This window comes from Plasticicumulans acidivorans (genome assembly GCF_003182095.1).
In the GTDB taxonomy this organism is placed as follows: domain Bacteria; phylum Pseudomonadota; class Gammaproteobacteria; order Competibacterales; family Competibacteraceae; genus Plasticicumulans; species Plasticicumulans acidivorans.
The window spans coordinates 57,390-112,530 of sequence record NZ_QGTJ01000010.1; the positions used below are offsets into that span (position 1 = coordinate 57,390).

At 68.7% G+C, this 55,141-nt stretch carries 56 protein-coding genes and 1 pseudogene (2 of these 57 only partly in view); 34 read left to right on the forward strand and 23 right to left on the reverse strand.

Annotated elements, in window-relative coordinates; genetic code table 11:
- Nucleotides 1-1,354, reverse strand: the beginning of a protein-coding gene (gene rne, locus C7443_RS15650; RefSeq protein ID WP_110019562.1) for a ribonuclease E. The gene continues 2,114 nt to the left of window position 1, outside the view; 1,354 of the gene's 3,468 nt are visible here — the first part of the coding sequence; its start codon is at nucleotides 1,352-1,354; the stop codon falls past the left edge of the window.
- Between the two features lie 366 nt (nucleotides 1,355-1,720).
- Here rne and C7443_RS15655 point away from each other — a divergent pair, with 366 nt between their 5' ends.
- The 5 genes from C7443_RS15655 to C7443_RS15675 are packed head-to-tail and all read left to right on the forward strand — an operon-like array spanning nucleotide 1,721 to nucleotide 6,939.
- Entirely contained in the window at nucleotides 1,721-2,683 is a 963-nt protein-coding gene (locus tag C7443_RS15655) for an RluA family pseudouridine synthase (protein ID WP_110019640.1), read from the forward strand.
- 5 nt (nucleotides 2,684-2,688) lie between these two features.
- On the forward strand, nucleotides 2,689-3,351 hold the full coding sequence (locus C7443_RS15660) for an HAD-IA family hydrolase (RefSeq protein ID WP_110019563.1): 663 nt from the start codon (nucleotides 2,689-2,691) through the stop codon (nucleotides 3,349-3,351).
- Nucleotides 3,352-3,392: 41 nt separating this feature from the next.
- A complete protein-coding gene (locus tag C7443_RS15665) occupies nucleotides 3,393-4,397 on the forward strand; it encodes a S49 family peptidase (RefSeq protein WP_110019564.1) in 1,005 nt (334 codons plus the stop codon).
- Nucleotides 4,398-4,447: 50 nt separating this feature from the next.
- On the forward strand, nucleotides 4,448-5,044 hold the full coding sequence (locus tag C7443_RS15670) for a DUF2760 domain-containing protein (RefSeq protein ID WP_110019565.1): 597 nt from the start codon (nucleotides 4,448-4,450) through the stop codon (nucleotides 5,042-5,044).
- Nucleotides 5,045-5,094: 50 nt separating this feature from the next.
- Nucleotides 5,095-6,939, forward strand: a complete 1,845-nt coding sequence (locus C7443_RS15675) for an Hsp70 family protein (RefSeq protein WP_110019566.1) — start codon at nucleotides 5,095-5,097, stop codon at nucleotides 6,937-6,939.
- A gap of 25 nt (nucleotides 6,940-6,964) precedes the next feature.
- On the opposite strand, the gene C7443_RS15680 is transcribed toward C7443_RS15675, so the two are convergent.
- The 6 genes from C7443_RS15680 to C7443_RS15705 all read right to left on the reverse strand — a co-directional run bounded on the left by C7443_RS15680 (nucleotide 6,965) and on the right by C7443_RS15705 (nucleotide 10,350).
- Nucleotides 6,965-7,447 (reverse strand): GNAT family N-acetyltransferase, encoded by a 483-nt coding sequence (locus C7443_RS15680; protein WP_110019567.1) that lies wholly within the window; start codon nucleotides 7,445-7,447, stop codon nucleotides 6,965-6,967.
- Nucleotides 7,440-7,937 (reverse strand): phage tail protein, encoded by a 498-nt coding sequence (locus C7443_RS15685; protein WP_110019568.1) that lies wholly within the window; start codon nucleotides 7,935-7,937, stop codon nucleotides 7,440-7,442. Before C7443_RS15685 ends, C7443_RS15680 begins: the two co-directional genes overlap by 8 nt.
- Nucleotides 7,938-7,952: 15 nt before the next feature.
- Entirely contained in the window at nucleotides 7,953-8,471 is a 519-nt protein-coding gene (locus tag C7443_RS15690) for a phage tail protein (protein WP_110019569.1), read from the reverse strand.
- A 13-nt stretch (nucleotides 8,472-8,484) separates the two neighbouring features.
- Nucleotides 8,485-8,991: a phage tail protein gene (locus C7443_RS15695; protein WP_110019570.1), complete on the reverse strand. Its 507-nt coding sequence runs from the start codon at nucleotides 8,989-8,991 to the stop codon at nucleotides 8,485-8,487.
- Between the two features lie 75 nt (nucleotides 8,992-9,066).
- Nucleotides 9,067-9,768 carry a hypothetical protein gene (locus C7443_RS15700; protein ID WP_110019571.1) on the reverse strand — a complete coding sequence of 234 codons (702 nt, stop codon included), beginning with the start codon at nucleotides 9,766-9,768 and terminating at the stop codon, nucleotides 9,067-9,069.
- Between the two features lie 177 nt (nucleotides 9,769-9,945).
- Nucleotides 9,946-10,350, reverse strand: coding sequence for a winged helix-turn-helix transcriptional regulator (locus C7443_RS15705; RefSeq protein WP_110019572.1), 405 nt, complete (start codon nucleotides 10,348-10,350; stop codon nucleotides 9,946-9,948).
- 105 nt (nucleotides 10,351-10,455) lie between these two features.
- On the opposite strand from C7443_RS15705, the gene C7443_RS15710 reads away from it, so the two are divergent.
- The 3 genes from C7443_RS15710 to C7443_RS15720 all read left to right on the forward strand — a co-directional run bounded on the left by C7443_RS15710 (nucleotide 10,456) and on the right by C7443_RS15720 (nucleotide 14,286).
- Entirely contained in the window at nucleotides 10,456-11,445 is a 990-nt protein-coding gene (locus C7443_RS15710; RefSeq protein ID WP_110019641.1) for a quinone oxidoreductase family protein, read from the forward strand.
- Between the two features lie 115 nt (nucleotides 11,446-11,560).
- On the forward strand, nucleotides 11,561-12,934 hold the full coding sequence (locus C7443_RS15715) for an aspartate aminotransferase family protein (RefSeq protein ID WP_110019573.1): 1,374 nt from the start codon (nucleotides 11,561-11,563) through the stop codon (nucleotides 12,932-12,934).
- Nucleotides 12,931-14,286 (forward strand): glutamine synthetase family protein, encoded by a 1,356-nt coding sequence (locus C7443_RS15720; protein WP_110019574.1) that lies wholly within the window; start codon nucleotides 12,931-12,933, stop codon nucleotides 14,284-14,286. The genes C7443_RS15715 and C7443_RS15720 overlap by 4 nt, the downstream gene beginning before the upstream one ends.
- Nucleotides 14,287-14,323: 37 nt before the next feature.
- Here C7443_RS15720 and ppk2 read toward each other — a convergent pair.
- The 7 genes and pseudogenes from ppk2 to C7443_RS15755 form a co-directional block, all read right to left on the reverse strand.
- A pseudogene (gene ppk2, locus C7443_RS15725) lies at nucleotides 14,324-15,267 on the reverse strand (polyphosphate kinase 2); the annotation flags it as partial.
- Between the two features lie 136 nt (nucleotides 15,268-15,403).
- Nucleotides 15,404-15,742, reverse strand: coding sequence for an antibiotic biosynthesis monooxygenase family protein (locus C7443_RS15730; RefSeq protein WP_110019575.1), 339 nt, complete (start codon nucleotides 15,740-15,742; stop codon nucleotides 15,404-15,406).
- Nucleotides 15,743-16,011: 269 nt separating this feature from the next.
- On the reverse strand, nucleotides 16,012-16,641 hold the full coding sequence (locus tag C7443_RS15735) for a pyroglutamyl-peptidase I (RefSeq protein ID WP_110019576.1): 630 nt from the start codon (nucleotides 16,639-16,641) through the stop codon (nucleotides 16,012-16,014).
- Nucleotides 16,642-16,718: 77 nt separating this feature from the next.
- On the reverse strand, nucleotides 16,719-18,290 hold the full coding sequence (locus C7443_RS15740) for an eCIS core domain-containing protein (protein WP_110019577.1): 1,572 nt from the start codon (nucleotides 18,288-18,290) through the stop codon (nucleotides 16,719-16,721).
- Between the two features lie 83 nt (nucleotides 18,291-18,373).
- Complete coding sequence (locus C7443_RS15745; protein ID WP_110019578.1) at nucleotides 18,374-19,030, reverse strand: hypothetical protein; 657 nt, start codon at nucleotides 19,028-19,030, stop codon at nucleotides 18,374-18,376.
- A 545-nt stretch (nucleotides 19,031-19,575) separates the two neighbouring features.
- On the reverse strand, nucleotides 19,576-20,010 hold the full coding sequence (locus tag C7443_RS20170; RefSeq protein ID WP_170123644.1) for a hypothetical protein: 435 nt from the start codon (nucleotides 20,008-20,010) through the stop codon (nucleotides 19,576-19,578).
- 241 nt (nucleotides 20,011-20,251) lie between these two features.
- Nucleotides 20,252-21,031: a UPF0149 family protein gene (locus tag C7443_RS15755; protein WP_170123645.1), complete on the reverse strand. Its 780-nt coding sequence runs from the start codon at nucleotides 21,029-21,031 to the stop codon at nucleotides 20,252-20,254.
- Between the two features lie 121 nt (nucleotides 21,032-21,152).
- Between C7443_RS15755 and C7443_RS15760 the strand changes: the two genes are divergently transcribed.
- Entirely contained in the window at nucleotides 21,153-23,876 is a 2,724-nt protein-coding gene (locus C7443_RS15760) for an Hsp70 family protein (RefSeq protein ID WP_110019580.1), read from the forward strand.
- A 34-nt stretch (nucleotides 23,877-23,910) separates the two neighbouring features.
- Complete coding sequence (locus C7443_RS15765) at nucleotides 23,911-24,243, forward strand: SMR family transporter (RefSeq protein WP_110019581.1); 333 nt, start codon at nucleotides 23,911-23,913, stop codon at nucleotides 24,241-24,243.
- 4 nt (nucleotides 24,244-24,247) lie between these two features.
- Here the strand turns inward: C7443_RS15765 and C7443_RS15770 are convergent, their stop codons facing one another.
- Nucleotides 24,248-24,940: a helix-turn-helix transcriptional regulator gene (locus tag C7443_RS15770; protein WP_110019582.1), complete on the reverse strand. Its 693-nt coding sequence runs from the start codon at nucleotides 24,938-24,940 to the stop codon at nucleotides 24,248-24,250.
- A 131-nt stretch (nucleotides 24,941-25,071) separates the two neighbouring features.
- Here C7443_RS15770 and C7443_RS15775 point away from each other — a divergent pair, with 131 nt between their 5' ends.
- Entirely contained in the window at nucleotides 25,072-25,440 is a 369-nt protein-coding gene (locus C7443_RS15775) for a VOC family protein (RefSeq protein WP_110019583.1), read from the forward strand.
- Here C7443_RS15775 and C7443_RS15780 read toward each other — a convergent pair.
- Nucleotides 25,437-26,444, reverse strand: coding sequence for a DUF5924 family protein (locus C7443_RS15780; RefSeq protein WP_110019584.1), 1,008 nt, complete (start codon nucleotides 26,442-26,444; stop codon nucleotides 25,437-25,439). The two genes, C7443_RS15775 and C7443_RS15780, sit on opposite strands and share 4 nt — an antisense overlap.
- On the reverse strand, nucleotides 26,444-27,043 hold the full coding sequence (locus tag C7443_RS15785) for a Maf family protein (protein ID WP_110019585.1): 600 nt from the start codon (nucleotides 27,041-27,043) through the stop codon (nucleotides 26,444-26,446). The genes C7443_RS15780 and C7443_RS15785 overlap by 1 nt, the downstream gene beginning before the upstream one ends.
- 113 nt (nucleotides 27,044-27,156) lie before the next feature.
- Here C7443_RS15785 and C7443_RS15790 point away from each other — a divergent pair, with 113 nt between their 5' ends.
- From C7443_RS15790 to C7443_RS15865, 16 genes are all read left to right on the forward strand, one after another.
- A complete protein-coding gene (locus C7443_RS15790; RefSeq protein WP_110019586.1) occupies nucleotides 27,157-27,708 on the forward strand; it encodes a YceD family protein in 552 nt (183 codons plus the stop codon).
- Between the two features lie 3 nt (nucleotides 27,709-27,711).
- Entirely contained in the window at nucleotides 27,712-27,894 is a 183-nt protein-coding gene (gene rpmF, locus C7443_RS15795; RefSeq protein WP_110019587.1) for a 50S ribosomal protein L32, read from the forward strand.
- 101 nt (nucleotides 27,895-27,995) lie between these two features.
- On the forward strand, nucleotides 27,996-29,024 hold the full coding sequence (plsX, locus tag C7443_RS15800) for a phosphate acyltransferase PlsX (protein ID WP_110019588.1): 1,029 nt from the start codon (nucleotides 27,996-27,998) through the stop codon (nucleotides 29,022-29,024).
- Complete coding sequence (locus C7443_RS15805) at nucleotides 29,021-29,989, forward strand: beta-ketoacyl-ACP synthase III (RefSeq protein WP_110019589.1); 969 nt, start codon at nucleotides 29,021-29,023, stop codon at nucleotides 29,987-29,989. The genes plsX and C7443_RS15805 overlap by 4 nt, the downstream gene beginning before the upstream one ends.
- A 74-nt stretch (nucleotides 29,990-30,063) precedes the next feature.
- Complete coding sequence (fabD, locus tag C7443_RS15810) at nucleotides 30,064-31,014, forward strand: ACP S-malonyltransferase (RefSeq protein WP_110019590.1); 951 nt, start codon at nucleotides 30,064-30,066, stop codon at nucleotides 31,012-31,014.
- Nucleotides 31,015-31,016: 2 nt separating this feature from the next.
- A complete protein-coding gene (gene fabG, locus C7443_RS15815; RefSeq protein ID WP_110019591.1) occupies nucleotides 31,017-31,760 on the forward strand; it encodes a 3-oxoacyl-ACP reductase FabG in 744 nt (247 codons plus the stop codon).
- Between the two features lie 153 nt (nucleotides 31,761-31,913).
- Entirely contained in the window at nucleotides 31,914-32,150 is a 237-nt protein-coding gene (gene acpP / locus C7443_RS15820) for an acyl carrier protein (RefSeq protein ID WP_110019592.1), read from the forward strand.
- 90 nt (nucleotides 32,151-32,240) lie between these two features.
- Nucleotides 32,241-33,482, forward strand: coding sequence for a beta-ketoacyl-ACP synthase II (gene fabF, locus C7443_RS15825; RefSeq protein WP_110019593.1), 1,242 nt, complete (start codon nucleotides 32,241-32,243; stop codon nucleotides 33,480-33,482).
- A 111-nt stretch (nucleotides 33,483-33,593) separates the two neighbouring features.
- Nucleotides 33,594-34,961, forward strand: a complete 1,368-nt coding sequence (locus C7443_RS15830; RefSeq protein WP_110019594.1) for an aminodeoxychorismate synthase component I — start codon at nucleotides 33,594-33,596, stop codon at nucleotides 34,959-34,961.
- Nucleotides 34,958-35,782 (forward strand): aminodeoxychorismate lyase, encoded by an 825-nt coding sequence (pabC, locus tag C7443_RS15835; RefSeq protein ID WP_246004689.1) that lies wholly within the window; start codon nucleotides 34,958-34,960, stop codon nucleotides 35,780-35,782. The genes C7443_RS15830 and pabC overlap by 4 nt, the downstream gene beginning before the upstream one ends.
- Nucleotides 35,779-36,804, forward strand: a complete 1,026-nt coding sequence (gene mltG, locus C7443_RS15840) for an endolytic transglycosylase MltG (RefSeq protein ID WP_110019595.1) — start codon at nucleotides 35,779-35,781, stop codon at nucleotides 36,802-36,804. The genes pabC and mltG overlap by 4 nt, the downstream gene beginning before the upstream one ends.
- Complete coding sequence (tmk, locus tag C7443_RS15845) at nucleotides 36,801-37,439, forward strand: dTMP kinase (protein ID WP_110019596.1); 639 nt, start codon at nucleotides 36,801-36,803, stop codon at nucleotides 37,437-37,439. The genes mltG and tmk overlap by 4 nt, the downstream gene beginning before the upstream one ends.
- Nucleotides 37,436-38,428, forward strand: a complete 993-nt coding sequence (locus tag C7443_RS15850; protein WP_170123646.1) for a DNA polymerase III subunit delta' — start codon at nucleotides 37,436-37,438, stop codon at nucleotides 38,426-38,428. The genes tmk and C7443_RS15850 overlap by 4 nt, the downstream gene beginning before the upstream one ends.
- Nucleotides 38,429-38,432: 4 nt before the next feature.
- Nucleotides 38,433-38,789, forward strand: coding sequence for a PilZ domain-containing protein (locus C7443_RS15855; RefSeq protein WP_110019598.1), 357 nt, complete (start codon nucleotides 38,433-38,435; stop codon nucleotides 38,787-38,789).
- 31 nt (nucleotides 38,790-38,820) lie between these two features.
- A complete protein-coding gene (locus tag C7443_RS15860) occupies nucleotides 38,821-39,615 on the forward strand; it encodes a TatD family hydrolase (RefSeq protein WP_110019599.1) in 795 nt (264 codons plus the stop codon).
- A gap of 51 nt (nucleotides 39,616-39,666) precedes the next feature.
- Nucleotides 39,667-40,275, forward strand: coding sequence for a CoA pyrophosphatase (locus C7443_RS15865; RefSeq protein WP_110019645.1), 609 nt, complete (start codon nucleotides 39,667-39,669; stop codon nucleotides 40,273-40,275).
- Nucleotides 40,276-40,291: 16 nt separating this feature from the next.
- Here the strand turns inward: C7443_RS15865 and C7443_RS15870 are convergent, their stop codons facing one another.
- Nucleotides 40,292-41,251: a serine hydrolase gene (locus C7443_RS15870; protein WP_110019600.1), complete on the reverse strand. Its 960-nt coding sequence runs from the start codon at nucleotides 41,249-41,251 to the stop codon at nucleotides 40,292-40,294.
- 149 nt (nucleotides 41,252-41,400) lie between these two features.
- Here C7443_RS15870 and C7443_RS15875 point away from each other — a divergent pair, with 149 nt between their 5' ends.
- From C7443_RS15875 to C7443_RS15890, 4 genes are all read left to right on the forward strand, one after another.
- Nucleotides 41,401-42,993, forward strand: coding sequence for a peptide chain release factor 3 (locus C7443_RS15875; protein WP_110019601.1), 1,593 nt, complete (start codon nucleotides 41,401-41,403; stop codon nucleotides 42,991-42,993).
- A 164-nt stretch (nucleotides 42,994-43,157) separates the two neighbouring features.
- Complete coding sequence (locus C7443_RS15880) at nucleotides 43,158-43,592, forward strand: hypothetical protein (RefSeq protein ID WP_110019602.1); 435 nt, start codon at nucleotides 43,158-43,160, stop codon at nucleotides 43,590-43,592.
- A 93-nt stretch (nucleotides 43,593-43,685) separates the two neighbouring features.
- Nucleotides 43,686-44,585 (forward strand): NAD(P)-dependent oxidoreductase, encoded by a 900-nt coding sequence (locus C7443_RS15885; protein ID WP_110019603.1) that lies wholly within the window; start codon nucleotides 43,686-43,688, stop codon nucleotides 44,583-44,585.
- Nucleotides 44,582-44,797: a DUF2970 domain-containing protein gene (locus C7443_RS15890; RefSeq protein WP_110019604.1), complete on the forward strand. Its 216-nt coding sequence runs from the start codon at nucleotides 44,582-44,584 to the stop codon at nucleotides 44,795-44,797. The genes C7443_RS15885 and C7443_RS15890 overlap by 4 nt, the downstream gene beginning before the upstream one ends.
- On the opposite strand, the gene C7443_RS15895 is transcribed toward C7443_RS15890, so the two are convergent.
- The 5 genes from C7443_RS15895 to C7443_RS15915 form a co-directional block, all read right to left on the reverse strand.
- Complete coding sequence (locus tag C7443_RS15895) at nucleotides 44,794-45,546, reverse strand: metal-dependent hydrolase (protein WP_110019605.1); 753 nt, start codon at nucleotides 45,544-45,546, stop codon at nucleotides 44,794-44,796. The genes C7443_RS15890 and C7443_RS15895 overlap by 4 nt on opposite strands.
- A gap of 66 nt (nucleotides 45,547-45,612) precedes the next feature.
- Entirely contained in the window at nucleotides 45,613-46,683 is a 1,071-nt protein-coding gene (locus C7443_RS15900) for a DUF2333 family protein (protein ID WP_110019606.1), read from the reverse strand.
- A gap of 167 nt (nucleotides 46,684-46,850) precedes the next feature.
- Complete coding sequence (locus C7443_RS15905) at nucleotides 46,851-49,019, reverse strand: malate synthase G (RefSeq protein ID WP_110019607.1); 2,169 nt, start codon at nucleotides 49,017-49,019, stop codon at nucleotides 46,851-46,853.
- Between the two features lie 262 nt (nucleotides 49,020-49,281).
- Entirely contained in the window at nucleotides 49,282-51,573 is a 2,292-nt protein-coding gene (locus tag C7443_RS15910; RefSeq protein WP_110019608.1) for an NADP-dependent malic enzyme, read from the reverse strand.
- Between the two features lie 83 nt (nucleotides 51,574-51,656).
- Nucleotides 51,657-52,058 carry an acyl-CoA thioesterase gene (locus tag C7443_RS15915; protein ID WP_110019609.1) on the reverse strand — a complete coding sequence of 134 codons (402 nt, stop codon included), beginning with the start codon at nucleotides 52,056-52,058 and terminating at the stop codon, nucleotides 51,657-51,659.
- A 266-nt stretch (nucleotides 52,059-52,324) separates the two neighbouring features.
- Here C7443_RS15915 and C7443_RS15920 point away from each other — a divergent pair, with 266 nt between their 5' ends.
- The 3 genes from C7443_RS15920 to C7443_RS15930 all read left to right on the forward strand — a co-directional run.
- Nucleotides 52,325-54,052 (forward strand): GGDEF domain-containing protein, encoded by a 1,728-nt coding sequence (locus C7443_RS15920; protein ID WP_110019610.1) that lies wholly within the window; start codon nucleotides 52,325-52,327, stop codon nucleotides 54,050-54,052.
- Nucleotides 54,036-54,701: a retropepsin-like aspartic protease family protein gene (locus C7443_RS15925; RefSeq protein ID WP_170123647.1), complete on the forward strand. Its 666-nt coding sequence runs from the start codon at nucleotides 54,036-54,038 to the stop codon at nucleotides 54,699-54,701. Before C7443_RS15920 ends, C7443_RS15925 begins: the two co-directional genes overlap by 17 nt.
- A 253-nt stretch (nucleotides 54,702-54,954) precedes the next feature.
- Nucleotides 54,955-55,141 carry the start of a hypothetical protein gene (locus tag C7443_RS15930; RefSeq protein ID WP_110019612.1) on the forward strand. The gene runs 239 nt beyond the window's last position, so 187 of the gene's 426 nt are visible here — the first part of the coding sequence; the start codon lies at nucleotides 54,955-54,957; its stop codon lies off the right edge, out of view.

Consider the following 55,141-nt stretch of genomic DNA (forward strand, 5'->3'; position numbering starts at 1 on the left):
GCAGGAAGGTGGCGACCGGCACCGGCAGCTGGGCGACCACCTTGCCGGTCTTGTCCTTCATCGCCTCTTCTTCGATCAGCCGCAGCACCGACAGTGCCAGTGACTCGACGCCGCGGATGGTGCCGTGGCCCTTGCAGCGCGGGCAGAGCACGTGTGTGGCTTCGTCGAGCGAGGGGCGCAGGCGCTGACGTGACATTTCGAGCAGACCGAAGCGCGAGATGCGCCCGACCTGCACGCGGGCGCGGTCCATCTTCAGCGCTTCTTTCAGACGGTTTTCGACCTCGCGCTGATTGCGCGGCGAGGTCATGTCGATGAAGTCGATGACGACCAGGCCGCCGAGGTCGCGCAGACGCAGCTGGCGGGCGATCTCGTCGGCGGCTTCGAGATTGGTGTTGAGCGCGGTTTCCTCGATGTCGGCGCCTTTGGTGGCGCGCGCCGAGTTGATGTCGATCGACACCAGCGCTTCGGTGTAGTCGATGACGATTGCGCCGCCCGAGGGCAGGCCGACTTCACGCTGATACGCGGTTTCGATCTGCGACTCGATCTGGAAACGCGTGAACAGCGGCGTGATGTCCTGGTAGGTCTTGAGCTTGGCAGTGCTGGCCGGCATCACCTGCTGCATGAACTCGCGCGCCTGCTCGAAGGTCTGCGGGTGGTCGACGAGGATCTCGCCGATGTCGGTACGCAGCAGGTCGCGCAGCGCGCGGATGATGATGTTGCTTTCCTGATAGATCAGGAACGGGGCTTTCTTCTGCTGCGAGGCGTCTTCGATCGCGCGCCAGACGTTGAGCAGGTAGTCGAGGTCCCACTGCAGCTCTTCGGTGGAGCGGCCGACACCGGCGGTGCGCACGATCGTGCCCATGCCTTCCGGGACGTTCAGCGCCGCCATCGCCTCGCGGATTTCCTGCCGGTCCTCGCCCTCAATGCGCCGCGAGACGCCACCGGCGCGCGGGTTGTTCGGCATCAGCACCAGGTAGCGGCCGGCCAGCGAGACGAAGGTCGTCAGTGCCGCGCCCTTGTTGCCGCGTTCTTCCTTCTCAACCTGAACGACGACTTCCTGGCCTTCGCGCAGGGCCTCCTTGATGCTCGGTCGGGAGCCTTCGGCGCGGGCCGATTCCTGGAAGTAGCTGCGGGAGATTTCCTTGAAGGGCAGGAAGCCGTGGCGTTCGGCGCCGTAGTCGACGAAAGCGGCTTCAAGGGAGGGTTCGATGCGGGTGATGCGACCTTTGTAGACGTTGGACTTCTTCTGCTCGCGGGAGGGGGTCTCGATGTCGAGGTCGTAGAGCTTCTGGCCGTCCACGAGGGCCACGCGCAACTCTTCCTGCTGAGTTGCGTTGATCAGCATTCTTTTCATGCAGACTTCATCTCCAGCGCTCGACCGGAGCCCACGGCGTTGTCGCCGGTATGTATCGACAGCGGATGCGGCGGGCCGGTAAACGTTCACGGCGCTCGCCCGGACATCTTCGCTGCGTCGTTGCGGCAGTGGGCGCGGGAGCACGAATCAACATCGCTCTGGGAAGGCAGGGTTGAGCGAGGAAAAACCCTTTTGAGTACCCGCCGAGCCGGAAAAACCTCTTTTCGGCGCCACGGCGTGTACCGGAAACTCTCTTGAAATGTTTCGCAACCACTGGCTTACCGGCCAGTCGGCGACAACGTTCTGCAATATATCAGTGCGGTTGATCGCCTTCAATTGATCGATAGCGACGGTTATGATGCGGCCATGACACAACCCGAACCCCATCCTTCGCCCGTTGCAGTCCGCTTTGTCGAGGTACCGGCGGACTGCGACGGGCAACGCATCGACAATTTCCTGCTGCGCACGCTCAAGGGCGTTCCCAAGAGTCTCGTCTACCGCATCCTGCGCAAGGGTGAAGTGCGCGTGAACAAGGGCCGCTCGCGCCCGGAACACCGCCTGAAGACCGGCGACGTCGTGCGCATTCCGCCGCTGCGCCTGAGCCCAGAAACCGAAGCCGCACCGGTGCCGGGCTGGCTGCAGGAGCGCCTGCAGGCGGCGATCCTGCACGAGGACCGGCGCGTGCTGGTGCTCGACAAGCCCTCGGGTGTGGCCGTGCACAAGGGCAGCGGCATCGATGTCGGCGTCATCGAGGCGCTGCGTGCGATGCGTCCGCAGGGCGGATTCCTCGAACTTGCCCACCGCCTCGATCGTGACACCAGCGGCGTGCTGGTGCTGGCGAAGACGCCGGAGGCGCTGCGCGGCATCCACGATGCGCTCAATGCCCGCAGTACCGAGAAGCGCTACCTCGCCTTCGTCCGCGGCCACTGGCAGCTCGGCAGCTGCCGCGTCGATGCCCCGCTGCGCAAGGGCATGGTTCGCGGCGGTGAGCGCATGGTCGAAGTCGCCGCCGACGGCAAGCCTTCGGTCAGCCATTTCCGTCTGGTGCGCCAGTTCGGGCCGGGTGCGCTGGTGGAGATCACCATCGAAACCGGACGCACCCACCAGATCCGCGTGCACGCCGCGCACATGGGCCACCCGCTGGCCGGTGACGACAAATACGGTGACAGCGATTTCAACCGCCTGATGGCGGGTTTCGGTCTGCATCGCCTGTTCCTGCACGCGCAGTACCTGGCGCTGCCGCTCGGCGAGCGTGAGCTGGTGCTGTCGGCGCCGCTCGGTGCCGAGCTCGGCGCCGTGCTCGATGCACTCGAAGCCGCTGGAGGCTGAAGTCAATGTCACACCGCTACGAGCTGCTCGTCTTCGACTGGGACGGCACGCTGATGGATTCCGAATTCCGTATCGTCGCCTGTTTGCGCGCGGCGAGCCACGACTGCGGCTTGCCCGAGCTCAGCGCGGCCGAGTACCGCCATATCATCGGCCTCGGCCTGCTCGAAGCCTGCGCGGTGCTCTACCCGGATGCTGACGCGGCGACACACGCGGCGTTGGCCGAGGCCTACAAGCAACAGTTCCTCTATCGCAATCCGGCGCAGATGCAGTTGTTCGACGGCGCCCGCGCCACGCTGGAGCAGCTGCGTGCTGCCGGCTACCGCCTGGCGGTGGCCACCGGCAAGAGCCGTGTCGGCCTCGACCGCGCCCTGCGCGACTCCGGCCTCGGTGCGCTGTTCGAAGCGACGCGCTGCGCCGATGAAACCGCTTCGAAACCCGATCCGCGCATGCTGTTCGAGTTGTATGCGGAACTCGACGTCGCCGCGGAGCGGGCGCTGATGATCGGCGACACCGAGTTCGATCTGGTGATGGCGCGCGCCGCCGGCAGCGGCGCGATCGCGGCGACCTACGGCGTGCATGCGCGTGAGCATCTGGCACGTTTCGAGCCGCTGGCTCACCTCGATGACATCGCCGAGCTGCCCGCGGTGCTTGCGACACTGACGGCCTGAAGCGGCGCGCTGCACAGCGCGCCCGAGTGGAGACTCCCCCGATGAGCGACGAGCGCAGGGCCTGGGACGAGCCGGCCACGCCCCCCGAACCGATGCGCCCGGCGCGCGAGCCCGATGCCCTGGCGCAGCTGGCGACGGTTGCCGCGCAGCTGCTGGTCGAGCAGCGGCGGGCACGACGCTGGAAACTGGTGTTCCGCATTGCCTGGTTCGCGCTGGCGGCGCTGCTGGTCAAGGCGATGATCGAGCAGACGGTCGACGGCTCCGGCGCAGTGATCGATGGCGGCGGGCGTCATGCCGCCGTGGTCGAGCTGAGCGGCCTGATCGCCAGCAGCGAGAGCGCCAACGCCGACCGTTTCGCCCAGGGCCTGAAGGCGGCCTTTGAAGACCGCGACGCCGCCGGCATCATCATCGCTATCGACAGCCCCGGCGGCAGCCCGGTGCAGGCCGGGCAGATGTATGCCGAGATTCGTCGCCAGCGCGCTGCGCACCCGGACAAGCCGGTGTACGCCGTGATCGGCGATGCCGGCGCTTCGGGCGGTTACTATGTCGCCGCCGCGGCGCAGGAGATCTACGCCGATCGCGCCAGCATCGTCGGCTCGATCGGCGTGCGCATGGACAGCTTCGGCTTCGTCGAGGCGATGAAAAACCTCGGCGTCGAGCGCCGGCTGCTGACCTCCGGTAACAACAAGGGGCTGCTCGATCCGTTCAGCCCGGAGAATCCGCAGCAGGTGCGCCATGTGCAAAGCCTGCTCGACAATATCCACGGCCAGTTCATCGCGGCGGTGAAAGAAGGCCGCGGCGAGCGCCTGAGCAACGATCCGGTGCTGTTTTCCGGTCTGATCTGGACCGGCGAGCAGGCCGTCGCGCTGGGCCTGATCGACGGCCTCGGCTCGACCCGCTCGGTGGCGCGTGACAAGCTCGGCACGGAACGCCTGAAGGATTTCACCCGTCGCGAGCGGGCGGTCGACCGCCTGTTCGGCAGCGTGGGGGCGAGCCTGGGCCAAGGCCTGCTGCGCGCCCTCGGCCTGGACGCAGCGCTGCGCTGAGCGGCGGCGTCCGCGGATCGCGATTCCGACCTGTTTGAAGGAGTTTTCCCGTGAGCGTGCCCACGCCCTCGATCTTTGAACGTTTTTTCCTCGCCTTCAGCGCCTTCGGCCGCACGCTGTTCTCCTCGCGCTTCGCCACCGGCGTTGCCGGGCTGCGTCAGGGTGAGGCACCGGCGCCCGCATCGCAGCCATCGCCCGCAGTGGCCGAGCCCGTGCCGGTAGCGCCCGTGCCGGCTGCGGCGCCGCAGCCGGTGATGCTGCGCGAGGCAACCCCCGACGCCGCGCTGCAGCTGCTCGGCCTGCTGCAGCAGGACGGCCGTTTCATCGATTTCCTGCAGGAGGACGTCGCCGCCTATTCCGACGCCGACATCGGCGCGGCGGCGCGCATCGTCCACGACGGTTGCCGCAAGGTCCTGCGCAACCACTTCGAACTGGCGCCGGTGCGCAGCGAGAACGAGGGCAGCCGGCTGACCATCCAGGCCGGCTTCGATCCCAACGCCCTGCGCCTGACCGGCAACGTCGTCGGCAGCGCGCCGTTCACCGGCACGCTGGTGCACCGCGGCTGGCGGGTGACCGAGGTGCGGCTGCCGAAGCTCGCCGACGGTCATGACGTCAGCGTCGTCGCTGCTGCCGAAGTGGAACTCTGACCCTCGCCGTACAGATCGCTGGCGCGCTGCGGCGCGCCCGGAGTCCGACCATGAGCGAATCCCGCTATTCCGTAGGCATCGATCTCGGGACCACGCACTGCGTGATGGCCGCCACTGACCTGTCGCTGGTCGATGGCGAGACCTACGTGCTGGAGCTTGAACCGATCAGCCAGCTGACGGCGCCCGGCGCCGTCGAAGAACGCACGCTGCTGCCCTCTTTTTTGTATCTGCCGCACGCTGACGAGCTGGCGCCGGGCGATTACACGCTGCCCTGGGGCGCGACCGAGGGCTTCGTCACTGGCGAGCTGGCGCGCAGCCTCGGCGCCAAGACGCCGCTGCGCCTGATCTCCAGCGCCAAGAGCTGGCTGTGTCACCCCGGCATCGACCGCCGCGGCCCGGTGCTGCCGATCGACGCGCCAGCCGAGGTCGCGCGCCTGTCGCCGTTCGACGCCACCGTGCGCTACCTCGAACACCTGCGCGCCAACTGGGACTTCCGTCATCCCGAGCTGCCGCTCGGCGAGCAGCAGCTGACCATCACCGTGCCGGCGTCCTTCGATCCGGCGGCGCGCGAGCTGACCGCCGAGGCGGCGCGGGCCGCCGGGCTGGCCGATTTCATCCTGCTCGAAGAACCGCAGGCGGCGCTGTACTCGTGGATCGAGGCCAGCGCCGGCAACTGGCGCAAGCAGGTCAAGGTCAACGACGTCATCCTCGTCGTCGACCTCGGCGGCGGTACGGCCGACTTCTCGCTGATCGCCGTCACCGAACGCGAGGGCAGCCTGGAACTGACCCGCGTCGCCGTCGGCGAGCACATCCTGCTCGGCGGCGACAACATGGACCTGGCGCTCGCCCACGTGCTGCGTGCCAAGCTCGCCGCCAGTGGCACCAACCTCGAACCCTGGCAGGTGCAGGGCCTGGTGCACGGCTGCCGCGCCGCCAAGGAGCAGATCCTGGTCGATGCCGAGGTGCAGACCGTGCCGGTGGTGGTGCCGAGCCGCGGCTCCAGGCTGATCGGCGGCACCCTGCGCACCGAACTGACCCGCGAGGAAGTCGAACGCACGCTGGTCGAAGGCTTCTTCCCGCAGATCGACGCCGCTGCCCGTCCGGCGACGCGCGCGCGTACCGGCCTGACCCGCCTCGGCCTGCCGTATGCGCAGGATGCCGGCGTCACCCGCCATCTGGCCGCCTTCCTCGGCCGGCAGATCGACGCTGCTGCGGCCTGCGGCATCGAGCTGCCGGCGCATGCGAGTTTCCTGCACCCGACCGCGGTGCTGTTCAACGGCGGCGTGTTCAAGGCCGGCGTGCTGGCGCAGCGCGTGCTCGGCGTGCTCAACGATTGGCTGCAGGCCGAGAGCGCCCCGGACGCGCGGCTGCTGAGCGGCATTCACCTCGACCACGCCGTCGCCCGGGGTGCGGCCTATTACGGTGGCGTGCGCGGCGGTCGCGGTGTGCGCATCCGTGGCGGCACCGCGCGCAGCTACTACGTCGGCATCGAGAGCAGCATGCCGGCGGTGCCCGGTCTGGAGCCGCCGATCGAGGCGCTGTGCGTGGCCCCCTTCGGCATGGAGGAGGGCACCGAGGCCGAGCTGCCGGCGCAGGAAGTCGGTCTGGTGGTCGGCGAGCCGGTGCGTTTTCGCTTTTTCGGCTCCTCGACGCGGCGCGAGGATCGGGTCGGCGCGGTGCTCGAATTCTGGGGACCGGAGGAGCTGGAGGAGCTGCCGGAGATCGAGGCGACGCTGCCGGCCGAAGGCCGCACGCCCGGCGAAGTCGTACCGGTGCAGCTGCACGCGGTGGTGACCGAAGTCGGCACGCTGCGTCTGGAGGCGGTGTCGCCGGACTCCGGCGAGCGCTGGAACGTCGAGCTCGAAGTGCGCGCCGTCGACACCGAAGCGGTCTGAGCCGCGCCCCACGCGGGCGCCGCGTTCAGTCCCGGCTCCGTGGCGGCCGCCACAGTTCGAGGTAGACCGTCTCCGCACGGCTTTCGCGAAACCCCAGGCGCACATAGAGCCGGCGCGCCGGGTTATCGCAGGCGACACAGGCCGTCAGCGCCACACCGGCGGCATCGGCGGCGGCGAGCAGCTTGGTGAGTACGGTGCCACCGAGGCCGCGGCCGCAGCAGTCCGGCAGCAGCGCGATGTCGACCAGTCGCCAGCGCTGCACTTCGCGCTGCACGACCAGGCGGCCGATCGGCTGTCCGGCCAGTTCCACGATCGAACGTTCGGCCTGCGGAAAGCGTCGGCGGTAGTCCGCCGCCTGAGCGAGGAACTGCCCGTGCAGCAGTGTCGCCAGGGCCTCCGGCGCCAGTGCCAGCGTCGCGAACACTGCCGCGCGCTGGGCGATGAACAGGCTCTCGACGAAAGCCGCGTCCTCGGCGCATTCCGCGCGCAGGCTCAGCGCTTCAGTCACGGGACGGGAAGATGCCCTGCAGCGCGATCACCCAGTACAGGCACTGGTAAGGCTGCATGTTCGAATGCGGTTGGCTGCCACCGGCACTGCCGGCGGCAGCGGCCATCGTCGCATTCGCCGTTGGTGCATACAGCGCGTTACCGCCGGCGTCGGCGGCCCACACGGCGTTTTCCGGGTTGCGCTGGGTGCCGGCCTCGGCGCGACAGGTCGTGGCGTGGCTGTGCTGCGGCATCTGCGCGGCGTTCAGCGTCACCGTCGCCTCGCCGCTCGCCGTCCCCAGGCGCAGCGTGTCACTCACGCCGAGCGGTACCCGGCCGCGCAGGTCGGGCAGGGCGAAGGTGCGGATGCCGTCGCCGCCGTAGGTGGTGCCGAGCAGCGAGAACAGCGCCGCGTTCTGCGCGATCGGCAGCAGCTGGCCTTCGCAGGTCGCCCAGCCGCGCGGCGGGTAGGTGAAGCCGACCAGCTTCAGTTCACCGATGAACGGATCCATGCTCTTGCTCCCGGCTCAGCTGCGTGGAGGGTAGATGCCGCTCAGCGCGATGCAGTAATTCACCGCGAGACTGGGCTGCATATTGTCGTGGGCCTGGCCGCCGCCGCTGGTACCGAGCGTGTCGACGGCCATCTGCGCATCGGCGCCGGCCGCGTAAACTGAGCTGCCACCGGCATCGGCGGCCCAGTCGTTCGCCGGTGCAGCGCCGCTGTTGCCGGCGGCGGCGTTGGCGAGTGCAGCATGGCTGTGCATCGGCAGCTGGCTGCCCGTCAGCGTGACGCTGCTCGCGCCGCCCTGCTCGCCAAGCAGGCGCGGACTGAGGCCGGGACCGCTGCCTTGGCCGATGGGCACGTTGCCGCGCAGGTCCGGCAGCGCGAAGGTGCTGCGGCCGTCGCCACCGTAGGTGACGCCGAGGATCGAAAACAGCGCCGTATTCTGCGCGATCGGCAGCAGCTGGCCGGCGCAGATGGCCCAGCCGCGCGGCGCGAAGGAAAAGGCAAAGGCCCGGATTTCCCCGAGAAATGGCTCGCTCACGGCATGTCTCCTGTCAGCTGCGCGAGGGGTAGATACCTTCCAGCGCGACGATGAAGTTCAGCGCGAGGAAGGGCTGCATGTTCTCGTGCGGTTGGCTGGCGCCGGCCGGAGCGACGGCGCCGGCCGCCAGCGCACTGCCGCCGAGCGTCGTCGAATACGGTGCGACGTTGCCGCTGCCGTCGCTGGCCCAGTAGCCGCCGCTCGGTGTCAGCGTCTGTGCCACGCTGGCGCAGCGCAGCGGATGACTGTGCGCCGGTAGCTGGGCGGTGGTCAGCGTGACGTTCTCGCTGCCGCCGAGGGCGCCCTGGAGCAGTCCCTGGCCGGCGTGCGGCGCACAGCGTCCGCGCAGGTCGGGCAGCCCGAAGGTATTGATGCCGTCGCCACCGTAGAGGGTGCCGAACAGGCTGAACAGCGCGTCATTCTGACTGATCGGCAGCAGGCGGCCGTCGCACAGCGCCCAGCCGAGCGGTGCATAAGTGCCGGCGAAAAGGCGGATTTCCCCGAGAAACGGATCGGACATGGCAGTCTCCCCGCAGCGCAACGAAGGGGCAGCGGGCGCGCCGCGGCGCTGCCCAGCGAAAGTGCGGCCGGGTCGTCAGCGCCGGCGGCGGACCAGGCCGAGGCCGAGCAGCGCCAGGGCCAACGTACCCGGTGCCGGGACCGGCGTCGGACCGCCGCCATTGCCGGTCCCGGTGCTGATCGACAGCGCCGCGAAGTCGAGGCCGGCGCCGTTGTTCGGTGTATCGCCGAGGATGCCGCTGCCCGGTCCCTGCAGCGTCAGGCTGAAGGTCGCGCTGCCGTCGGTGAGGGCGGCCAGCGCCGCGGCCGGCAGGTCCACCGTGTAGTAGACCTCGGTGCCGGTGTAGGCGGGCGTGGCTTCGAGCACGGCGTTGAGCAGGGCGGTGAGGTCGACACCGTCAACCGTGAACGCCGCCACCTGGTTGCCGGTGGCGGCGGAGTCGCCGTCATAGAGGCCGATCTGGATCGTCGCCGACAGCACCGGGTCGGCGATCGGTCCGCCGTAGGCGGCGAAGGTCCAGCTGGCCGTGAAATTCGAGCCGCCCGTTACGTCGCTGCCGATGAACTGGTTGAAGGGGGCTGGATCGCCGCCGTTGGCGCCGGTGAAGGTCGCCGTGCCGATGCGGTGATTGATGGCGTCCGGGTCACCGTTGGGCAGCCCCGGATCGCTGGGAAAATCGATGTCGCCGAGCTGCTGGCTCAGCGTTACGGCGCCGGCGGGCAGCGCGGTGACGGCCAGCAGCGCCGCGGCGAGCGGCGCAAGAACGGAGCGGTGCATGGCGGGAGATCCTTGGCGGCAGGCGATGCCTGCAGTGGCATCGCACGACCGGCGTCGCCGAAAATGCCCTGCAGTGACAGAAACATAGCCGTGGTCAGGCCAAAGTAAAGCGGACCACCACACCACTTCACTGCAGACCCGCGCGTGCCGCTGCCGTGCCGCGGACGGGCGTGCACTTCAGTCCGCCGGGGCCTCGGCGCGGGGGGCGTTCAGCCGGGCACTGACCTCGGCGCAGGCGGCGAGGCGCGACAGTTCACCTTGCTCGCGGGCATGCCGCTGGCCCCACTCGCACAGTGTCAGCAGGATCGGCCGCAGGCTCTGGCCGAGCGGGGTGGCGGCGTACTCGACATGCGGCGGTACCGCGGCATGGACCGTGCGCAGCAGCAGGCCGTGTTCCTCCATTTCGCGCAGCTGCGCCACCAGCGTTTTCTGGCTGGCCTGCGGCGCCAGCCGCGTCAGCTCGGAGAGGCGCAGCGGGCCGTCGAACAGGTGATAGAGCACGATCGCTTTCCAGCGACCGCTGAGCACGCGCAGCGCGCGCTCCACCGGCAGGCTCGGCAAGTGCTTGATCGGCGTGGACATGGCAGTTTCCTCCCGGTGACTAACAGCAGGCTGTGTGGCTGGCGCGGCCGCGGCGGCGGGCGTTTCGATGGCGCACTCCTGTTCACGCCTGCTGAGGTCAGCATCATGCACGCCATCCAGTTCAGCCGCTTCGGCGGCCCCGAAGTTCTCGAAGTCGTCGACTTGCCGACGCCCGCCATCGGCCCCGGCCAGCTGCTGGTGCGCTGCGCCGCTGTCGGCGTCAATTTCGCCGAGACGCTGCAGCGCCAGGACCGCTACGCGCTGACACCGTCGCTGCCGGCGGTTCCCGGTGTCGAAGCTGCTGGCACGGTGGCGGCGATCGGCCCCGGCGTCGACGGCTTTCGCCTCGGCGAGCGCGTCGCCGCACCGCTGTTCGCGGCCGGTGCCCACGGCGGTGGATACGCGCAGTACGTGCTGATCGATGCCGCCTGGGCGGTGCCGCTGCCGGACGGGCTGAGCTGGGAGGCGGCCGTCGCGCTGCAGGTGCAGGGCCTCAGCGCGCTGGCGCTGAGCCGGCAGGTGCCAGTGGCCGGGCGCAGCGTGCTGATCACCGCCGCCGCCGGCGGTGTCGGCTCGCTGCTGGTGCAGCTCACCCGCCAGGCCGGCGCGCGGCAGGTGATCGCGGCGGTCGGTGCTGCCGACAAGCTCGACTTCGTGCGCGCACTCGGTGCCGATGTCGCCCTCGACTACAGCCAGCCGGACTGGACGGCGGCGCTGCGGGCGGCGAGTGGTGGCCAGGGGCCGGAGCTGGTCTACGAGTCGGTCGGCGGCGCGGTGACGATGGACTGCCTGCAGCAGCTGGCGCCCGGCGGGCATCTGCGCATCTTCGGCGCGCTCAACATCCAGTCCTTCGCGCTCGGCGTGCCCGAGCTGCTCGGCCTGATCTTCCGCAATCAGAGCCTCGGTGGCTTCGCGCTGGTGCCGCTGCTGACGCCGCAGCGCGTGCGGCACGACCTCGCCGAGCTGTATGCGCAGGCGCTGGACGGACGCCTGCAGGTGCATGTCGGCGGCTGCTACCCGCTGGCCGAGGCGGCCAGCGCACATCGGGCGCTGGAGGCGCGCGGTACGCGCGGCAAACTGCTGCTGCTGGCCTGAATCCCGGCCGCCGGCGGGGCGTTCACGGCGCCTGCCGGCGGAGTGCAGGCGGATTTGCTGGCCCGCGCGGGGGCGCCGCATAGTGCGCGGCGTTTTCCCCCACGAGGTCCAGACCATGGCCGTTCGCGACGCCATCGCAACCGAACGCATCGACGCCCTGATCGCGCGTGAAAGCGCGCGTTTCCGTGAGATCCACCCGCAATCCCGCCGCCTCGGCGCGCGCGCGCTGGCCCATCTGCCGGATGGCGTGCCGATGCACTGGATGAGCGACTGGGGCACCGAGTTTCCGCTGTTCCTGCAGCAGGCGACCGGGGCGCGGCTGCGTGACGTCGATGGCATCGACTACGCCGACTTCTGCCTCGGCGACACCGGTGCGATGTTCGGCCATTCGCCGCCGGCGGTCGCCGAGGTGCTGCGCGCGCGCGCCGGGAGCGGCTTTACCGCGATGCTGCCGGGCGAGGATGCGATCGCCGCCGCCGAGAACCTGGCCGCGCGCTTCGGCCTGCCGTACTGGCAGTTCGCCACCACGGCCTCCGACGCCAACCGCTTCCTGCTGCGCGTGGCACGCGCGGCCAGCGGGCGGCGCAAGCTGCTGGTATTCCATGGCTGCTACCACGGCGCCGTCGATGAGACCTTCGTGCGTCTGGGCGCCGACGGTCGCGCGCTGCCGCGGCCGGGGCAGCTGGCGCCGGCCTTCGATCCCAGCCTCGATACCCGCGTCGTCGAGTTCAACGACCTCGCGGCCGTCGAGGCGGCCCTCGCCGACGGCGAGGTCGCCGCGCTGCTCACCGAGCCGGCGCTGACCAACATCGGCATCGTGCCGCCGGCGCCGGGTTTTCTCGCCGGGCTGCGCGCGCTGACCCGCCGCTACGGCACGCTGCTGCTGATCGATGAAACCCACACCATCAGCGCCGGCCCTGGCGGCTGCACCCGTGCCTGGGGACTGGAACCCGACGGTCTGGTGCTCGGCAAGCCGCTCGCCGGCGGTCTGCCGGCCTCGGCCTGGGGCCTGAGCGCGGCGCTGCGCGAGCGCCTGGCGGCGGTGCGCGAGACGGTCGCCGGCGGCCATTCCGGCATGGGTACGACGCTGTCGGCGAATGCGCTGACGCTGGCCTGCGTGCGCGCCAATCTCGAACAGGTGATGACCGCGGCGGCCTACGCGGACATGTTCGCGCTGGCCGATCGCCTCGAAGCCGGCCTCAATGCGCTGATCGCCCGCTTCGCGCTGCCCTGGTGCGTGGTGCGCCTCGGCGCGCGCATGGAGATCGACTTCACGCCGCAGCCGCCGCGCAACGGCAGCGAGGCCGCGGCGGCGATGCGCCCGGCGCTGGAGCAGGCGCTGCACCTGTACCTGCTCAACCGTGGCCTGCTGGTCACCCCGTTCCATACCATGTTGCTGCTCAGTCCGCACACCGCGGCTGCAGACATCGACCGGCTGTGCGCCACACTCGGCGCCGCGCTGGCCGAACTGACCGGAGTCGAAGCATGAGTTTCCCCCCACGCCAGCCGCAGGAAGCGGCGGATTTCCTCGCCGCCAACCCGGACATCGAAGCCGTCGACCTGATCCTCACCGACGCCAACGGCGTCGCCCGCGGCAAGCGCCTGCGCCCGCACGAACTGGCGCAGGTCTACGCCCACGGCCGCTACCTGCCGGGCTCGATCCTCGGCCTCGATCTGCTTGGTCACGACGTTCACGACACCGGCCTGGTCTGGGACGACGGCGATGCTGACCGCCTGTGCCTGCCGGTCGCCGGCTCGCTGGTGCGCTCGCCGTGGCAGCCGCGGCCGACCGCGCAGGCGCTGCTGTCGATGTACGAGCTCGACGGCCGCCCGGCGCACGGCGATCCGCGTCACGCGCTGGCGCGCGCCGTCGGCCGCCTCGGCGAGCTCGGCTACACGCCGGTGGCGGCGATCGAGCTGGAGTTCTATCTGCTCGACGCCGCCAGCATCGCCAGTGGCCGGCCGCGGCCGATCGGCAGCCGTGCGGAGACGACGCGCGTCTATGAGGTCGACGCGCTCGATGAGCTCGGCGAATTCCTCAGCGATCTGCACCGCGCCGCCGACGTGCAGGGCGTGCCTTCGGAGACGGCGATCTCCGAGTTCGCGCCGGGGCAGTACGAGCTGACGCTGCATCACCGCACCGACGCGCTGCGCGCGGTCGACGAGGCGATCATGTGGAAGCGCCTGGTGCGCGGCGTCGCCGCCCGCCACGGCATGGCGGCGACCTTCATGGCCAAGCCCTTCACCGGCCAGTCCGGCAGCGGCATGCACGTGCACGTCAGCCTCAACGATCGCGACGGCCGTAATGTCTTCGCCGCCGAGGACCCGGCCGGCACGCCGCTGCTCGGCCAGGCCATCGCCGGGCTGATGCTGACGATGGCCGATGCGCAGGCGGTGTTCGCGCCGCATGCCAACAGCTACCGGCGCTTCCGCGCGCAGAGCTACGCGCCGCTGATCGCCAACTGGGGCATCAACAACCGCTCGGTCAGCCTGCGCATCCCGGCCGGTCCGGCGCCGTCGCGCCATCTCGAACACCGCGTCGCCGGTGCCGACGCCAATCCTTATCTGGTGCTCGCGGTGGTGCTCGAAGGCATCCGCAAGGGCCTGCTGGAACGCCTCAACCCGGGCGCGCCGGTGCTGGCCAACGGCTATGACCACCCCGGCGAGCGCATCCCCGCCACCTGGCTCGACGCCATCGAGCGGGCCGAGGCCTCGGCCTTCCTGCGCGAGGCGCTGGGCGCGGATTTCCTGCGCGTCTACACCGCGATCAAGCGCCAGGAGTGGGACAAGTTCGACGCCGAGGTCAGCGAGCTCGACTGGCGCTGGGGCCTGGGCATCTGACACCACCGCCCCCCGCGCCGCGCGGGGGGCGTGAGGCTCAGTACTTGGTGATGACGTTTTCCTCGTTCGCCAGCACCTCGGAGCCGGCGCCGACCAGCTTGGCATCGGGCGCGCAGGCGACGTGGAGGTTCTTGTCCGGGTAGGGCAGGGCGTGCAGGAAGGCGCGCATGCAGTTCAGGCGGGCGCGCTTTTTGTCGTCGGACTTGATCACCGTCCACGGCGCATCGGCGGTGTCGGTGTGGAAGAACATCGCCTTCTTCGCCTCGGTGTAGTCGTCCCACATGTCGAGCGACTTGATGTCGATCGGCGACAGCTTCCAGTGCTTGAGCGGATCGTCGCGGCGCGAGATGAAGCGGCGCAGCTGCTCCTCGCGGCTGACCGAGAACCAGAACTTGAACAGGTGCACGCCGCTGTTGACCAGCATGCGTTCGAGCTGTGGCGTCTGGCGCATGAATTCGAGGTATTCCATCGGCGAGCAAAAGTTCATCACCCGCTCGACGCCAGCGCGGTTGTACCAGGAGCGGTCGAAGAACACCATTTCGCCGGAGGTCGGCAGGTGGTTGATATAGCGCTGGAAATACCACTGCCCGCGCTCGGTGTCGGAGGGTTTTTCGAGGGCGACCACGCGTGCGCCGCGCGGGTTGAGGTGCTCCATGAAGCGCTTGATGGTGCCGCCCTTGCCAGCGGCATCGCGGCCCTCGAACAGCACGACGATCTTCTGCCCGGTGTCCTTGACCCAGCTCTGCACCTTCAGCAGCTCGATCTGCAGCCTGGCCTTCTGCGCCTCGTATTCGCCGCGGCGCATGCGCTGGCGGTAGGGGTAACTCTGCGGCAGCGGCGCGACGTCGCTGTCTTCATTGCTGCCGCTCGGCGCGTGGGCGACACGCAGCGCCATCGGCGCGTGGCTGACGGACTCGATCTCGGCGGCCGCCTGCGGGTTGGGGGTGTCGTCCGTGGTCGCTTCGGCGGCCGCGTCGGCTTCTGGCGGGATGGCGACGTCCTCGTCGCGCGGAGTTTCGAGCTCGGTCAATTTTGCGTCCTCTGTGACAGGTGCATGACACAGGCTAGACCCTCGCGCACGACTTGCGGCATGAGGCGCATCAACGCGCCGGCCGCCTCAGTCTTCCGGCCGGCCGCTGGCGCGCTCGACACGGGCGATGCGCAGTTCGTAGTCGAGGTACCAGTGTTCGCGGCCGCGCTGCTGCGCGACGCGGTGCTCGACCTGCTCGCGCCAGGCGGTGATGTCTTCCAGCGTGCGCCAGTAGGAGACGGTGATACCGAAGCCGTCGTCGCCGCGTGCACTCTCGACGCCGAGGAATCCCGGCTGCTGCGCGGCCAGTTCGAGCATGCGCGTGGCGGTTTCGCTGTAGCCGTGGGAGCCGGCGCTGCGCTGCGAGGAGAAGATCACCGCGTAGTACGGCGGCTGCGGCGTGCGGGCGAAGGTGGATCCGCTCATGGCGAGGCTCTCTGCTGGCAGTGGAAACGACAGCCTAGCGGGAACGTGTGGCGCTGATGAAACTGAGCGCAGCCGCCGCACCCGTTGGTGAGGCTGCGAAACTGCGCCGGATCGACGCTGGCCGCCATGGTGACGGCGGAGCGATCAGGAGCGGCAGCAGGAGATGCAGGCGGCAAAACCGGCGGCGAGCGCGGATGCGGGCGCGGCGGGCAGGATCAGCCTTTTCTGCATGCCGTGACGCTGCCGAGCACGACTGCACAGGCCGGTGCTCAGGCGTCGGCGGCGAGGGCCTGCAGTATCAGCGTCAGCGCCGTGCGCGTCATCGCCAGCGGCATGAACGGTGTTTCCGGCCAGTGGGTTTGCGCCTGCACCGGCAGCGGCGGAATGTGGATGAAGCCGCAGCGGCGGGCTGGCGCCTGCTGCGCTGACAGATGCAGGGCCAGGTAGAGCAGCTGGTTGCACAGGTAATTGCCGGCGTGGTTCGAGCACACCGCCGGAATGCCTTCGGCGTTGAGGCGATCGGCCAGCTGCTCCTGTCGCGGCAGCGTGCTCCAGTACGCCGCCGGACCGTCGGTGACGATGCGCTCGCCGCGCGGCAGCGCGCCGTCATTGTCGGGGAGCGTGAAGTCGAGCAGGTTGCTCGCCAGGCGTTCGAAGCCGATGCGGTTGCGCCCGCGCGCCTGACCGACGAACACGCAGTACTGCGGCGTGCAGCGGCTCCACAGTTCGAGCAGCGCCGGCTGCAGCCGTGCGCAGCTCAGCGGCAGCACCGCGTAGTGCAGCGTCGCCGGCAGTGTCTGCAGCGCCGCCGGCGGCTCCTCGCGCAGCGATTCGACGAGGATGCGCGAGGCGTTCAGTTCGTCGGCGGCGGCTTCGAAGCCGGTGAGCAGGATGTTCATGGCGTCAGGATGTTCATGTGATCTGCCTCTGTGGACGCTCCGGTCCGGCGGGTCGCCGCGTCACGCTGCCGGCGCGCTCAGTCCTCGATGCGGTAGGCGCGCGAGCCGCGGCCCCATTTGCCGATGAACTCGAACCAGCTTGGTTTTGCGGCGATCTGCGGGTCGAAGATGATCAGGCGGCCATCCTGCTTGACCGTGGCGCGCACCACGTGTTTCAGCGTGGCGGTGCTTTCGCCGCCGAACACCAGATAGTGGCCCGGGGTCAGCCGGTTGGCGCCGAGATCGTAGGCCTGCTGCGACAGCGGTTTACCGGTGGCGCGCTCGAAGTAGTTCCGCGCGCTCTGCAGGTTGATGTCGCGTCCGCTCAGCATGTTCGAGGTTTCGCCGTACTCGGCGGCGAGGCGTTCCTCGGTCCACAGCTCCTTGGTCAGCCGCGTTTTCTCGACGGCGCTGACGCAGCCCAGGCAGTTGTTCGGTACCGCGCCGGCGCGCACGCCGGGCAGCTCCAGTTCGCGGCTCGGATTGAACCACGGCTCGCGCAGACGGCCGGCGACGCTGGCCAGTTCATCACCGCCGATGTGCGCCGCCTCCTTGCGCGCGAACATGCGCGCCCCGCCGCGCAGCAGCGCACCGGCACCACGGCCGGCGAGGCCGACCAGCGGCACCCAGTCGAGCGGCCCGAGCCCTTCCGACTCGATCGGCGCCTCGGCGATGTGCACGTCGACGACCTTACCGTAGCGGTCCATCGTCACCCGCCAGCCGAGGTTGTCGGTGCCATAGCGCACCACGTAGCCGACGATCTCGCTCTGGCCGACATAGGGGCTCTGCAGCACCGGCACGACATAATTGATCTTCTCGCCGCGGTAGCTCTGCTTGGTGTAGCCCTTGAGCAGGTAGCTGGCGAACTCCGCCGACTCGTCATCGGGCAGGTAGTTGAGGATGTTGAGCGCCTGATTGGCCGAAGCCGCGCCCGGCGTGAAGCGCCGGCCGAAGTCCACGCCGCTGTGCTGGATGCCGCGCGGCGCGCCGTGGCAGGCGCCGCTCGGGCAGCGCTCGCCGCGTATCAACGGCCAGTCCCGCTCGGCGCCGGGCTGCGGCTGGCGCTGCAGCAGCGTCGGCGCCACGCTCGGGGCGCCGATGGCCGGTGGCGTGGTGCCGCGGCCGAGCGCTGCGGCACTGCGCTCGGCCTGGGCTTCCTGGGCCGAGTCGGCCGCTGCGAGCGTGTAGCCGGTGTCCGCCCGCCCGCTGCGCGACTGCAGCGTATGCGTGAGCTCGTGGGCGAGCAGCGCGCGGCCGGTGCGGCTGTGCGGTGCGTAGCGGCCGGCAGCGAACACGATGTGCTGGCCGGCGCTGAAGGCCTCGGCGCGCAGCGCACGTGCGGCGCGGTCGGCCTGCGCATCGGTATGCACGCGCACCGCGCCGAGCCCGTGACCGAAGCGCTGCTCCATCAACTCGCGCGCGCCGGCTTCCAGCGGCGCGCCCGGCTGATGCAGCGCGCTGCCGACCGCCTCGGCGTGACAGCGCGGGCAGTGGCCGCCGCAGGGGCAGGCATGCGCCCGCGACGGCGCCGTCATCGAGGCGGCCGGCGTCGGGCGGGGCGTGCCGCCGCGCCGCCCGGTGCCGGGCTGAGCATGGGCGAGGTTGTACATCGCGCATCCCCCTGCGTGCGGACTCGGAGGCTCCGGCTCGCCCGGCCGCACGCGTTCCGGGGGGCTGGTGGTGCGCCCGGCGCTCAGCCGCCGAGTTTCGCCCCGAGCGCGAAAGCGCCGCCGACGAGCGTCGCCGCGGCGATCAGCACCGACCACAGCTGCGCCGGTTTCAGCTCGCCGAGCAGCTGGGCGACGCTGCGCTCGCCGGGGTTGGCCGCCACGCTGGCGGGCGCCAGCGCGGCGCGGGGCATGGGCGGCTTGAGCTTGGCTTTCCAGCTCGACAGCACGCCGTTGAATACCGGTGTGGCGAGCGCGGCCGGGTCGAGGCGCACGCTCTGCACATACCAGTCGAAGCCTGTTTCCAGCAGGCCGTCGGCGCGCACGCCGTCCTCGACCAGCACCAGCAGCGGATAGCCGCGGCTGTAGGCCAGTGCCGCCTCGATCTGGTTCCACGGCGTCGCCAGCTTGACGTCGGCGAGCGCCGCTTCCTGCACGCCGCCGCGTTTTTCCACGCCGTGGTCGATGTGCAGCCGTTCCAGCGCGATGACCACCACACCGGCGCAGCGGTCGAGCAGCTCGGTCACTGCGCGAAACGGCGATTCGGAGCTGAAGCTGTTGCGGCCAACGGTGTGCGGCACCAGGCCCTCGGCGCGCAGGCGCTCTTCGACGGCGCGCACGAAGGCTTCCTGTGCGGCAGTGGCGGTGCTGCCGACGCTGACGAATACCGGGGTGTCGGGCATCGGCGCGGTCTCCGGCGGAGCAGGCGGGCTGCGGGCATGTTCACCGCCCGCAGGCGGTCGACATGAGCAAAGGTTTAGACGGCTTTGCCGCCGACATCAGCTGCGGATCGCCGGCAACTGCCTGCGGCTTGCCGGCGCACCGTAAGGTGGTTCAGACAGTGGTCTCTCTGCGCCTTCCGGCCCTGCATGGCTGGCGGATCGCAGGCCTTGGCGGCGGTGGCGATGCGAGCGCCGTCGAGGTCGATGCTGGGGCGCATGGCTATCCTCACTGCGCGTCCTCGAAGCTCCTGCCGCTACGCGGCCGTGTGCGGGCATGACCGACATCCTCAGCCGCTGCGTGGGCGTTGCGCCCGCCCGCCGGTGCCCCGGCCGGGCTGATGGCCCCGCCATTCCGGTCAGGCGGATGGGCTGCTGCGATGCCTAGCCATTGAACTGCTGCGGGTGCCGCGGACAGTCAGGACAGTACTGCAGCGGGTGTGGCGAGCGGCCGGGAACGGTGGTCGGTGGCCGCATTGCAGGACCGTCCCGGCCGATGCGGCTGGGTTTCAGGCCGGCGCGCGGGCGTGCTGCAGCCGCCGGCGCACGGCAGCGCCGGCACAGACGGCGAGCGGCAGTTCGAGCAGTCCCCAGACCACGGTGAACAGCGCGACCCGCGGCGTGACATAGCCTGCGAGCAGCATCCCCCACTGCACCCAGGCCCAGACCAGGAACCAGACGATCAGGCCGGCTACCACCGCGGCTACCAGTGGCCGCGGGAATGCACTCTGCAGCACGCCGGCGAGCCAGACCGCGAAGCCGCCGAGCAGCAGCAGTTTGAGCAGGCCCTGCGCAGCCACCGCGGGGCCGGGCTGCGGCAGCTCGAAACGGGCGAACAGTTCGGCCCAGTCACCGGCCAGCAGGGTCAGATTGAGCACGGCCTCGCCAAGGACGATCAGCAGACCGGTGGTGATGCCGCCGGCGAGCAGGGGGAACAGATGCATGCGCAGACTCCGCTGGTGGACAACGGCCGCCGCCGCGAGCCGGCGGCCCGGGCGTCGGGGATGGCGAACGCGGCGTCCGTTGCACCTCGGCACGAGCGGGCACCGCCGCTGCTCAGTCGCACGGCGCGGCGAAGGCTGTCTGTGAGCGCCGGCACAGGCTGCGCCGCGCGTCACTCGCCGGCTGCGGCGGTGCCGGCGGGTGGGCGGTCGGTGCCGGCGTATTCAGCGGCCGGCCGGTGCTTCAGTCGTCGTTCGCGGCGGCGCCGCAGCACTTCTTGTATTTCTTGCCGCTGCCACAGGGGCAGGGGTCGTTGCGGCCGATTTTCTCGCTGCGGATCGGCGTCTGGCCGCTGGCGTAGCCGGCGTCGTCGCGCGCCGGGCCGTTCAGCGAGTCGATCAGCAGCACGGCGGCGCCGAGCGAGTCGATCAGCTCCTCGATGCGCTCCGGCGTCAGCGCGGCGATTTCCTCGCGCACCATCGGCGGCAGGTCCTGTTCGTCGGCTTCGATGCCGCCGGCTTCCTGGGCGTCGTGGATCGCGCGGTAGCACAGCGTCACGATCGGTTCGAGCGCCAGGCGCAGCGGTGCGTCGCGCTCGGGGTCATCGGTGACCGGTTCGCCGGCGAGCGCTTCCTGCCAGGGTTCGCTGCTGTCGACGGCGTCCATGAAGCCGAGCACCCAGTCCTCATAGAGCGTGAACGGCTGGCCGTCCTCGTCTTCGGCGACGAACAGCAGCGGCAGGAATTCCTCGGCCATGTTGAGGTCAGCCTCGATCTCCAGCCACATGCGCCCGAGCAGTGCGCGGATGCGCCGTTCCTCGCGCTCGTTGGCGAACTCGGCATCGGCGAGGACTTCGTCGATGGCATCGGCGAAGCCGAGCGGCGCCGGGCCGCACTGCTCGGCGGTGAAGAAGCCGTGGGCCGAACCGAGCGTCAGCGTGCCGCGTTCGGCCTCGGCCTGCTCACTGAGGAAACGGTCGAGTTCGTCCAGCTCGGCATCGTTAAGTGGCTGAAATTCGGTCATGACGGCGCACCCAGCGCGGTGATTGGGCCGGGAATCATTGGCCCGAAAGATGTCGCTTGCAAGCGCGCCGCGTGCCGCCCCCGTACAATGCGCGGCCTTTGCGCGCAGGGAGAACGTCCGCATGTCCCGTTATCTGGTCGGCATCGACCTCGGTACCACGCACACCCTGGTGGCCTGTGCCGACACCCTGGCGGCGACGCCGGAAATCGAACTGTTCGCGCTCGAACAGCTGGTGGCACCGGGCGAGGTGGCGGCGCGGCCGCTGCTGGCCTCGATGCGCTACCACCCGGCCGCCGGCGAGCTCAACGCCGCTGACCTCGGCCTGCCGTGGGCGGCCTGGGACGGCAGCGCGGTGATCGGTGAACTGGCGCGCGAGCTCGGCGCCAAGGTGCCGGGGCGGCTGGTCACCAGCGCCAAGAGCTGGCTGTCGCATCCGGGGGTCGACCGCACCGCACCGATCCTGCCGTGGGGCGCGGACGCCTCGGTGGCGCGCATCTCGCCGCTCGATGCCAGCGCCTCCTACCTGGCTTATGTGCGCGCCGCCTGGGATTACCACCATCCGCAGGCGCCGCTGGCGGCGCAGGAGATCGTGCTGACGCTGCCGGCCTCCTTCGATGAAGGCGCGCGGCTGCTGACGGTGGAGGCGGCCCGGCGCGCCGGTCTGCCGCAGGTGCGTCTGCTCGAAGAGCCGCAGGCCGCCTGCTACGACTGGACCGCGCGCCACGCCGAGCAGCTGGTCGCGGCGCTCGCCGACGTGCACCTGCTGCTGGTGGTCGACGTCGGCGGCGGCACCACCGACCTGACGCTGATCCGCGTCGAGCACGACGATGACGCGCCCAGGCTCACCCGTGTCGCTGTTGGCGAACACCTGATGCTCGGCGGTGACAACATGGACCTGATGCTGGCGCACGTCGCCGAGCGCCGCCTGCTCGCCGACGGCGAGCGCCTCGGTGCCGGGCAGCTGGCGCAGCTGATCCAGCAGTGTCGCAACGCCAAAGAGCGGCTGCTGGCCGCCGAGGCGCCCGAGGCGGCGCGCGTCACGCTGCTCGGCGGCGGCAGCCGGCTGATCGGCGCGGCGCGTTCGGTGAGCTTCAGTCGGGACGAGGTGCGTGAGTGGCTGGTCGAGGGCTTCCTGCCGGTCTGCGCTGCCGACGACCGGCCGAGCGGCCGGCGTGCGGCGCTGGTCGAATTCGGTCTGCCGTATGCCGCCGATGCGGCGATCACCCGCCACATCGCGGCCTTCCTCGGCCGGCATCAGGTGGCGGCGCGCGCCGCGCTCGGCGACGCGGCGGACGACGGTCTGGCGCTGCCCGATGGCCTGCTGCTCAACGGCGGCGTGTTCCATGCCCACGCGCTGAGCGCCCGGCTGCTCGACGTGTTGGCACAGTGGCGCGGCGGCGAGCCGCCGCGGCGGCTGGCCAACGCCGACCCGGATCTGGCGGTCGCCCGCGGTGCGGTGGCGGCGGCGCTGGCACGGCGCGGCACCGGCGTGCGCATCGGTGGCGGCTCGGCGCGCAGTTACTGCCTGCTGCTCGATGCCGAGGGCGAACAGCGCCAGGCGGTGTGCGTGCTGCCGCGCGGCAGTGAGGAAGGTCAGGAACTGGCGCTGGCCGGGCGCAGCTTCCGCCTGCGGCTCGGCGAGCCGGTGCACTTCTCGCTGGTGGCCAGCGCCGAGGATCAGCCGCGCGCCGCCGGCGAGCTGCTGGTGCCGGACATCGCGCTGTACTCGCCGCTGCCGCCGGTGGCGACGGTGCTCGACGGCCACGGCGAGGCGCAGGTGCAGCTGGTCGCCAGCCTGTCGACGGTCGGCACGCTGGCGCTGGCCTGCGCCGAACTCGGCGGCGCCGAGCGGCGCTGGAATCTGGAATTCCAGCTGCGCGGCGAGGGGGCCGAGGCGCTGCCGGCGCAGGCGCAGCATCCGCGCTTCGACGAGGCCGCCGACCGCATCCTGCGCTTCTACGGTGGTCGGGCGAAGGATGTGAACCCGAAGGAGATCAAGTCGCTGCGCGCAGATCTGGAAAAACTGCTCGGCGCGCGCGAGCACTGGGATACGCCGCTGCTGCGCGAGCTCGGCGGCGTGCTCTGGGAGGGCGCGCGGCGGCGGCGGCGCTCGGCCGATCACGAGCGCCTGTGGTGCTCGCTGATCGGTTACGCGCTGCGCCCCGGCTTTGGCCATGCGCTCGACGACTGGCGTGTCGCCCAGCTGTGGACGCTGTTCCCGCAGGGCGTGCAGTACGCCGGCGATGCCCAGGTGGTCGCCGAGTGGTGGACGCTGTGGCGGCGCGTCGCCGGCGGCCTGGGTGAAGCGGCGCAGTGCGCGCTGCTCGACGCTATCGAGCCCGATCTGCCGGCGCTGGCCAAGGGCAGCAAGGCGAAGCCGGGCACCGACGACCGCATCCGCCTGGCCGGGGCGCTGGAGCGGGTGCCGGCGGCGCGCAAGGTCGCCGTCGGCGAGACGCTGCTGGCGCGGCTCGGTCACAAGGGCGAGTCGAACCAGACCTGGTGGGCGCTCGGCCGCCTCGGCGCGCGGGTGCCGTTCCACGGCAGCGCGCACGCCGTGGTGCCGGTCGAGGTTGCCGAGCGCTGGTGCGCGGCGGCACTCGCCGTCGACTGGAAAGCCGCGCCGCCGGCGGCACTCGCCGCGACCCTGCTGGCGCGGCTGAGCGGCGATCGTGCGCGTGACATCGACGCCGGCCTGCGCGCGCAGGTCGCCGAGCAGCTGCGGGCGACGAAGCAGCCGGAGAACTGGGCGCGGCTGGTCGAGGCCGTCGTCGAACTGGATGAAGCCGACCGCAAGCGCGTGTTCGGCGAGGCACTGCCGCCGGGCCTGCGCCTGGCGGACTGACAGCTGCACCGCGGGTGCGGCGCGAGCGGAGTGGATGATGGGTTACCTGTACCTGACGATCGCGATCGTCGCCGAAGTGATCGCCACCAGCGCGCTGAAGGCGTCCGACGAGTTCAGCCGGCTGTGGCCGAGCGTGCTCGTCGTCATCGGCTACGGCATCGCCTTTTATTTTCTGACGCTGACCCTGCGCACGCTGCCGGTCGGCATCGCCTACGCCATCTGGTCGGGGCTCGGCATCGTGCTGGTGTCGACCATCGGCTGGCTGTTGTTCGGCCAGCGCCTCGATCTGCCGGCGATCCTCGGCATGGGGCTGATCATCGCCGGCGTCGCCGTCATCAATGTGTTTTCACGGGTGGCGGCGCACTGAGCGCTCAGTCTCCGTGTTCGGCGCAGGCGACGGCGGCCAGGTAGCGGCGCAGTTCAGCGCCGTCGCCGGCATCGAAGCGTTCCGCCAGCGCTTCCAGTGCGGTGATGCGGTCGACGCGGAAGGTGCGGTAACTGCCGCGCAGTTCGCACCAGGCGGCGAGCGTCCACACCCGTCCCCAGTAGAACAGGCCGAGCGGGCGCACCGTGCGCCGGCTGGCTTCACCGTCGGCGCGGCGGTAGTCGAGACGCAGCTTGCAGGTCGCGCCGATCGCCCGGCGCAGTTCGCCGAGGGCGATGCGCGCCTGCTCCGGCACGTGGAAGTCCGGCACGATCAGGGCGCTGCGTGTCAGCTGCGGGCGCAGCGCGACCGGCAGCGCCGCCTCGACCTTGGCCAGTGCGCGCTCGGCTGCCGCACCGAGCCCGGCGTCGGCCCAGCTGCGCACCACCTGGGCACCGAGCAGCAGGGCTTCGAGTTCCTCCGGCGTGAACATCAGCGGCGGCACCTGATAACCGCGGCGCAGGCGGTAGCCGACGCCGGCGGCGCCGTCGACCGGTACGCCGCTGGCGACCAGGTCGGCGACATCGCGATAGATGGTGCGCTCGCAGACTTCGAGTTCGGCCGCCAGCGCCCGGGCGGTGAGCACGCGGCCGCCGCCGAGCAGCAGCACCAGACGAAACAGGCGATCGGCGCGCCGCATCGGTGAGCCTCCTGACAACAGGCTGTCAGCATAGCGCGGCGTGGCGGGGGGCTTCGGCAGGGCTGCTGACAGTACGCTGGCAGCAGGCCCGCGGCAGGCTGTGCCCCGTCATTCACCACGAGGCAACGCCGATGCAGAAAATCATCAACTGGTTCGAAATCCCGGTCGCCGATCTCGAAGCCGCTGCGACCTTCTATGAAACCGTGCTCGGCTGCACGCTCAAGCGCATGCAGTCCAGCGGCATGACGCTCGCGGTCTTTCCGTATGAGTGCCCGGCCACCGGCGGCGCGCTGGTGCAGCAGGCCGATGCGCAGCCGGGTCACGGCGGCCCGCTGCTCTACCTCGATGCCGGGCCGTCACTCGCTGCGGTGCTGGCGCGCGTCGAAGGCGCCGGCGGCCGCATCCTGACGCCGGCTACGCAGCTCGACGGCGACATCGGCAGCATCGCCGTGATCGAGGATGTCGCCGGCCAGCGCATCGGCCTGCACGCCGCGCCTTAGCGGCCGGCGACGACGCTGAAATCCAGGCGGCCGATGCGCTGGCCGCCGCGGGTCTCCAGCGTCACCGACCAGGGGCCGAGCGCATCGCTCGGGAAGGCGCTCTTGCGGCTCCAGGTGCGGTAGCGGCCGCGGCTGGTGCCTTCGAGCGTCAGCGCGATGCGATCGATGACCTGGCCGCGATGGCGCCAGACGTGCCAGATCGGCTCCTTGAGGCCGAGCGGCGCGTGCAGCGAGCTCCAGGCGTAGAGGCCGCGCTGCAGCTGCGCCGGTGTCACCGTGTCGAGCGGTGTGCCGGGCTCGCGGCCGTCGAGGGTGGCCGACAGCAGCGCGCGGTCGAGCCACAGCGTGACCGGCGGCACCCACGGCTGGGCGATCCATGCCAGCAGCACCAGCAGCACGGTGATCAGCGGCCGGCGCAGCGGGCGTGTGCTGCTGCGCTGGCGCAGCAGGCCCGGCAGTGCGGTCAGCGGGGCGATCAGCAGTGCCAGCGTGTAGCTGCTGGCGGTGTCGAGGTGGAACACGATCGGCGCGCAGGCGAGCGTCGCCAGCCCGGCAGCGAAAGCATGAAAGCACAGGTAGCGGCCGCGCCGGGCCCGCAGCTGGTGCTCGTAGAACGGATCGATGATCGTTGCCAGCCCAGCCAGTCCGACCGTGACGGTGAACAGCGCCTGCGGACTGCTCCAGTCGGTGGTGTGGCCGAGGAAGGGCAAGACGAAGAACAGGGTTTCCTGATGCACGGCCTGCGTCAGCCAGCAGGCGAGCCTCGCTGACAGGGGGTAGCCGCGCCAGCGCGCCAGTTGCGGCTCGACCAGCAGCCACAGCCAGCTCAGCAGCAGCAGGCCGGCGAGCAGCCCGGCGAGACGTTCCTTGCGCTCCACCAGCAGGAAGCTCCCCACACCGCTGGCGAAACTGACCAGCGGCCACCACGGCCGCAGCCGGGCGATCAGCGCCAGCAGTGCCGGCGGCGGCTGGCGGATGACGCCGGGCAGCAGGCCGGGACGCATCAGAGCACGCTGACGCCTTCGGCTTCGAGCATCGTCGTCAGGGCGATCAGCGGCAGGCCGATCAGCGCGTTGGGGTCGTCGCCTTCGAGGCGTTCGAACAGTGCGATACCGAGCCCTTCGGACTTGAAGCTGCCGGCGCAGTCGTAAGGCTGCTCGCGCTGCAGGTAGCGCTCGATCTGCTGTGGCAGCAGTGCGCGGAAATGCACACGCAGGCTGACCACTTCGAGTTGCGTGTTGCCGCTGTCGGCGTCGAACAGGCACAGGCTGGTGAGAAACTCGACGCTGCGGCCGCTGGCGCGCTGCAGCTGTTCGCGCGCGGCCGCGTGGGTGCCCGGTTTGCCGATGACTGCGTCGTCGAGTACGGCGATCTGGTCGGAGCCGATCACCAGCGCATGCGGCATGCGCTGCGCCACGACACTGGCTTTGGCGAGTGCCAGTCGCGCCACCAGTTCGCGTGGCGCTTCGCCGGGCAGCGGGGTTTCATCGACGCCCGGGCGGGCGCATTCGAACGGCAGTGCCAGCCGTTCGAGCAGCTGGCGCCGATAGGGCGAGGTCGAGGCGAGGACCAGTCGCCGGCCGTCAGACAACGAAGGGATCATGAGCTGGCTCCGGGGGCGCTCGGGCGGTTCGGGGGCGCACAGCGTAGGAAGTCGCCGGCATCGCTGCAATGTCGGCATTCTGAGCTTTGACTTGCTTTGGCGAACTCCTTAATATGCCGCGCCTTATGCATGCCAGACCCGCCGACAGATTCGATCCGTGGAAGCTTGCCGCCAGCGGCGAGCGCGTGGAAGGCAGTGTGCCGTTGGCGCAGCTCGGTCGTCTCACCGATCTGCTGCGCGAGACCGGTGGCGACGTGCGCTACCGGCTTCGCGGAGAGGTCGACGCCGAGGGGCGCAAGTTCCTGAGTGTTGATATCTCGGCTGATGTAGTGCTGGCCTGCCAGCGCTGCTTCGGGCCTCTGCTACTGCCGCTGCACTGCACGGTAGCGCTGGCACCGGTCGCGAGCGAAGCTCAGGCGGCACAGGTGCCGGAACACTATGAACCGGTGCTGGCCGGCGAGGAAGGTATCGCGATCAGCGAGGTGATCGAGGACGAACTGCTCCTCGCACTGCCGCTGGTGGCGATGCATGAAAATTTGCGTGAATGCGAAGCCAATGGCTTCGCCTTGCCGAAAACTGGCGCGGAGCCCGTTGCAGCGAAGGAAGAACCACAGCCTTTCGCGGCGCTCGCGGCGCTGTTGAAGAAATCGAGAGATCAGGAGTAAGCCATGGCCGTTCAGCAGAACCGCAAGTCCCGTGCCCGTCGTGACATGCGTCGTTCCCACGATCATCTGAGCAGCAGCGCGCTGTCGGTCGACAAGACCAGCGGCGAGACCCATCTGCGCCACCACGTCACGCCGGACGGTTTCTACCGCGGCCGCCGCGTGATCGCCGCCAAGACCGAAGAGTGATCCTCAGCGGTCCGCGCGACCGGCTGATCCTGCCGATCAAGCGCCTCCCTTGCGGAGGCGTCATTGTTCTCGCCAACCTTTAAAAGTCGACGGTAAACCGAATGACGAGACCGCTGACCATCGCGCTCGATGCGATGGGTGGGGATATCGGTCCGGATGTCGTCGTCCCCGCTGCCCTGCGCATGCTGGAGCGGCGTGCCGATCTCTCGCTGATCCTGGTGGGGCGCGAAGACGTGCTGGCCGCGAAGCTGGCAGCGCTCGGCGCCAGCGGGCGTGCCGGTATCGTGATTCGCCATGCGACGCAGGTCGTCGACATGGACGAACCGCCGGCCAGTGCCCTGCGCAACAAAAAAGATTCTTCGATGCGGGTGGCCATCAACCTCGTCAAGAGCGGCGAGGCGGATGCCTGCGTCAGTGCCGGTAACACCGGCGCGCTGATGGCGACGGCGCGCTTCGTGCTGAAGACGCTGCCGGGCATCGATCGCCCGGCGATCTGCACGACGCTGCCGTCGGTGCATGGCAGCACGCACATGCTCGACCTCGGTGCCAATTCCGACTGCCGTGCCGCGCATCTGCTGCAGTTCGCCGTCATGGGCGCCGAGCTGGTGCGCGCCGTCGACGGCATCGAGCGCCCGCGCGTCGGGCTGCTCAATATCGGTTCGGAAGAAATCAAGGGCAATGATCTGGTCAAAGAGGCGCATACCCTGCTTTCGAAGACCGATTTGAACTATATCGGATATGTCGAGGGCGACGGCATCTACCTCAGTCCGGTGGAAGTGGTCGTCTGTGACGGTTTTGTCGGCAATGTCTCGCTGAAGACCAGTGAGGGCGTGGCCAAACTGATCAAGCATTACATGAGCGAAGAGTTTCGCCGCAATCTGCTGACGCGGCTCGCCGGACTGATCGCGCTGCCGATCCTGCGCGCGTTCTCGCAGCGCATCGATCCGCGGCGCTATAACGGTGCCAGCCTGCTCGGCCTCAATGGCATCGTCATCAAGAGTCATGGGGGGGCCGACGTGCTGGCTTTCGAGAACGCGATCCGTATTGCCACGATCGAGGTGGAAAAGAACGTGCCTCAGCTGATCAGCCGTCGTCTGTCCAGTCTGCTTGAGCAGAGGCTGGCTTCGTGAGTTTCGCGCGCATCACCGGGACCGGCGGTTACCTGCCGGCAAAAGTGCTCACCAATGACGATCTCTCGCGCATGGTCGAGACCAGCGACGAGTGGATCGTCGAGCGCACCGGCGTGCGCCAGCGTCATATCGCTGCGCCCGATGAAACGACGTCCGATCTTGCCGAGCATGCCGCGCGGCGGGCGATCGAAATGGCGGATCTCGATCCGGCCACGCTCGATCTGATCATCGTCGCTACGACCACACCCGATCATGTTTTTCCGAGCGTTGCCACGCAGCTGCAGGCGCGCCTCGGTGCTTTCGGCTGTCCGGCCTTCGATGTGCAGGCGGTGTGTGCGGGTTTCGTCTATGCGCTGTCGGTAGCCGACCAGTTCATGCGTACCGGTATGGCCAAGCGTGCTTTGGTCGTCGGTGCCGAGACCTTCTCGCGCATTCTCGACTATACCGATCGCGGCACCTGCATCCTGTTTGGCGACGGTGCTGGTGCGGTGGTGCTGGAGGCAGCTGAAGAGCCGGGCATTCTGTCGACGCGCATCCATGCGGATGGTCGCTACAAAGAGTTGCTGTGGGTGCCCAACGGTGTTTCGACGGGCTATGACCAGACCCGACAGAATCGCGCCTTCGTCGAAATGCGCGGTAACGAAGTCTTCCGCGTCGCCGTCAACACGCTGGGCCGTATCGCCGCCGAAGCGCTCGCGCTCGAAGGCATTGCACCGGAGAGCGTCGACTGGCTGATTCCGCATCAGGCGAACATCCGCATCATCCAGGCGACGGCGCGCAAGCTCGGCGTGCCGATGGAGCGCGTCATTCTCACCGTGGCTGAGCATGGCAATACGTCGGCAGCGTCGGTGCCGCTGGCGCTTGATGTTGGCGTGCGCGATGGTCGTATCCGCCGCGGGCAGCTGCTGCTGCTGGAAGCTTTCGGCGGTGGTTTCACCTGGGGATCGGCACTGGTGAGGTTCTGAACGCAACCCTCGCTTGGGCAGTGTCCAGCGGGCGTGTGCACGGTTTCCGTCACGATGACATGAGCGGAGGAGCGATGAATCGAGTCCTGGGTAGCCTTGCCTTTGTCTTTCCGGGGCAGGGTTCGCAGTCGGTTGGCATGCTCGCCGATGCAGCCGAGCGTCCCGAAGTGCGCGAGACCTTCACCGAGGCGTCTGCGGCACTCGGCTTTGATCTGTGGGCGCTGGTGCAGGGCGGTCCCGATACCGAGCTCAACCAGACACAGAACACGCAGCCGGCGATGCTGGCGGCCAGCATCGCGCTGTGGCGCGTCTGGCTGGCTGAAGGTGGTGCGCGGCCAGGCATGGTCGCGGGTCACAGCCTCGGCGAATACACCGCACTGGTGGTGGCTGGCAGCCTCGATTTTACCGATGCAGTCCGTCTGGTGGCCGAGCGCGGTCGCTTGATGCAGAGCGCTGTGCCGGTCGGCGAAGGTGCAATGGCGGCGATCCTCGGTCTCGATGACGAGACGGTGCGCTCGGTCTGTGCCGAGGCGGCGCAGAGCGAGGTCGTCGAGGCCGTCAACTTCAACGCGCCGGGTCAGGTGGTGATTGCCGGTGCGACGGCGGCGGTCAACCGTGCCTGCGAACTGCTCAAGGCGCGCGGCGCGAAGCGTGCGCTGCCGCTGCCGGTCAGCGTGCCCTCACACTGCGCGCTGATGCGCCCGGCAGCCGAGCGGCTGGCGGAGCATCTCGCCGCCGTCAGCATCCGCACGCCGGAGATCCGCGTGCTGCACAACGTCGATGTCGCCAGTCACACCGATCCCGAAGAAATTCGTACCGCTCTGGTGCAGCAACTCTACAGTCCGGTGCGCTGGGTCGAGACCGTCGCCGCGATGGTCGCGGCCGGAATCGCCACCACTGTCGAGTGCGGTCCTGGCAAGGTGCTGGCCGGTCTGAACAAGCGCATCGTCAAGGGCTTGAGCGTGCTGCCGGTTGCCGATCTCGCCGGCCTGCAGAGCGCCATCACCGATTTCAAGGGAGCTTGAAGATGAACCTCGAACAGCAGATCGCCCTCGTCACCGGCGCCAGTCGTGGCATCGGCCGTGCGATCGCCCTCGAACTGGGGCGGCTCGGAGCGACGGTCGTCGGTACGGCGACCAGTGAGACCGGTGCCCAGGCCATCAGCGCCTATCTGGCCGAGGCTGGCGCGAAAGGTTGCGGCATGGTGCTCAACGTCACCGATCCGGTTTCGATCGAGGCGGTGGTGAAAGCGGTTGGCAGCGATTTCGGCGCACCGACGATCCTCGTCAACAACGCCGGTATCACCCGCGACAATCTGCTGATGCGCATGAAGGACGAGGAGTGGGACGAGATCATCACCACCAATCTGAGCTCGGTCTATCGCCTGTCGAAGGCGGTGATCCGCGGCATGATGAAAGCCCGTCAGGGACGCATCATCACCGTTGGCTCGGTGGTTGGCAGCACCGGCAACCCGGGGCAGACCAATTACGCAGCGGCCAAGGCCGGTCTGCTGGGCTTTACCAAGTCGCTCGCCCGGGAAATCGGCTCGCGCGGCATCACCGTCAACGCTGTGGCCCCGGGCTTCATCGATACCGATATGACGCGCGCGCTGCCGGCAGAGCAGCGTGAAGCGCTGGTGCGCAGCATCCCGCTGGAGCGGCTCGGTGCACCGGAGGACATCGCCCATGCGGTTGCCTTCCTGGCGTCACCACAGGCGGCTTACATCACTGGGGAAACGCTGCACGTCAACGGCGGCATGTACATGCCGTAAGCACCTGCTGCAAGCTTGCGGCAGGGAGTTAATTGCTGGTTTTTGGGCGCTTTTTCCAGTCGTGAGCGAGCTTGTTCGCGGTGGATCAGGCATTTTGTTTTACATACAATACCGGCGGCAATTGCCCCGATACATATCGTTGCGAGGATTCCAATGAGCAGCATTGAAGAGCGCGTCAAGAAGATCATCATTGAGCAGCTCGGTGTCACCGAGGCGCAGGTCACCAACGACGCATCTTTCGTCGATGATCTCGGCGCCGACTCTCTGGATACCGTCGAACTGGTCATGGCGCTCGAAGAAGAATTCGAGTGCGAGATCCCCGACGAGGATGCCGAGAAGATCACCACCGTTCAGGGCGCCATCGATTACGTGACCGCGCACCTCGGCTGATCACGGGTTTCGTCGTGTACCGGCGCCGCGCGCCGCGTCGAACGCGGCTGCGCAGCGGCGTCCAGTGCGCGCTGTAAAGAGGACTGCCTTTTGGGCAAAAGACGTGTCGTCGTGACTGGTCTCGGCATCGTGTCCCCGGTGGGTAACAGTGTGGCCGCAGCCTGGGATACGATTCTTGCCGGGTGCAGTGGCATCGCCCCGATCACCCACTTCGATGTCAGTGCGTTTTCCGTGCGCTTCGGCGGCTCGGTGCGTGACTTCGACATCGAGCGCTACATGCCGGCGAAAGAGGCGAAAAAAATGGATGTCTTCATCCATTACGCCATCGCTGCCGCCGTCGATGCCTTCCGTGATTCCGGTCTGGAAGTGACCGAGGCCAATGCCGATCGCATCGGTGTGTCGGTCGGCTCCGGTATCGGTGGTCTGCCGGGCATCGAGGAAGCGCATTCGGGCTACATGAAGAGCGGGCCGCGCAAGATTTCGCCGTTCTTCGTGCCGCGTAACATCATCAACATGGCTTCGGGCCAGATTTCGATCCTGCTCGGCATGAAAGGGCCGAACTATGCGATCGTCACCGCCTGCAGCACCGGTACGCACTGTATCGGCGATGCCGCCCGCATGATCGCCTATGGCGATGCCGATGCGATGCTGGCCGGCGGTGCTGAAATGGCGACCTGTCCGACCGGGCTCGGTGGCTTCGCGGCGATGCGTGCTCTGTCGCAGCGCAACGACGATCCGCAGCACGCCAGCCGGCCGTGGGATCGTGACCGTGACGGTTTCGTGCTCGCCGATGGCGCCGGTGTGCTGATGCTCGAAGAGTACGAGCACGCGCTGGCACGCGGTGCGCGGATCTATGCGGAGCTGGTCGGCTTCGGCATGACTGCCGATGCCTATCACATGACTTCGCCAGCTGAGGACGGCGACGGTGCGCGCCGCTGCATGCTCAAGGCGCTGCGCGATGCCGGCCTCAACGCCGAACAGATCGATTACATCAATGCGCACGGCACCTCGACGCCGGCTGGTGATGGCATCGAATCGCGGGCGATCAAGCAGGCGCTCGGTGACTATGCCTACAAGGTGGCGGTCAGTTCGACCAAATCGATGACCGGGCATCTGCTCGGCGCCGCCGGTGGTGTCGAAGCCGTGTTTTCGGTGCTGGCGATTCGCGATCAGGTCGCACCGCCGACGATCAACCTCGATAACCCGAGCGAGGGCTGCGATCTCGATTACGTGCCGCACACGGCGCGTTCGATGAAGATCGATGTCGTCATGTCGAACTCGTTCGGCTTTGGCGGCACCAACGGTACGCTGGTGTTCCGCAAGCTGGCGTGAGCCGTTACGGGTGCTCGCACCCGGCTCGAATCGCACACCGGGCCGACGCGGACAACCGCGCCGGCCCGCTCGTTTCCGGCGCCCTTGGGCGCCCAGCGCTGATGTCTCGTCATGAAGCCTGTCGTCCGCCGTCTGCCCGCGTTGCCCGACCTGCTGGTCCTGCACCGGCACAATCCGCAGCGTTACCCCTTTCTGCTCGAAAGCGTTGCGCAGGGTGGCGCAAACGCACGCTGGAGCATCGCTTTCGCCTTCCCGGAAGCGAGTGTGCAGGCGCGCGCTGGCGACGATTTTCTGACCGCACTCGATGCCGCGTGGCATGCCGAAGCATTGCCTGCGACTGCGGCGGGTGATGACACGGCCGGCGCTGACGAGTGCTGGCCGTTTCGCGGTGGCTGGTTCGTCTATCTGAGCTACGAGCTGGCCGGGCAGGTCGAACCGACACTGCACCTGCCGGCGGCCAGCGACGAGCTGCCGCTGGCCTGCGCGACACGCATTCCCGCCGCGGTGTTGCTCGATCATCTGCGCGGCGAGGCCTGGACCCTGGCCGAAGCCGGTCGGGAGCCCTTGCTCGATGCGCTGGGTGCCGATTGCGCGGCCTGCCAGGCGTCTGCGGCGCCGCGAGCGACCGCTCCGCTGCTGGCGGGCCGGCTCACCGAAGACCTGCCGGCCGCTTTCGAACAGGGCGTCGAGCGCATCCGCGAATACATCCGCGCCGGCGACGTGTTTCAGGTCAATCTTTCGCGCGCCTGGCGTGGCCGGCTGGGCGGCGGCGTCGATGCTGCCGATGTCTATGCCAGCCTGCGCCAGGCGAATCCGGCACCGTTTGCCGCTCTGGCCCGCTTCGGCGGGCAGGCGGTGGTCAGTTCGTCGCCGGAGCGACTGGTGCGGGTGCGCGGACGGCAGGTCGATACCCGGCCGATCGCCGGTACGCGCCCGCGCGGCCATCAGCCCGCGGCCGACCAGGATCTGTCCGCCGAGCTGCTGGCGCATCCGAAGGAGCGTGCCGAGCACGTCATGCTGATCGACCTGGAGCGTAACGACCTCGGCCGGGTCTGCCGGCCAGGCACGGTGCGCGTCGATGAGCTGATGGTGGTCGAGAGCTATGCCCACGTGCACCACATCGTCTCCAATGTCTGCGGCGAGCTGCGTGCCGGAGTCTCGCCCGCTGACGTCATCCGTGCGGTATTTCCAGGCGGCACCATCACCGGCTGCCCGAAAGTGCGCTGCATGGAAATCATTGCCGAACTCGAAGGGGTCGGCCGCGGCGCCTACACCGGCGCCGTCGGTTACCTGAACCGTGACGGTGACCTCGACCTCAACATCCTGATCCGCACGCTGACGCTCAACGGTGAGCAGCTCGTGCTGCGCACCGGCGCCGGCATCGTTGCCGATTCGGAGCCGGGCCGCGAGCTGGCCGAGACCCGGCACAAGGCGCGTGGCCTGCTGCGCGCGCTCGGCGCTGACGAGGTCGGAACGTGACGACGGGCCTGATGTGTCTGATCGACGGTCTCGCCAGCGATCGCCTGCCGGTCACGGATCGCGGCCTGGCCTACGGCGATGGCCTGTTCGAGACGCTGGCCGTCATCGACGGCCGGCCGCGCTACTGGTCGCGGCACCTGGCGCGGCTGGCGCGCGGCTGTGCGCGGCTCGGTCTTGCGATGCCGGATGAAGACCTCCTCGCCGCCGAGGCGGCACGGCTGCTGGCCGCTCGCCGGCAGGCCGTGCTCAAGCTCATCCTCACCCGCGGCAGCGGCGGGCGTGGCTATCGGCCACCACAGCCGGCGCAGCCGCGGCGTATCTTCAGCGTGCATGACTGGCCGGCCGCCGCCGGCGCGGCGCAGCCGATCGCCGTGCGCTGGTGCACGCATCCGCTGTCGCTGAATCCGCGTCTCGCCGGGCTCAAGCACTTGAATCGCCTCGATCAGGTGCTGGCGCGCAGCGAATGGGACGACGAGTTCGATGAAGGGCTGATGCGCGACCTCGATGGCGGCGTGATCGAGGCGACTGCGGCGAATCTGTTTTTCGTGCGCGACGGCGTGCTGGTGACGCCACTGCTCGATCGCGCCGGCATCTGTGGCGTCATGCGCGAGCGGCTGCTCGAACTGGCTACTGCTGCCGGTCTGCCCTGGCTCGAACGCCGGGTCGACATGACCGAAGTCGAGGCCGCCAGCGAACTGTTCCTGAGCAACAGCGTGTTCGGCATCCGCCCGATCGCCCGTCTGGGCGAGCGCAGCTTCCCGGCGCCCGGAGCGCTGACCACCCGGCTGCTGGCCTGCCTGGCGACGGACTGCGCGGCATGAGTCGGCACAAGCGCCTGTTTGCCGGGCTGGCGCTGCTGCTGGTGCTGAGCGCCGGCCTCGGCTGGCTCGATTACCGGCGCGTGCTCGGCACGCCGCTCAGCGTGCCGGCCGGCGGCGTCGAGTTCGTCGTCGCTCGCGGCAGCAGTGTCGGCGGGCTGGCACAGGCCCTGGCGGCACAGGGCCTGCTCCGTCAGCCGACCTGGTTCGTGCTGTATGCGCGTAGCACGGGGCTCGCCGCGCGGATCCAGGCCGGCGAGTATTTCATCGCCCCCGGCACCACGCCGAAGGCACTGCTCGAACAATGGGCGGCCGGGCGTGTCATCGAACGCGAGCTGGTGCTGATCGAAGGCTGGACGCTGCGCCAGATCCGCGCGGCGCTGCGTGCCGCGCCGAAGCTCGGGCAAACGCTCGACGATGTCACCGATGCCGAGCTGATGGCCCGCCTCGGTCAGCCCTCGCAGCCGGCGGAAGGGCGGTTTTTCCCGGCGACCTACCGTTACCGCCTCGGCGATCGGGACATCGATATTCTGCGCCGTGCCTACAAGGCGATGGCGGAGCGGTTGGCGGCCGCCTGGGCGCGGCGGGTCACGGACCTGCCGCTGGCCTCGGCGGATGACGCGCTGACGCTGGCCTCGATCGTCGAGCGCGAAACGCCGCTCGCCGCGGAGCGGCCGGCCGTCGCCGGTGTCTACGTGCGCCGGCTGCGCCTGGGCATGTTGCTGCAGGCCGACCCGACGCTGATCTACGGCCTCGGCGAGGATTACACGGGGACGCTGACCCGTGCCGATCTGCAGCGCGACACGCCGTACAACACCTATCTGCACAAGGGCTTGCCGCCGACGCCGATCGGGGCGCCGGGTGCTGAAGCGCTGGCTGCCGCAGTTGCCCCGGCCGCCGGGGATGCGCTGTATTTCGTTGCCCGCGGCGATGGCGGGCATGTGTTCTCGGCGACATATGACGAGCATCGCCGCGCTGTGCAGGCGTACCGGCGCTTCCAGCAGCAGGCCACGGAGGAACCATGAGCGCGAGAGGCCGATTCATCACCGTCGAAGGCGGCGAGGGCGCGGGCAAGACCACCCAGCTGGCGACGCTGCAGCGCTGCCTCGAACAGGCCGGCCGTCGCGTGGTGCGCAGCCGCGAGCCCGGCGGTACGCCGCTCGGTGAGGAACTGCGCGAGCTGCTGCTGCAGCCGCGCGCCTCCGGTATGTGTGCCGATGCCGAGCTGCTGCTGATGTTCGCCGCGCGCGCCGAGCACCTGGCCCAGCTCATCGAGCCGGCGCTGGCGCGCGGCGACTGGGTGCTGTGCGACCGCTTCACCGATGCCACCTACGCTTATCAGGGCGGTGGCCGCGGCCTCGATCCGGCGCGCATCGCCACGCTGGAGACCTTCGCGCAGGGCACGCTGCGCCCGGATCGGGTGCTGGTGTTCGATGTGCCGCCGGCGCTCGGGCTGGAGCGGGCGCGGCGGCGCTCGGCCGCTGATCGCTTCGAGCAGGAGCAGCTCGCCTTCTTCGAGCGCGTGCGGCAGGTCTATCTCGAACGCGCCGCGCGCTGGCCGCAGCGCTACACGGTCATCGACGCCACGGCGCCGCTGGCCGAGGTCAGCGCCCGGGTCGAGGCGATCGCCGCCCAGCTGCTGACGGAGACGGCTTCGTGAGTACCGGCGCGGAGGCGCGGCTGCCCTGGCATGAGACGTTGTGGCAGGGCGTTGCCACCCGCATCGATGCGGGGCGCCTGCCGCATGCCTTGTTGCTGAGCGGGCCGGCCGGACTCGGCAAACTCGATTTCGCCACGCAGCTGGCGCAGGCGCTGCTGTGTGAGGCGCGCACCGCGGACGGTCATGGCTGCGGCACCTGCCGTGGCTGTCTGCTGTTCGCTGCCGGCAGCCATCCGGATTTTCGGCGCGTCGAACCGGCCGAGGACGGCAAGGTCATCCGCGTCGAGCAGGTGCGCGAGCTGATCGAGTTCCTCGCGCTGACCAGCGGCAATGTCGGTCGCCGCGTCGTCTTGCTGCAGCCGGCCGATCGGCTCAATGCCAACGCCGCCAACAGTCTGCTGAAGACGCTGGAGGAGCCGCCGGCAGGCAGTCACCTGCTGCTGCTCAGCGCCCATCCGGCCGGCCTGCTGCCGACCATCCGCAGCCGCTGCCAGACGCTGGCGTTCACCGCGCCGGACACGGCACGGGCGCTGGCCTGGCTGGCGCCGCAGGTCGGCGAGGCCGATCCGCAGCTGCTGCTGGCGCTCGCCGCCGGCAGTCCGCTGCGTGCCCTGCAGCTCGCCGCGCAGCTGCCGCGTCGCCGGGAGCTGTTCCGCGCGTTTCTCGATGTCGCCACCGGCAAGCTCGATCCGCTGCGCGCCGCCGAACTGTGGCTCGAAGACGATGTCGCACTCGCCGTGCACTGGCTGCTCGGCTGGTACCTCGACCTGCTTCGCCTTAACATGGCCGCCACTCCGCCGCAGCTGACCAATCCGGATCTGCGCGAGGCGCTGTGCACACTGACGGGCCGCCTGCGTGCGGACTATCTGGCACGCCGCTGGGAAGCGGCGCTGCGCCTGCGCGAACTGCTCGCGACGCAGGCCAATCCGCAGTTGCTGCTCGAAGAATTCTTCATCGACTGGGCGGGCGTCGCCGCCCGCAGGGTGTGACCGCATGGAGTCGAAAGCCAGTGCCGCGCGCCAGGGCGTGATGTCGGTCGCCTTGCGCGACCGCAACCAGATCTACCAGTGCTACATGCCGTTCCTGAAAAGCGGTGGCCTGTTCGTGCCGACCGACAAATCCTTCCAGCTCGGCGACGAGGTTTTCCTGTTGCTGACACTGATGGACGACCCGACCCGCTATCCGGTGACCGGCAAGGTGGTCTGGCTGACGCCGAAGACCGCGATCAGCGGCCGGCCGGCCGGCATCGGCCTGCAGTTCACCGGCATGGAGGCGGCGACGGTGCTGAAGAAGATCGACACCTACCTTGCCGGCATCGTCAATTCCGATCGTCCGACCCACACGCTCTGACCGAGGGCCGGCCGCGGCCGGTGCAGTACCGATGCTCGTCGACTCTCATTGCCATCTCGATCGTCTGCGCCTCGATGCCTTCGGCGGCAGTCTTGCCGCGGCGCTCGACAGTGCGCGCCAGGCCGGTGTCGGCCACTTCCTGTGCGTGGCGGTCGCGCTGGAGGACTGGCCGGCGATGGTCGAATCCGTCGCGGCGTTCGATGACGTGTCACTGTCGGTCGGTGTGCATCCGAGCGAGGAGGGGCGGGCACCGACCCTCAGCGAGCTGGTGCGGCTGGCACGCACGCCGCGCGTCGTCGCCATCGGTGAGACCGGCCTCGATTACCACTACGGCCCGGAGCGCGCCGAGCTGCAGCGCGAATGGTTCCGCATTCACGTGCGGGTGGCGCGCGAGACCGGCAAGCCGCTGATCGTGCACACGCGCGAGGCGCGCGAGGACACGCTGGCGATCCTGCGCGAAGAGGGCGCGGCCGAGGTCGGCGGCGTGCTGCACTGCTTCACCGAAGACTGGGAGATGGCGCAGCGCGCGCTCGATTTGAACTTCCATATCTCGTTTTCCGGCATCGTCACCTTCCGCAGCGCTGCGCAGATCCAGGAGGTCGCCCGCCGCCTGCCAGCCGAGCGCATGCTGGTGGAGACCGATTCGCCGTACCTGGCGCCGGTGCCGCACCGCGGCAAGCCGAATCACCCGGCCTGGGTTCGCGAGGTGGCGGCTTTCGTCGCCGAGCTGCGCGGCGAGACCGCGGAGCAGGTGGCAGCGACGACGACGAATAACTTCTTCCGCCTGTTCCGTGATGCGGTGCCGTCTGCCCATGCACCGCTGTGAACAAACATCGCAGGCGTTCCGACGCCGCGCTCGGTGCTCACAATGGACGTGATGAAACCGATACCTGCCACACTCGATTTAATCCGTGAGCGCGTTGCCACGCGTCCCGATCCGCGTGCGCTCAGCGGCGATCATGCCGTCGCCGGGCTGCCGCGCGAAGACCGGCCGCTGACGCCTGCCGCCGTGCTGGTGCCGTTGGTGCTGCGCGCAGAGGGGCTGACCGTACTGCTGACGCAGCGCACCGAGCACCTGTCACATCATCCGGGGCAGATCAGTTTTCCCGGTGGACGCTGCGAAGCCGAGGATGTCGACCCGATCGCCACCGCGCTGCGTGAAACCGAAGAAGAAATCGGCCTGGCACGCAGCCATGTCGAGATCGCCGGTTACCTCGACCTCTACCAGACGGTCACCGGCTTTCTGGTGACCCCGGTGGTGGCCTTCATCGAACCGCAATTCGAGCTGACGCTCGATGCCTTCGAAGTCGCCGACGCCTTCGAAGTGCCGCTCGCCTTCATCCTCGACCCGGCCAACCACAGTCGCGGCAGCCGTGTACTCGGCGGTCGCGAGCGCTTCTTCTATGTGCTGGCCTACGGCGAGCGCTATATCTGGGGCGCGACGGCGGCGATGCTGATCAACCTCAGTCAGAAGCTGGCCGGCTGAATCCGCCGCCAGTGCCTCACACCAGGCCGTAGCGCTCGCGCAGCTCCTGATAGACGATGCTCGACACCTCGCGGATGGCATTGCCGCGGCTGACCATGAACTGACCGTAGTCGGATGCCGGGCTGCGTCGCTGCACCACGCCGATGATCGCGTAGGGGAACTCGCCACCGCCGCGCTGGCGCGCGACGAGGATGCCCATGTCGCCGCACAGGCGCGCCGTCGTACCGGTCTTATCGTAGACCGCGGTACCGCGGGCCACGCCGTCGGCGCCTTCGTAGAGGCGGTCGCGGTTGGGGATGCGCATCACCCGCAGAATCTCGTCGGCGCCCGGCGCGCGGCGTTTCCACAGGCTGTCGAGAAAGCGCGCATGCGCCTGGCAGGACGCCCGATTGCGGTAGGTGCGGCCACCGGCGGGGATGTATTCGGACACGACGACACCGGGGGCGATGCGGCGCAGGAGCACCTGCACGCGGGCCGGGCCGCCGACGGCGCGGATGAAGTGATTGGTCGCGGTGTTGTCGCTGTGCACGATCATCGCTTCCATCAGCGTGCGCTCGGCCGGCGTATAGCGCAGCCGGCCGCGCATCACCTCGGAAAAATACGCGGCGGCAACGAACGGTTTGATCATGCTCGCCGCCTGCAGTGCGACGCCGCCGTTGAGCGAAAGCAGAGTCTGGCCGCTGCGCAGGTCCTGCACGTAGAAGGCGGCGGTTTCGTCGCGACCGATCAGGCCGCGGCGGCGCAGTTCGGTGACACGGGCGCCGACCGCCGCGTTCAGTGACGGCGGCGGCGCTTTTGCCTTCGCCGGCCGCTTGCTGCGCGGCGCGGCGGCTTTGGCCTGCGGCTGTTTCGGCTTGGGTTTGGGCTTGACCGTCTTCGCTGGGCGTTCGGTTTCGCGGGCTTCGCCGAGGGCGGCGAAGGGCAGGGCGAACAGGGCTGCGAGCAGGCGGCGACGGGTAGGCGAGACGACGGACATCGAGCGGCCTCCGGTTCCGGTGGACGTCTTCGGCCGCGCAGTGTGCCCGATGTGCGCTGAGGTGCAAGGGGCGATATGCGGCGCGGTCGGTGTTCAGGGCGATGGTGTAGACTGCACGGCTCACTTCGATCCGCTAAATCGGCCGTACCATGAGCGAATTTCTCGAAGAGATGAACCGTCGGCGCACCTTCGCCATCATCTCCCATCCCGACGCCGGCAAGACCACGCTGACGGAAAAGTTGCTGCTGTTCGGCGGCGCGATCCAGCTGGCCGGCACCGTCAAGGGGCGCAAGGCGGCACGCCATGCCACCTCCGACTGGATGGAGCTCGAAAAGCAGCGCGGCATTTCGGTGACCTCCTCGGTGATGCAGTTCCCGTATCAGAGCCGCATCGTCAACCTGCTCGACACGCCCGGCCACGAGGACTTCTCCGAAGATACCTACCGCACGCTGACCGCCGTCGACTCGGCGCTGATGGTCATCGACTGCGCCAAGGGCGTCGAGGAGCGCACGATCAAGCTGATGGACGTCTGCCGCCTGCGCGACACGCCGATCCTCACCTTCATCAACAAGCTCGACCGCGAAGGCCGTGAGCCGCTCGATCTGCTCGATGAAGTCGAGAAGGTGCTGAAGATCCGCTGCGCGCCGGTGACCTGGCCGATCGGCATGGGCCGCGAGCTCAAGGGCGTCTACCACCTGCTCGAAGATTTCATCCATCTCTACGAGCCGTCGAAGGACGGGCGCGTCAACGAAGGCGCGATCATCGACGGCATCGATTCGCCCGAGGCGGCGGATGCGCTCGGTCCCGATGTCATCGATGCGCTGCGCGAGGAAATCGAACTGGTGCAGGGCGCGGCCGATCCGTTCGACCACGGGGAGTATCTCGCCGGTCGGCAGACGCCGGTGTTCTTCGGTTCGGCGATCAGCAATTTCGGCGTGCAGGAGATGCTCGACGGCTTCGTGCAGTTCGCACCCGGGCCGCGGCCGCGCGCGGCCGATGCGCGTACCGTCGAGCCGCAGGAGGAGCGCTTCACCGGCTTCGTGTTCAAGATCCAGGCGAACATGGACCCGCAGCATCGCGACCGCATCGCCTTCCTGCGCGTGTGCTCGGGCGTCTGGCGTGCCGGCATGAAGGCACAGCACGTGCGCCTGGGCCGCGAGGTCAAGCTCGCCGATGCGCTGACCTTCATGGCCAGCGAGCGCGAACACGTCGACGCCGCCTACCCCGGCGACATCATCGGCCTGCACAACCACGGCACCATCCGCATCGGCGACACCTTCACCGAAGGCGAGAAGATCGCCTACACCGGCGTGCCGGACTTCGCCCCGGAGCTGTTCCGCCGCGCGCGACTGCGCGATCCGCTGAAGATGAAGCAGCTGCAGAAAGGGCTGGAGCAGCTTTGCGAGGAGGGCGCGACGCAGCTGTTCAAGCCGCTGGTCTCCAATGACCTGATCCTCGGTGCGGTCGGCGTGCTGCAGTTCGATGTCGCCGCCTATCGGCTGAAGAGCGAATACAACGTCGACTGCCTGTTCGAGGCAGTCGGTGTCAGCACCGCGCGCTGGGTGCACTGCCGGGACGCCAAAAAGCTGGAGGACTTCCGCAACAAGTGCTTCGAGCATCTCGCCGTCGATCACCACGGCGAGCTGGTCTACATCGCGCCGACCCGCGTCAATCTGCAGCTGACGCAGGAGCGCTGGCCTGATGTGGAATTCTCGGCCACGCGCGATCACATTGCCCGCTGACCAGCGTCAGGGCATTTTGCGTAGCGCCTCGCAGAATGCGAGGCCGCTGCGGTCGTGCCGCCTGGCGGATGATCGAGATCTTTGATTTAAAGCTGAAAAATATTATTGGCCTTGTTGTTGCTTGATGAGTGCAACCGCCACTTTTCGCTACACCGAGGTGCATCATGCAAGTCGCCGAGCCCCGTGACAGTTCTCAAGCCGTCTGCCACCTGGAAGGTATCCGGCTGTGGCCGGAAGGGGCCATCGCCTGGGTCGAAGCGACACGGCTCGACGGCGACGGTGCACGCATCGCGACGACCTTCGACCCGCTGCCGTTTCTGGCGCGGGCCTCGGAGCGTGAACTGGTGGCACTCGCCGACGCGGGCTGGCGCGGGCAGCATGTGATGCTCGCCGTGCAGAGTCTGGTGCTGGCCGGCGATGCCGAGCTGACGCGCTGGTTCGGTGAACTGTCCGACTGGCTGGAAGATCTTGAGCTCGATGCCGAGTTCAGCGTCGATGCGCTGCTCGATCCGGCGGCGGCGTTGAGCTGGCTGCGGGTACACCGGCCGCGGGTCGTCGAACACCTGCCGCAGTTGTCGCTGTCGCGGCACGCTCACTGACGCAGTCTGCGCCGCAGCCCGGCCTGGCGGTGGTCGGGACAGGGCGGCGATGGCATGCTGACGGGCCCTGCCGTCGCCCACGCGAGCCCGTCGATGAATCCCCCCGTTTCACCTGATCGTTCGCCCGTCGGTTTCATCGGCCTTGGTCTGATGGGGCGACCGATGGCGCTCAATCTGCTGCGTGCCGGCTACCCCCTGAGCGTGCACAGCCGTTCCCCCGAGCCGGTCGCTGCGCTGGTCGCCGCCGGTGCCCGGGCGGCGGCCACGCCGGCTGAACTGGCGGCGCAGCTCGACTGCATCGTGCTGATGCTGACCGATACGCCGGCCGTGGCGACGGTGCTGGCCGCGCTGCTGCCGTCCTTGCGCCCCGGTACGCTGATCATCGACATGGGCACGAGCTCGGCGCTGGCGACCCGTGATTTCGCCGCCCAGGTGCGCGCCGCCGGCGCTGATTGGCTCGATGCGCCGGTTTCCGGTGGCGTGGTCGGTGCCGAGAACGCGAACCTGACGATCATGGCCGGCGGCGAGACAGCGGCTTTCGCCCGTGCCGAGCCTTTGCTGCGCTGCCTCGGTGCGCGGCTGACCCATGTCGGCGGTTGCGGTTGCGGCCAGATCGCCAAAGCGGCCAACCAGATGATCGTCGGTCTGAGCATCGGCGCGGTGGCCGAGGCACTGGCGCTGGCGGCCCGCGCCGGTGCCGATCCGGCCCGTGTGCGTGAGGCGCTGCGCGGCGGCTTCGCCGATTCGCGCATTCTCGAACTGCACGGCTTGCGCATGATCGAGGGACGTTTCGAGGCGGGCGGTCGTGTTACCACGCAGCACAAGGACATGACGCAGGCGCTGGAGCTGGCCGCGGCCTGCGGCATGCAGCTGCCGGCCACCGCGCTCAATCGCGAACTGTATGCCCGCCTGATCGCCGCCGGTGACGGCGGGCTCGATCACAGCGCCCTGTACCGCTTCTACACCCAGGCCCAGCCGGAGACCTCGCAATGAACGAACCGCGTGAGCCGGCGCCCAGTCTGTGGCAGGTGATCAAAAGCGTGCTGTGGGCCTTCGTCGGCGTGCAGAAGGACGCGAACCGCCGGCGCGACTTCAGTCGCGGCCGTGCCGGCCAGTTCATCGTCGTCGGCCTGCTGGCGACGGTCGTCTTCGTGTTGCTGCTGATCGGGCTGGTGCAGCTGGTGCTGCATCTGGCCGGCGCCTAGAGCAGGCGGCGCAGGCTTTCGCCGGCAAAGCTTGCCAGACCGTCGAACCAGCCTTGCGCCGGCAGCAGACGCAGGGCGAGGCGACGATAGAGCTCGTGGTCGATCAGCAGTCGCCACAGGCCGCCATCCGGCGGGCAGAGCCGGTACAGGGCCCAGTTGCCGGCGTAGAGCGCCAGTGTCCCGAGCGGGTTGCGCAGGTCGCCGAGACAGACCGCCGTGCCGAACGAGCGCTTCAGTCGGCGGCCGAGCAGGTCGACGCTGAACAGCTCGTCGAGCAGCAGGTGGAAAAGAAAGCCGCCGCCGACGAACAGTCCGCCTAGCCAGGCCTTGCGCGGCTCGCAATCGAGCAGGTGGTAGGTCAGCGATACGGTGGCCAGCGCGAAGGCGGTTGCCGCCGGCAGCGAATGCACCAGCCCGCGGTGCACGGTGATGGTGTTGATCAGTCCGAACAGGCCGTGGCGCAGAGCTAGGTAGCTCGCCGCCCAGGCGACGATCAGTTCGGCTAGCGAGAAGTGCGGACTGAGTGCCAGCACCACCATGAAGGCGCCGACCAGCGAGACGACGCGGAAGGCGACGCGTGCGGGGATCGAGTGATCGAGGTCGACATCCGGCAGCAGGCTGCCGATGGCGCCGAGGGCGAAGCAGCCGAGCGCAGCGTCACGCGGCAGCGCTCCGGCGATCAGCAGGGACGTGGCGGCCGCGCCGCTGGCAGCGGTGCCGCAGATCAGATGGGTCTTGAAATCGGCCAAGGGAAGTCACTGAAGGAAACCGGGTGCGGCCGGCGGCCGCACCCTCAGCGGGCAGGAGCGCTGGGATCAACCCTGCATCAGCAGGTTGCGCAGGTCGATGATCGCGGCATTGGCGCGCGAGATGTAGGAGGCCATCACCAGCGAGTGGTTGGCGAACAGGCCGAAGCCGGAGCCGTTGAGGATCATCGGGCTCCAGACGTGATCCTGCGTCGGTTCCAGTTCACGGATGATCTGGCGCAGCGAGACCAGCGCGTTCTTGTTGACCAGCACATCGCGGAAGTCGACCTCGATGGCCTTGAGGATGTTGATCAGCGCCCAGCAGTAGCCGCGTGCTTCATAGAAGTGATCGTCGATCTCCAGCCAGCCGGTCTTGACCGTGCGCTCGTCCGGGGTCGGTGTCGACTGGCGGGCGTCCGGATCGCCGGCGAGGCTGGTGTCGACACGGATGTGGCCGACGCTGGCCGACAGCCGCTGCGACAGCGAGCCCAGGCGTTTCTCGACGGTGGCCAGATAGTCGCGCAGGTTGTCGGCGCGGGTGTAGAACTGGCCGTCATCGCGGCGCTCGTCGGAGAGGCGGTTCAGGTAGCGCTGCAGCGCGGCGATACCGTCGCGGTATTCACTCTCCGAGGCGGGTAGGATCCAGGAATTGTTATCGAAGTTGAACTTCGGCTCAGCGACCTGCAGGTCCGTATCCTCGCGTGACTGGGTCTGCGAGCGGCTGAAGTCGTTGCGCAGCGCGCGGGCGACGTCACGCAGCTCGGTGAGCACGCCGAATTCCCAGTTCGGCACGTTGTCCATGAACACCCCGGGCGGGAAGCGATCGTTGCTGAGGTAGCCGCCCGGCTTGTCGAGCATCACCTGCGCGGTGTGGATGACGGTGGCGGTCGTCACATAGCCCGGTACCAGCTTGGCCTGGTCGCCGCCGGCCATCTGCAGGGCGACCTCGCGCACGTCGAACAGGTCCGGCTTGTTATCCCAGATGAACCACAGCACGCCGACGACGACCAGGTAGGTCGCCAGCAGTACGCCGACGGCATAGAAGATGCCCCTTTCGCGCCAGGTGTGCGGGTGGTAGGCGTGGATCAGTACGGCCAGCAAGGAACGTGGTTTGCCGTCGTAGGAATCGGTCGCGCTCATGCTTGTTGTCTCCCTGCCCTCGTTTTTCTTGATATCGCATCCGACCATGCCGACCGCGTCAGGTTTCCGACGGCCGCAAGGCGGCCGAGCTTGCGCCGCAGGCCGGCAAAAGAAAAGCCCGGCCGGACTGTGTGCCCGGCCGGGCTCATTGAACAGACGGCGCGGGCTCAGCTGCCCTTGAGCTGGCGGCGGCGCTTGTGCAGGTGCGGCTCGGTGTAGCCGTTCGGCGTTTCGCGGCCGAGGAACACCAGGTCGAGCGCGGCCTGGAAGGCAATGCCGTCATAGGCCGGTGCCATCGGCTGGTACAGCGGGTCGGCGGCGTTCTGGCGGTCGACGATCAGCGCCATGCGGCGGAAGGTCTCCATCACCCGTTCCCTGTCGACGATGCCGTGGTGCAGCCAGTTGGCGATGTGCTGGCTGGAGATGCGCAGCGTGGCGCGGTCTTCCATCAGGCCGACGTCGTTGATGTCCGGCACCTTCGAGCAGCCGACGCCCTGATCGATCCAGCGCACGACGTAGCCGAGGATGCCCTGGGCGTTGTTGTCGAGCTCCTGCTGGATCTCGGCGTCGGACCAGTTCGGCGCGCTCGCCACCGGCGGCGTCAGAATGTCGTCGAGGCTGGCGCGGGCGCGGCTGGCCAGCTCGGCCTGACGCGCGGCGACGTCGACCTTGTGGTAGTGCATCGCGTGCAGTGTGGCGGCGGTCGGCGACGGCACCCAGGCGGTGTTGGCGCCGGCCAGCGGGTGGGCGATCTTGGCAGCGACCATCGCCTTCATCTCGTCGGGCATCGCCCACATGCCCTTGCCGATCTGCGCGCGGCCGCGCAGGCCGCAGGCGAGGCCGATGTCGACGTTCCAGTCCTCGTAGGCCTTGATCCAGGCGGCGTTCTTGATTTCGCCCTTGCGGATCATCGGCCCCATTTCCATCGAGGTGTGGATCTCGTCGCCGGTGCGGTCGAGGAAGCCGGTGTTGATGAAGATCACCCGCTCCTTGGCGGCGCGGATGCACTCCTTGAGGTTGACGGTGGTGCGTCGCTCCTCGTCCATGATGCCGATCTTCAGCGTGTTGCGGGCGAGGCCGAAGGCGTCCTCGACGCGGCCGAACAGCTGGGCGGCGAAGGCAACTTCCTCGGGGCCGTGCATCTTCGGCTTGACGATGTACATGCTGCCGCGGCGCGAATTCTTCAGGCGGTTGAGGTCCTTGATGTCGCGGTAGGAAATCAGCGTGGTGACCATCGCATCGAGGATGCCTTCCGGGATCTCGGCGGCGTCGGCGCCGAACAGCACGGCCGGGTTGGTCATCAGGTGGCCGACGTTGCGCACCAGCAGCAGCGCGCGTCCCGGCAGCGTCAGCGTCGAGCCGTCGGCGGCGGTGTAGACGCGGTCCTCGTTGAGCGCGCGCGTCAGCGTCTTGCCGCCCTTGTCGAACTCGGCGGTCAGCGAGCCGGCGATCAGGCCGTACCAGTTGGCGTAGACCAGCGCCTTGTCCTCACCGTCGACCGCGGCGACCGAGTCCTCGCAGTCCTGGATGGTGGTGACGGCGGATTCGAGCACGACATCCTTGACGCCGGCCGCGCTCTGCTTGCCGACCGGATGATTGCGGTCGATCAGTACCTCGACGTGCAGGCCGTTGTGCCGCAGCAGCACGGTCTGCAGCGCACCGTCCTTCTCGATGTAGCCGACGAAGGCCGCCGGATCGGCGAGGCCGCAGCTGGAGCCGTCCTTGAGGCGGGCGAACAGCGTCGCGCCGTCGCGCACGTATTCGACGGCGTCGGCATGCTTGCCGCCGGCGAGCGGCGCGGCTTCGTCGAGGAAGGCGGCGGCGTAGGCGATGACCTTGTCACCGCGCGCCGGGTTGTAGCCCTTGCCCTTCTCGGCGCCGCCGTCCTCCGGCAGCACGTCGGTGCCGTAGAGCGCGTCGTACAGCGAGCCCCAGCGGGCGTTGGCGGCGTTGAGCGCATAGCGGGCGTTGTTGACCGGCACCACCAGCTGCGGGCCGGCGATGCTGGCGATTTCCGGGTCGACGTTGCCGGTCTCGACCTCGAAGTCCGCGCCTTCCGGCAGCAGGTAGCCGATCTCGCGCAGGAAGGCGACGTAGGCGGCGTGATCGTGGGCCTGGCCGCGGCGGGCCAGGTGCCAGGCGTCGATCTGGGCCTGGATCGCGTCGCGCTTGGCCAGCAGCTCGCGATTGCGCGGGGCGAGGTCGGTGACGATCGCTTCCAGCGCGGACCAGAAGGCACCGGCGTCGAGTCCGGTACCGGGTACCAGCGTGTCCTGCACCAGGTCGTACAGGGGCTTGGCGATCTGCAGTCCGCCAACGGCAACGCGCTCAGTCATCTAGCTGTCTCCACGAAGTGATCGATGCCCCGCGGCCGGCGTCGGCGTGCCGGCTCCGGGCCGCGGGCAGGGGGGCTGTATTTTCACCTCTGAGAATCCGTTGCGCAATGCACAACGCCGTCGTCGTGCCGCCGCCGCATGACCGCTAATCAGTCACTTGCATGGCTTTTCTCATCGTGGCAAGACGGCCGCGGGCAGCGAAAACGCAACGGGCCGGAGTCTTGCGACTCCGGCCCGTCAAGGGCGGGGTGACGCGCCGGTCTCAGTCGTTTGCCTCGACCACGGCGGCGTTGACCTGCGCGTCGACCGCCGCCACCGCGCTCATGTTGACGATACGGCGCACGGTGGCGGCCGTGGTCAGCACCTGACCGGGGTAGCGCAGGCCGAGCAGCATCGGCCCGACCGCGATCGCGTCGCCAGCCATCTTCAGCAGGTTGTAGGCGATGTTGGCGGCGTCGAGCGTCGGCATCACCAGCAGGTTGGCGGTGCCGGTGAGCTTGGAGTCGGGGAACAGGCGCAGGCGCAGCGTATCCGATAGCGCCATGTCGGCCTGCATTTCACCCTCGACCTCCAGCTCCGGCGCTTCGGCTTCGAGCAGCTCGCGCACGTGCGCCATCTTGCGGGCGGTGTCGCTGTCGTCGCTGCCGAAATTCGAATGCGACAGCAGCGCGACTTTCGGCGTCAGGCCGAAGCGGCGCACTTCCTCGGCGGCCATGCGCGTGATCGCCGCCAGATGCGCGGCGCTCGGGTTGCGGTTGACGTGGGTATCGACGAGGAACAGCGAACCGTGCTGCAGCAGCAGCAGGCTCATCGCCGCCGGCGCCGGCTGGCCGGGGAGGATGCCGTAGACCTCGGTCAGGTGATCGAGCTGGCGGCGATAGCGCGCGGTGACGCCGCAGATCAGCGTATCGGCGTGCCCCAGACGCACCAGCAGCGCGCCGAGCACGGTCGGCCGGGTGCGCACGCGCTGGCGGGCGTTGTCGATGGTCATGCCGTGGCGGCTGAGCAGGTGGTGATACTCGCGCCAGCAGTCGTCGAAGTAGGGATGGTCGCGGAAGTCGACGACCTGGAAGTCCTCGTCCATGCGCAGGCGCAGTTCGAGCGCATCGAGCTTCTGCTGGATGCGCTCGCGGCGGCCGAGCAGGATCGGCTGGCCGAGTTTTTCCTGCACCACCGTGTGCACCGCGCGCAGCACGCGATCGTCCTCGCCCTCGCAATAGACGATGCGCTGCAGGGCCAGCTTGGCGCGCTCGAACACCGGCTTCATGATCAGCCCCGAGCGGTAGACGAAGCGTTCGAGCTGCTCGCTGTAGGCATCCCAGTCGCTGATCGGGCGGGTGGCGACGCCGCTTTCCATCGCCGCCTTGGCGACCGCCACCGGCAGTTCGAGGATCAGCCGCGAATCGAACGGCTTCGGGATCAGGTAATCCGGGCCGAAGCGCAGCGACTGGCCGCCGTAGGCCGCCATCACCGCCTCGTCGGGCGCCTGCATCGCCATGTCGGCCAGCGCCCGCACGCAGGCGAGCTTCATTTCCTCGTTGATCGCCGTCGCGCCGACGTCGAGTGCACCGCGGAAGATGTAGGGGAACACCAGGACGTTGTTGACCTGGTTCGGATAGTCCGAACGGCCGGTGGCGATGATCGCGTCCGGGCGCACCTCGCGGGCGAGCTCCGGCAGGATCTCCGGCGTCGGGTTGGCCAGCGCGAAGATCAGCGGATGCGGTCCCATCTCGCGCACCATCGCCTGCGTCAGCACGCCGGGCGCCGACAGACCGAGGAAGACGTCGGCGCCGGTGATGATGTCGGCGAGCTTGCGCGCCTCGGTGTCCTGCGCGAACACCGATTTGTACTCGTCCATCAGCTTTTCACGGCCGACGTAGACGACGCCCTCGATGTCGGTGATCCAGATGTTGGCGCGCGGCAGGCCGAGCGAAACCAGCAGGTTGAGGCAGGCCAGTGCCGCGGCGCCGGCGCCGGAGCACACCAGCTTGACGTTATCGAGCGACTTGTTGCACAGGCGCAGCGCGTTGAGCACCGCCGCGGCGACGACGATCGCCGTGCCGTGCTGGTCGTCGTGGAACACCGGGATCTTCATGCGGCTGCGCAGCGTCTGCTCGATGACGAAGCACTCGGGTGCCTTGATGTCTTCGAGGTTGATGCCGCCGAAGGTCGGTTCCATCGCGGCGACCATGTCGATCAGCTTGGCCGGGTCGCGCTCGTCGAGTTCGATGTCAAAGACGTCGACGCCGGCGAATTTCTTGAACAGCACGCCTTTGCCTTCCATCACCGGCTTGGCCGCCAGCGGCCCGATCGGCCCGAGGCCGAGCACCGCGGTGCCGTTGCTGATCACGGCGACCAGATTGCTGCGCGCGGTGACCGTTGCCGCCTCCAGCGGGTCCTGCACGATCGCCTCGCAGGCGGCGGCGACGCCGGGCGAGTAGGCCAGGGCCAGATCGTGCTGCGTCGCCAGCGCCTTGGTCGGCACCACGGCGATCTTTCCAGGCGTGGGGAAGCGGTGGTAGCGCAGGGCCTGGTCGTTGAGATCGGTGCTCATCGCGAAAACGTTCCTCCGGGGGCGTGCCGCACCGCGGGGCGCGGCCGAGATGCTTATCAGTGTGGTAGATAGGTGGGGGCTGCTCAGTCGTCCAGACCGACCGAGGGCAGCACGCGCGGGCGGCGTCCCTGATCGAGGGCGACGAAGGTGAAGGTCGCCTGCGTCACGCGCACACGGTCGTCGCCGTCGCGCGAGCGGCGCCAGGCTTCGACCGCGATCGTCATCGAGGTGCGGCCGGTCTTGGTGACGTTGGCGTAGAGGCTGACCTCGTCGCCGACATACACCGGGCTGTGGAAGATGATCTGGTCGACCGCCACGGTGACGCAGCGGCCGCGGGCCCGGCGCGCCGCGACATTGCCGGCGGCGAGATCCATCTGTGCCATCAGCCAGCCGCCGAAGATGTCGCCGGCCGGGTTGGCGTCGGCCGGCATGGCGATGGTGCGGATCGCCGGCTCGCCGGCCGGCGGGGTGGTGGAATCGGTCATGGTCCAGTTCTCCGATGGCAGCGTCAGACAAGGGCGACGCTGCGGTGAAAGCTTCGGCAGGGTACGCCCGCAGCGCTCGCCGTGCGCGCGGATGCCGGCGCGGACGAGAGTAAGCCGAGGTGATGCGTTTTCATAATGATTGATAATGTTATGCGTATTTCGCGCGATACGGTATCAAAGCTGGTCCGGAGCGCAGGAAGAGCGGGATACGATGCAGGCAGTCATTTCTTTCCGCCATGCAGCATGTTCCACAAGCGACCCGATCGATGAATCTCAAGCCGCGTTTCCTGCTGCTCACCGCTCTGCTGTTCGTGCTGGCCGCCGCTGCTGCCTGGCTCGCTGCGCGGGAACTGGCTGAAGGCATCGTCGAACAGTGGGCGGTGCGCTACGCCGAAAAGCAGATGCTCTACGACAAGGAGCGCACGCTGCAGCCGATCCTGCGCGAGATCGCGCTGGCGCGGCAGTTCGCCAGCTCGCCGCTGCTGCGCAAATGGGCACAGCATCCCGAGGACGCGTCGCTGGCCGAGGCCGCGCTCGAAGAGATGGAGCGTTACCGCGAGCTGTTCTCCGACCGCTGCTATTTCGTCGCGCTCAAGGCCAACGGCCACTACTACTACAATGATGCCGACAACCGCTTCGCCGGCCGCCAGCTGCGCTACACGCTCGATCCGGCCAAGCCCGCCGACCGCTGGTTTTATGACATCGTCGGCCAGCAGCGCGCGCTGCACCTCAACGTCAACCCCGACGTCGAACTCGGCGTCACCAAGCTGTGGATCGACGTGCTGATGCGCGATGGCAAGCGCGTGCTCGGGGTCGTCGGTACCGGCTTCGAGCTGCAGCGCTTCGTGCGCGAGCTGCTGATGCAGACGCAGCCGGGCATGAGCAGCCTGTTCGTCGACCATGAAGGCGCGATCCAGGCGTATCGCGATCTGTCGCTGGTGGACTTCGCTTCGATCACCAAGCAGGCGAGCGAGCACAGCTCCGTCGATCGGCTGTTCGACCGCGCCGAGGACAGCCGCTCGGTGCGCGAACTGATGCGCGAGCTGGAGACCGCCAACAGTGCCAGCGTCGGCAGCCGTTTCGTCGAGCTCAAGGGCCGCCCGTATCTGGCCGGTGTGGTCTGGCTGTCGGAGATCGGCTGGTTCGAGATCACGCTGTTCGATCTCGATACCCTGCTGCCGCTCGATCGCTTCACCGGCCTGCTGGTGGTCTACGGCGCCTCGCTGCTGATGGCGCTGCTGGTGTTCAACGCCGTGCTCGGCCGCCTGGTGCTGCGGCCGCTGGCCGCGCTCGACCGGGCGATGGACGAGGTGCAGCGCGAGCGCAGTGCGCCGCACCATCTGCCGGACAACGCTCCCGGCGAGATCGGCCGTCTGATCACCCATTTCCGCAACATGGTCCAGGCTCTGTTCGACTCGCGCAGCGAGCTCGAACACAAGGTCACCGAGCGCACCGAGGCGCTGGAGCGGCTGACGCAGACCGACGCGCTGACCGGGCTGCTCAACCGTCGTGGCATGGCCGAGCGCCTTGCGGCCGAAGTCGCGCGCAGCAACCGCAACGGCCGTCGTTTCGGCATTCTCTGGCTCGACGTCGATCACTTCAAAGAGGTCAACGATTGCTACGGTCATGCCCAGGGCGACGCTGCGTTGACCTGCATCGCCGGCCTGATCCGCTCGGTGGTCCGCCCCTATGATGCGGCGGCGCGCTGGGGTGGCGACGAATTCCTGGTGCTGGTGCAGGACTGCGATCGCACGCTGCTCGACGATCTCGGTGAACGGCTGCGCAGCGCGGTCGAGCACTGCCAGGGCGGCGATCACTGCGCGCAGGACATGCTGCTCACCGTCAGCGTCGGCGGGCATCTGGCCGCCGCGACAGAAGGGCTCGATCCGGCCCTGCAGCGAGCCGACCAGGCGCTCTATGCCGCCAAGGCCGACGGCCGTAACGTCTACCGCTGTCTCGACGGCGAAGGAAATACCCATGCGCAATCGGGCTGAACGGCGGCTCGCCGCGGTGCTGGCGCTGTTTCTCGGTGGCTGGAGTGTGCCGGTGCAGGCCGCCCACGAGATTCGCGTGCTCGCTTTGTTTTCCGGCAAGGCCCTGCTGCAGATCGACGGTCAGCGGCGGTTGCTTGCCGACGGTGCCACCAGCCCGGAAGGCGTGCATCTGCTCAGCGCCAGCTCACGCGGTGCCGAGGTCGAGGTCGATGGCAATGTGCGCACGCTGGCGCTCGGGGCCAGCGGCCTGCTCGGCTCGGAGCCGGCCGAGCACCGGGAATTTCGCGTGCGCCGCGCGGCCAACGGCACCTATGTCGCTCCCTGCCTGATCAACGGAGCCGCGTTGCGCTGCATGTTCGACACGGGCGCTACGCAGGTGTCGATCAGCGGCGATACCGCTCGCGCGCTCGGCATTCCCTATCGCAGCATCGGCCGCCCTGCGCGGGTGATGACGGCCAGCGGCGTCAGTTCCGCCTGGGCCCTGACCCTGGAGTCCGTGCAATTCGGCGAACTGCGCCTGAGCAGTGTCGACGCCCTGGTCATCGACGGCCGCCATCCGGCCCAGCCGCTGCTCGGTTCGAGTTTCATCAACCGCCTGCACCTGCGCACGGAAGGGGAAGTGCTGATTCTGCAGCAGGGCGAGCCGTGAGCGGCGTGACCCGGCCTGGCCCGTTGCGGCTGGCTGCGTGCGCATCTGCGGGTAAAAAACCGGGGCTATCGTGGCGGGCGCCGGCTCGCCGCGAGGTCCGGCGCTGCGGGCAGCGCTGTTATGCGGTCGCTGCGTCCCGCAGACGCTTGCCGTCAGGGCCGGGTCGGTGTTTTCGCTGTGCAATCCGCTGATGTGCGTGGACGTGTTGAAACGCGCCGCTGCACCTTAAACCACTTCGATCATGGACGAACTTATGAACACCTATCTGCTGACCGGCGCGGGCGCGAGTGCGCTCGCTGCCCTGCTGCATATCGGCTGCGTCGCCTTCGGCGCGCCGTGGTATCGCTTTTTCGGCGCGGGCGACCGCATGGTCGCGCTGGCGCAGGCGGGGAGTGTGATTCCGAGCGTGGTGACGCTGGGGATTACCGCGGTTCTGCTGC

Bases quoted from the DNA above. Each gene is read 5' to 3' on its own strand.
- C7443_RS15655 (WP_110019640.1), top strand. From the start codon at position 1,721: ATGACACAACCCGAACCCCATCCTTCGCCCGTTGCAGTCCGCTTTGTC.
- C7443_RS15660 (WP_110019563.1), top strand. From the start codon at position 2,689: ATGTCACACCGCTACGAGCTGCTCGTCTTCGACTGGGACGGCACGCTG.
- C7443_RS15665 (WP_110019564.1), top strand. From the start codon at position 3,393: ATGAGCGACGAGCGCAGGGCCTGGGACGAGCCGGCCACGCCCCCCGAA.
- C7443_RS15675 (WP_110019566.1), top strand. From the start codon at position 5,095: ATGAGCGAATCCCGCTATTCCGTAGGCATCGATCTCGGGACCACGCAC.
- C7443_RS15685 (WP_110019568.1), bottom strand. From the start codon at position 7,937: ATGGATCCGTTCATCGGTGAACTGAAGCTGGTCGGCTTCACCTACCCG.
- C7443_RS15695 (WP_110019570.1), bottom strand. From the start codon at position 8,991: ATGTCCGATCCGTTTCTCGGGGAAATCCGCCTTTTCGCCGGCACTTAT.
- C7443_RS15700 (WP_110019571.1), bottom strand. From the start codon at position 9,768: ATGCACCGCTCCGTTCTTGCGCCGCTCGCCGCGGCGCTGCTGGCCGTC.
- C7443_RS15705 (WP_110019572.1), bottom strand. From the start codon at position 10,350: ATGTCCACGCCGATCAAGCACTTGCCGAGCCTGCCGGTGGAGCGCGCG.
- C7443_RS15710 (WP_110019641.1), top strand. From the start codon at position 10,456: ATGCACGCCATCCAGTTCAGCCGCTTCGGCGGCCCCGAAGTTCTCGAA.
- C7443_RS15715 (WP_110019573.1), top strand. From the start codon at position 11,561: ATGGCCGTTCGCGACGCCATCGCAACCGAACGCATCGACGCCCTGATC.
- C7443_RS15720 (WP_110019574.1), top strand. From the start codon at position 12,931: ATGAGTTTCCCCCCACGCCAGCCGCAGGAAGCGGCGGATTTCCTCGCC.
- C7443_RS15730 (WP_110019575.1), bottom strand. From the start codon at position 15,742: ATGAGCGGATCCACCTTCGCCCGCACGCCGCAGCCGCCGTACTACGCG.
- C7443_RS15735 (WP_110019576.1), bottom strand. From the start codon at position 16,641: ATGAACATCCTGCTCACCGGCTTCGAAGCCGCCGCCGACGAACTGAAC.
- C7443_RS15740 (WP_110019577.1), bottom strand. From the start codon at position 18,290: ATGTACAACCTCGCCCATGCTCAGCCCGGCACCGGGCGGCGCGGCGGC.
- C7443_RS15745 (WP_110019578.1), bottom strand. From the start codon at position 19,030: ATGCCCGACACCCCGGTATTCGTCAGCGTCGGCAGCACCGCCACTGCC.
- C7443_RS20170 (WP_170123644.1), bottom strand. From the start codon at position 20,010: ATGCATCTGTTCCCCCTGCTCGCCGGCGGCATCACCACCGGTCTGCTG.
- C7443_RS15755 (WP_170123645.1), bottom strand. From the start codon at position 21,031: ATGACCGAATTTCAGCCACTTAACGATGCCGAGCTGGACGAACTCGAC.
- C7443_RS15760 (WP_110019580.1), top strand. From the start codon at position 21,153: ATGTCCCGTTATCTGGTCGGCATCGACCTCGGTACCACGCACACCCTG.
- C7443_RS15765 (WP_110019581.1), top strand. From the start codon at position 23,911: ATGATGGGTTACCTGTACCTGACGATCGCGATCGTCGCCGAAGTGATC.
- C7443_RS15770 (WP_110019582.1), bottom strand. From the start codon at position 24,940: ATGCGGCGCGCCGATCGCCTGTTTCGTCTGGTGCTGCTGCTCGGCGGC.
- C7443_RS15775 (WP_110019583.1), top strand. From the start codon at position 25,072: ATGCAGAAAATCATCAACTGGTTCGAAATCCCGGTCGCCGATCTCGAA.
- C7443_RS15780 (WP_110019584.1), bottom strand. From the start codon at position 26,444: ATGCGTCCCGGCCTGCTGCCCGGCGTCATCCGCCAGCCGCCGCCGGCA.
- C7443_RS15785 (WP_110019585.1), bottom strand. From the start codon at position 27,043: ATGATCCCTTCGTTGTCTGACGGCCGGCGACTGGTCCTCGCCTCGACC.
- C7443_RS15790 (WP_110019586.1), top strand. From the start codon at position 27,157: ATGCCGCGCCTTATGCATGCCAGACCCGCCGACAGATTCGATCCGTGG.
- rpmF (WP_110019587.1), top strand. From the start codon at position 27,712: ATGGCCGTTCAGCAGAACCGCAAGTCCCGTGCCCGTCGTGACATGCGT.
- plsX (WP_110019588.1), top strand. From the start codon at position 27,996: ATGACGAGACCGCTGACCATCGCGCTCGATGCGATGGGTGGGGATATC.
- fabD (WP_110019590.1), top strand. From the start codon at position 30,064: ATGAATCGAGTCCTGGGTAGCCTTGCCTTTGTCTTTCCGGGGCAGGGT.
- fabG (WP_110019591.1), top strand. From the start codon at position 31,017: ATGAACCTCGAACAGCAGATCGCCCTCGTCACCGGCGCCAGTCGTGGC.
- acpP (WP_110019592.1), top strand. From the start codon at position 31,914: ATGAGCAGCATTGAAGAGCGCGTCAAGAAGATCATCATTGAGCAGCTC.
- C7443_RS15830 (WP_110019594.1), top strand. From the start codon at position 33,594: ATGAAGCCTGTCGTCCGCCGTCTGCCCGCGTTGCCCGACCTGCTGGTC.
- mltG (WP_110019595.1), top strand. From the start codon at position 35,779: ATGAGTCGGCACAAGCGCCTGTTTGCCGGGCTGGCGCTGCTGCTGGTG.
- tmk (WP_110019596.1), top strand. From the start codon at position 36,801: ATGAGCGCGAGAGGCCGATTCATCACCGTCGAAGGCGGCGAGGGCGCG.
- C7443_RS15855 (WP_110019598.1), top strand. From the start codon at position 38,433: ATGGAGTCGAAAGCCAGTGCCGCGCGCCAGGGCGTGATGTCGGTCGCC.
- C7443_RS15860 (WP_110019599.1), top strand. From the start codon at position 38,821: ATGCTCGTCGACTCTCATTGCCATCTCGATCGTCTGCGCCTCGATGCC.
- C7443_RS15865 (WP_110019645.1), top strand. From the start codon at position 39,667: ATGAAACCGATACCTGCCACACTCGATTTAATCCGTGAGCGCGTTGCC.
- C7443_RS15870 (WP_110019600.1), bottom strand. From the start codon at position 41,251: ATGTCCGTCGTCTCGCCTACCCGTCGCCGCCTGCTCGCAGCCCTGTTC.
- C7443_RS15875 (WP_110019601.1), top strand. From the start codon at position 41,401: ATGAGCGAATTTCTCGAAGAGATGAACCGTCGGCGCACCTTCGCCATC.
- C7443_RS15880 (WP_110019602.1), top strand. From the start codon at position 43,158: ATGCAAGTCGCCGAGCCCCGTGACAGTTCTCAAGCCGTCTGCCACCTG.
- C7443_RS15885 (WP_110019603.1), top strand. From the start codon at position 43,686: ATGAATCCCCCCGTTTCACCTGATCGTTCGCCCGTCGGTTTCATCGGC.
- C7443_RS15890 (WP_110019604.1), top strand. From the start codon at position 44,582: ATGAACGAACCGCGTGAGCCGGCGCCCAGTCTGTGGCAGGTGATCAAA.
- C7443_RS15900 (WP_110019606.1), bottom strand. From the start codon at position 46,683: ATGAGCGCGACCGATTCCTACGACGGCAAACCACGTTCCTTGCTGGCC.
- C7443_RS15905 (WP_110019607.1), bottom strand. From the start codon at position 49,019: ATGACTGAGCGCGTTGCCGTTGGCGGACTGCAGATCGCCAAGCCCCTG.
- C7443_RS15910 (WP_110019608.1), bottom strand. From the start codon at position 51,573: ATGAGCACCGATCTCAACGACCAGGCCCTGCGCTACCACCGCTTCCCC.
- C7443_RS15915 (WP_110019609.1), bottom strand. From the start codon at position 52,058: ATGACCGATTCCACCACCCCGCCGGCCGGCGAGCCGGCGATCCGCACC.
- C7443_RS15920 (WP_110019610.1), top strand. From the start codon at position 52,325: ATGAATCTCAAGCCGCGTTTCCTGCTGCTCACCGCTCTGCTGTTCGTG.
- C7443_RS15925 (WP_170123647.1), top strand. From the start codon at position 54,036: ATGCGCAATCGGGCTGAACGGCGGCTCGCCGCGGTGCTGGCGCTGTTT.